The following is a 55,293-nucleotide window of genomic DNA, read 5'->3' as shown; positions in this document are numbered from 1 at the left end:
GTCTTGGGGTTCGGCATCAGGCCGCGCGGGCCGAGGATCTGGCCCAGCTGGCCAACCACGCGCATGGCATCCGGAGAGGCCACAACCACGTCGAAGTCCATCATGCCACCCTTGACCTGTTCGGCCAGGTCTTCCATGCCAACCAGGTCGGCACCCGCCGCCTTGGCTTGCTCGGCGGCATCGCCCTGGGCAAACACGGCCACGCGAACAAAGCTGCCGGTACCGTGGGGCAGGGTCGTGGCACCGCGTACGGCCTGGTCCGATTTCCGGGCATCGACACCCAGGTTAACCGCCACTTCAACCGTCTCGTTGAACTTTGCAGTCGCCAGCTCCTTGAGCAGGGCTACCGCCTCTTCCAGCGGATAGGCTTTGCCGGGCTGGACTTTTTCGCGATACGCGCGAAGACGCTTGGACAACTTGGCCATTAGACGACCCCCTCTACATCGAGACCGGCAGAACGCGCGCTGCCTGCAATGGTACGAACTGCCGCATCCATGTCGGCGGCGGTGAGATCAGGCCACTTCATGTTGGCGATCTCTTCCAGCTGCTCGCGGGTCACCTTGCCGACCTTGTGGGTGTTCGGCGTAGCGGAACCCTTGTCGATCTTGGCGATCTTGCGCAGCAGCACAGCGGCCGGCGGGGTCTTCTTGATGAAGGTGAAGGAACGGTCCGCGTAAACGGTAATCACCACCGGAATCGGCAGACCGGGCTCCATGCCCTGGGTCTCGGCGTTGAACGCCTTGCAGAATTCCATGATGTTCACACCGTGCTGACCCAGCGCCGGACCGACCGGCGGGCTGGGGTTGGCCTGGCCGGCCTTCACCTGCAGCTTGATATAAGCCTGGACTTTCTTTGCCATGTTTCAACTCCCGGGTACAAGCGCCTGACGATGTCGACCCCGCGGGGCCGGAGCGCCGAGGCTCCCCATTGTGACGACCGCAGTCGTCGGTTGCTGTCGACCGGGATACCCCCGGCCACGGAGGTCGGTCAGGCCTTCTCGACCTGGCTGAATTCCAGCTCTACCGGCGTGGACCGACCAAAGATCAGAACCGCGACGTTCAGGCGGCTCTTCTCGTAATTGACTTCCTCGACAACGCCATTGAAGTCGTTGAAGGGGCCGTCGATGACCCGAACCATCTCGCCGGGCTCGAAAACTGTTTTCGGGCGGGGCGCTTCGGTGCCCGCTTCGACGCGACGCAGAATGGCCGCCGCCTCGGCATCGGTGATCGGCGCCGGCGCATCCGCCTTGCCGCCGATGAAACCCAGCACGCGCGGGGTTTCCTTAACCAGGTGCCAGGTCCCGTCATCCAGTTCCATCTGCACCAGCACGTAACCGGGGAAGAACTTGCGCTCACTGCGACGCTTCTGGCCACCGCGCATTTCCACCACTTCCTCGGTAGGCACCAGCACCTCGCCGAAGCGATCCTGCATGTTGTGCAGTTCAATGCGCTCTTTCAGGGCAGTCGCGACCTTTTTCTCGAAGCCCGAGTAAGCGTGAACCACGTACCAGCGCATAGCCATCGGCCAATCCTTATCCTGCTCAACCAATCACCAGCGACACCAGCCAGCCGAGCAGGGAATCCAGCCCCCACAGCATCAGTGCCACCAGCAATACGAATATCACCACGATCATCGTGGTCTGGACGGTTTCCTGGCGCGTGGGCCAGACCACCTTGCGGATTTCCGTGCGCGAGCCACGCACCAGCGACCAGAAGGCTGCGCCCTTGGCCGTCTGCAGCGCGATGTAGCCGGCGACAAAGGCCAGCCCCACCAGCGCCAGCACGCGATACAGCAAGGACTGATCGGCGTAGTAGCTGTTGCCGACAACACCCACGGCAACCAGCACGGCCACGATCACCCACTTCAGGGTGTCAAGGCGGCCTCCACCGGTCGTATCAACACTCATTCCTGCACCCCGGCTGCGGTTTGTCTTGCTTTCGGGCCCTGGGGCCCCCTGCCATTAATGGCAGGCCAGGAGGGACTCGAACCCCCAACCTGCGGTTTTGGAGACCGCTGCTCTGCCAATTGAGCTACTGGCCTGTAACACTTTCTGAGACAACGAAGCCGAACTGCCCTGTGTGGCCGTTCGGCTCACGCCTGTCGGGGCCCGCCTGCCGGCAAAGCCCCGCTCACTTCACACTTACTCGATGATCTTGGCAACCACGCCGGCGCCGACGGTGCGGCCACCTTCGCGGATCGCAAAGCGCAGACCATCTTCCATGGCGATCGGCGCAATCAGCGTCACCACCATCTGGATGTTATCGCCCGGCATGACCATCTCGACGCCTTCCGGCAGCTCACAGGCACCGGTCACGTCCGTGGTACGGAAGTAGAACTGCGGACGGTAGCCCTTGAAGAACGGGGTGTGACGACCACCTTCTTCCTTGGACAGCACGTACACTTCCGCCTCGAACTTGGTGTGCGGCGTCACGCTGCCCGGCTTCGCCAGAACCTGACCACGCTCCACTTCCTCGCGCTTGGTGCCGCGCAGCAGGATACCAACGTTCTCACCGGCACGACCTTCGTCGAGCAGCTTGCGGAACATTTCCACACCGGTGCAGGTGGTCTTCTGGGTGTCGCGGATACCCACGATCTCGATCTCGTCGCCCACCTTGATGATGCCGCGCTCAACACGACCGGTGACCACGGTGCCGCGACCGGAGATGGAGAACACGTCTTCAACCGGCATCAGGAAGGTCTGGTCGATCGCACGCTCCGGCTCCGGAATGTACTCGTCCAGGGTCTCTACCAGCTTCTTGACCGCGGATACGCCCAGCTCGTTCTCATCTTCACCGTTCAGCGCCATCAGCGCGGAACCACAGATGATCGGGGTGTCGTCGCCCGGGAAGTCGTAGGTGTCGAGCAGCTCGCGCAGCTCCATTTCCACCAGCTCCTTCATCTCGGCGTATTCCTCGGTGTCCGCACCGCCGCAGTCTTCTGCCAGCAGGTCGGCCTTGTTCAGGAACACAACGATGTAGGGTACGCCCACCTGGCGGGACAGCAGGATGTGCTCGCGGGTCTGCGGCATCGGGCCGTCAGTCGCGCCACACACCAGGATCGCGCCGTCCATCTGCGCCGCACCGGTGATCATGTTCTTCACGTAGTCGGCGTGACCGGGGCAGTCAACGTGCGCGTAGTGACGGCTCGGAGAGTCGTACTCCACGTGGGAGGTCGCGATGGTGATACCACGCTCGCGCTCTTCCGGGGCGTTGTCGATACCGTCAAAGGCCACCGCGGAACCACTGCCCCAGGCGTCAAAGCACACCTTGGTCAGCGCCGCCGTCAGCGTCGTCTTGCCATGGTCAACGTGACCAATGGTGCCCACGTTGACGTGGGGCTTACTACGCTCGAACTTTTCCTTTGCCATTGCAACGGTCTCCTAGTTACCGGCCGATTTGCAGTGATACCGCCCTGCCACATTGTTTTACCGCCGTGCACGGGACCAACCGTGCGCGGCGGGACGAAATGGAGCTCATAACCGGACTTGAACCGGTGACCTCTTCCTTACCAAGGAAGTGCTCTACCGACTGAGCTATATGAGCCTTACTCTTGACCCCGCACCCGACTGCAAAACTGCAACCGATGCGTGCCTGGAGCGGGTAGCGGGAATCGAACCCGCATCATCAGCTTGGAAGGCTGAGGTTCTACCATTGAACTATACCCGCCGAACCCGCTACCTTTCCTTGCTGCGCACTTTCCACCAACTTCCCGCGTACGGGCTGCACAGCATTTGAATCCTGGTGGAGGGGGGTGGATTCGAACCACCGAAGCTTTCGCGTCAGATTTACAGTCTGATCCCTTTGGCCACTCGGGAACCCCTCCAGAAGGCGGCATATTCTGCTGAGGCACCCGGCCTTTGTCAACACGTTCCCGGAAGATTTTTCCCGGGCTGCGGTGTGGGCCCGCAGCACCTCACACTGAGTCTGGTCCAGGGGGTGTCGCGGGGCTACACTCGCGGGCTGGGCCGGCGCGGAACTCCGATAGCCGGTTGAGCATGAACCCCACCCCGGACACCGATGAGCGACTTCCTCCCCCGACTGACAGAGGATCTGATTGGCAACGGCACATTGATACTGGCGCTGTGCTTTGTCTACCGCCTGCTGGTGCAGCGCCTGCCGGCCGCTGGCCCGATGCGGGGCAGCGCCATGGGACTGCTGTTCGGGAGTGCTGCCATCCTGTCCATGCTGAATGCCGTCACCTACCAGCCCGGAGTCATTTTCGATGGCAGAACCGTCATGCTCAGCCTCGGGGCACTACACGGCGGGCCACTGGCAGCGGGCATCGCCGGCCTGTTTGCCGCCGGCTACCGGCTAAGCCTGGGGGGCCCGGGCACACTGATCGGCATTCTGGTTATCGCCTCGGCCTGTCTCGCGGGTCTCGCCGCACGCGTCTTCTTCAAGCGGACGGAGGAGGACCGCCATGGCTGGCGCCTGCTCGCCCTGGGGCTCGCGGTTCACGGTATTGCCGTGGCGCTGTTTCTGCTGTTGCCGCTGCAAGACCGCCCACGGATCCTCTTCGACCTGGCGCCGGCCTATCTCGGAGTCCTGACCCTGGGTACCTGGATACTCGGGCTGCTGCTCGCCGACATCGACCGCTATCAGCATTTCGAGCAACTGCTGCGACAGAGCCGCGACCGCTTTCGCTTTCTGTTCCAGTCCACCGCCACCGCAATGCTCGACGAAGATCTGTCGGAGGTCTATCGCGGTGTTGAACAGCTTCGCGCCGAGGGCGTAAGCGACCTGCGATCCCACCTGCGCGACAACCCGGAGACCCTCAGCGCCCTGATTCAGCGAGTTCAGGTGCGCGCCGTCAACCCGGCGGCCATCGCGCTTTTTGGCGAGCACAGTGAACGCGACCTGATGCAGGGTATCGACCGGCACTTCGACCCGGACAGCGCCCAGACATTCCTCGAAGGCCTGTGTGCCTACTGGGAGGGTCGCGACTGGTTGCGCCAGGAAACCCGCATGGCCAGACGCGACGGCAGCCTGTTCCAGGCACTGCTGGCCATGCCGATTGCAAGCCGGCCGGAGGATGCCCGGCATATCCCCGTCAACATCATCGACGTGACCCCCCTGCGTCAGCGCGAGCAAGAGCTGCGTGAGCAACAAAGCTATCTGGAGGGGGTGCTCTGGGGCACCGATGCGGGCACCTGGGAATGGCATATCCCCTCGAACGGACTGCGCCTGAACCCCCGCTGGGGCAGCCTGCTGGGCTACGACTGCGACCACCCACCCCCGGCCACCTTCGAGGAACGCCGGCAATTGCTGCACCCCGACGACCGCGCTCGCTCTGATCGCCTGCTGGCCCGCCTGCTCGCGGGGGAGAACAGCGCCTACGACTGCGAACTGCGCTACGAACGCGCCGGTGGTGGCTGGCAGTGGATGCTGGAGCGCGGCAAGGTAACCTCCCGCGAGGCCAGCGGTCGCCCGGTACGCATTTCCGGCACCCTGATGGACATCGACACCCGTCGACGCGCCGTGGACCGGGCCACCCGTCTGGCAGCCGTCAGGGAGGCACTGCTTTACTGCCATGGGGAGCTGCTGCGGGCCGGCTCGCGGCAGGCCATTCTCGAGCGCACCGTTCAGGCGCTGGTGCGTACCCGTGGCTACCGCCTGGCCTGGCTGGGACGGGTCACGCTCAGCGCCCCCGGGGCCCTGCCCGATATCGAGGTTCTCGCCCGGGCCGGTGATGCCATCGATTTTACCGACACCCTGGGGGAACTGTTCGCGCTCTCGGGCCGGCGGCCGGCAATGGGTCAGGGCCAGCCCCCGGCACCGCTGTCCCCCTCCCAGCTGGCGGCCCTGAGCGGCGACATCCAGGTGGTCGACGATCTGGTCGACGATACGCGGGACACACCCTGGAAAGCCCGTGCGGCGGAATGCGAGCTGCGCTCAGCCATGATCATTCCGATGCCCCTGGAAACAGAAACCCTGGTGCTGAGCCTGTACAGCAACCTGCCCGGAGTCTTCGTGGATGAGGAGCGCAGGCTGCTGGAGGACTTTTCCCGCAGCCTGCTAATCGCCCTGCAGAACCTCTAGCTGACGCAGGGCCCCGGGCAGGTCCCAGCCCTGCATGCAGCGGTCGATGGCTTCCACCGCGGCCTTGTCCGCCACGACCTGCAGCAGGGGTCGCAGCGACTGCCAGGTGCTGGCAGCGCGCATGTCATCGGCTTCCAGCTGCACACGCATGGCCTGCAGGCGAGGCCGCAGCAGCTGCAGCGAACTGACCTCCGCGACAGCCGGGTTCTCCGCCACTTCGGGCTGCGCCGCCAGCCTGCGCGCAATCACCTCACAGGTGTCCTCAAGACAGGCGCCGAGGAGGCTGAGGTAGCCCGGCAGCATGGCCTGATCGTCCCGCCGGATGGCCCGCTCGGTATCCCTTGCGCGCGCGGACAATGGCCGCATGCCGAGTGTGGCCGCCACGCCCTTCAAGGTGTGTGCACAGCGCTGCGCGGCGACGCGATCCCCCTGCTCCAACGCCTCACGAATGGCCTGCAGATCCTCGCAGTGGCGCGACTGAAACTCCAACAGCAGGCGGTCGAGCACCGCCCGGTTCCCGGCCACGTGACGCAAGGCCAGCTCCTGATCGAGAAGCTGACTCGCATCATCCGGGTCGACGCTCGCTGCGGGAGCATCGCCCCCGGCAGGCTGCGCAGCCGCTGCATCAGCAGGAGCCGCGGGCAACCACCGCGCCAGGATTGCGTACAGGCGCTCGGGCTCCACCGGTTTGGCCACGAAGCCATTCATGCCGACTTCGCGACAGCGCTGGCGGTCTTCCTCGAACGCATTGGCAGTCAAGGCCAGTATCGGCAGGCCGGCTCCTTCGGGCAGCTCTCGAATGCGCCTGCTCGCCTCGAGCCCGTCCATGACTGGCATTTGGACGTCCATGAGCACCAGGTCGAAGGGTTCGCGGTGGACCGCCTCCACCGCCTCGGCACCATTCTCCACGGCCGTCACCGTCAGCGCGACGGCGGAGAGCAGCGCCTCGGCGACCTCCCGGTTCAGGGGGCTGTCTTCGACCAGCAACACCCGCGCTCCGCGACGAATGGCGAGCGATGCCGGCTCCGCCATGCCCTGCTCGACCTGCTGCTGCGGACTGGCCCGCTGCGCGCGCAGCGTGAACCAGAACGTACTGCCCTCGCCCGGCGTGCTGAAAACGCCGATTTCCCCTCCCATCATCTCCACCAGGCGGCGACTGATAGCCAGGCCGAGGCCGGTGCCTCCATACTTGCGCGTAATGCTGGTGTCAGCCTGCTCGAAAGGCTGGAACAGGCGGGCCTGCTGCTCTGCCGACATGCCGATGCCGGTGTCCTCCACCTCGAAGCGCAGTAACAGCTCATCCCCGCGCTGCTCACGCAACTGAGCGCGGAGTGTCACATGGCCCCTGGTGGTGAATTTGACGGCATTGCTGAGCAAGTTGATCAACACCTGGCTGACCCGCGTGGGGTCACCTGACACCCAGAGGTCCGACAGCGCCGGCTCCACCTCCTCCCGCAACTCCAGGCCGGAACGGGCCACGCGCTCACCCATCATGCTGCAAGCGTGATCCACAGTGGTCAGTAACTGGAAGGGCACGGACTCCAGGTGGATATGATCTGCCTCGATCTTCGACAGGTCGAGAATGTCATTGATCAAGCCCAGCAAGTGCTTGATCGAGTGGTTGATCTTGTCGAGCTTCTCCAGCTGACTGGATTCGGTAAGCTCGCTGCGCAGCAGGTGGGCAAAGCCCAGGGCCGCATTCATCGGCGTGCGAATCTCGTGGCTCATGTTGGCGAGAAACACGCTCTTGGCGTGGTCCGCGGCCTCTGCGCGCTGCCGCGCCTCCTCGGCTTCCGCGGTACGCGCCTCGACCAGCTCCTCCAGGTGGTGGCGATAGGTTCTCAGCTCCCGCTCGTTGGCCCGGCGTTCGGTAATGTCGCGGATAAAGGAATAGAAACGGCCGCCCCCGACCTCTGACCAAACCGAGACCACCTCGATGGGGATCTCGCTGCCACCCGCGGTGCGGTGAACAGTCTCGAAGTGCTCAGCACCGTCTCTGTCCTGGATCGACCGCATGCGCGCTTCAACCTCGGTTCGCGTCTCCACGGCGTCCAGTTCCCAGATGTGGCGGCCCAGGAGCTGGTCATGGGACAGGCCAGTCATTCTGCAATAGGCGCCATTGACCTCGAGAATGCGGCCCTCGCCATCCGCGGCCCAGAAGCCGTCGGAAGTGCTCTCGATCGCCGCACGATACTGCTGCTCCTTTTCCAGCAGTTCTCGCTCGGTCCGGAGATGCTCTGTGATGTCATTCCAGATGACCGAGAGATGCAGACGACCCTGCAGGCGCAGGACGCTGACGCCTACACGCACATCCCGCAGGCTGCCATCCTTGCAGCGTCGCTGGCTCTGGAACTCCTCGCCGCCGGAGCTGCGCAGGGTGTCGATCTTGTGACGAATGGCCGCTTCGTCCATCTCGCCCTGGATATCGGGCAGGCGCAGGCGTGCAAATTCTTCCCGGGTGTAGCCAAGCTGGCTGGCGGCACTGTCGTTGAACTCGACAAAGTGCAGGTCCTCCGCATCCACCAGCACCACGGCTTCCACCGCCCGGGAAACGATGGCGCGAAACACCGCCAGGCGATCGCGGGCCTGCTGGGTCTCCCGCTGGCGCTGGAACACACTCTGCAAGCGCTCGGCCACCCGGGTGAGCAGCACCTGCTCTTCCGCCAGGAACTCCGGCACCTGCCCCCGCTCATTGACGTCGGTGTAGACGACTTCGACTACGCCCCGACCCACCGCCGGCACCTCGAAGGGCGCGCTGAGCGACTGCCGCGTACTGCGGTAGTCGCCTACCTCGACCCGCAGACCATTCCAGGCGATCCGTACCGCGGCCAACCGCGGATACTGCAAACCTTCGCGCAGGCCGCCGGCGACTGCCTGCAACATCGCACGCGGCTCGCGGTCGGCATCTTCGGTGAAATGGAAGACATTGTGGAGACTGCGCTGCTCCTTGAGTCGCTCCCGCAGCTGGTGCTCCGCCTCGCGCAGGGCCGTGATATCCCGGGACACCCCGAGAACCCCCTGCAATTCACCCGCCGGGTTGAACACCGCCACCTTTGACGTCAGATAGAGGCCGTCGATGCTGCCGTCGGGACTGAGCAATTGCTCTTCGACATCAAGCGTTTTGCCCGAGGCCAGGGTTTCCGCCTCCGCCCGACGGAAGGCCTCGGCAACATCCCGGGGAAAGAAGTCGAAATCCGTGCGCCCCACCACCGAGCCGGCGGGGCTGCCCATCAGTCGTCGCATGGCCGGGTTGGCAAACACGTAGCCGCCCTCGCGGTCCTTCATGAACACCACATCCGGAATGGTATTCAACAGGCTCTGCAAGCGCTGCCTTTCTGTTTCAAGCTCCGCGCCCTGCTCGCGCAGGATGGTCCGGGTTCGCCGCAAGGTACGGCTATAGCGGAGGCTCAACATCAGGGCCAGCAGAATGGCGACGCCGCTGAGCCCCAGCAGCAGGGTCGCCACCCGGTGGTCGCGCCAGACATCGCCCAGAGTCACCCGAGGGCGGTGTTCATAGGGCGGCAGGCGCAGCTGTCGGGCCAGCGCCACCACGCTGCTGGTGTCCTGTGGCAACCCAAAACCGTGGATATCCAGCTGGCGCGCGGTCGCTCCCTCCGGCTCCAGCAACAGGAGAGCGCCCACCATCCGGCGGGCCAGTGAGTGGTCCAGGTGCGGCAGGGTCAGCACCACGCGCCCCGGGTAGAGACGCGAAGATACCTGCCACGGATAGCCCGGCAGAGGCCGGGGCGACAGGACGCGCAACATACCGGGGGCCACCTCGCCCGCTGCCAGCAGGGCCTCGAGCGCCCCCCCTCGCACGAAGGCGGCATCGGCCTCACCCGCCAACAGCGCCTGGATAGCCGCCATCTGCGGGGGCCCGGTCTCGATCACCTGTAGTGGCGGGGGCCCCTCCTCGCCCGCCTCCAGCACCTCGCGAGCCACCGCCTGGTAGCCGGCGAGGGCATGCTGGTCGGCAGTCGCCACCCGTTTGCCGCGCAGGTCGGACAAGGCCTGCAGGTCCTCCCGTTCCGACAGGACCAGCGCCACACCGCCCATACCCTCGATCGGCTCACCGGCCTCGCTGCGCTCGATCACGCTAGCCACCGCCAACATGGAAGCAATGCGGTGCCCGCTGACCACCTGGTGCAGACTGCCGGTAATCACGACATCCAGCATGCCGCTGCGCATGGCACGATCCAGCTCGTCGTAAGCATAGGGGAGCACTGTCACCCGCTGCAGGTCCAGGGTTTCGGCCAGGTGGGTTTCCAGCGCCGCCCAGCGCTCGCCGCGCTCGGGCAGGGCCCGGTGGTCAAGCACGCCGATCCGCAGGTCCTGGGCCAGGACCAGGCCGGGCAACAGCAGCGCCAGGGCCCACAGGCATTGGCGGGCAGCGGCAATCATCAGCCGGGCTCCGGGAGATAATCGGGCAGAAACAGACCCGGTAGAGAGATGTCGCAGCCGCGCTCATCGCGCAGGATGCCACAGAGGGTCTGTGTCGCCTCGTGGAGCTCGCGCGCGGGCGCGGTGAGGTACTGACGATTAAAGCGCTCATCGGGGATATTCAGGCCGCGGAAGACTCCATGTACCTGCTGAGCATCCACCCCCAGCAGCGACGCCAGGGCGAAGTTGGTATTGAGAGGGTCCTCGCGCCACTGCCGCTGTACCGCAAAGTGCCCCCGTATCAACCGGCGCAGGGTGGCAGCATTCGACCCCAGGGCCTCACGCCGCACTGCCAGCACATCGACAATCAGAAAAGGGGTCTGGCGGCTATCGAAAAGAACCCGCAGGCCGCGCTGACGCAGCGCCTCCACCGCCGGCTGATAGGTGAGCACGGCATCCAGGTTTGCGGACGCCCAGGCGGCCTCGGCACTGCCGGTAAAATGTGCGACCTCAATCTCGGCGCGCTGCAGGCCCCCTGCCGCCAGGGCGCGATCGAGCATGACCGCGCTAAGGGCCGTATTTTCCAGCCCTACCCGGGCCCCGCGCAGATCCGCCAGGGAAGTCAGGTGCGGACCACCCAGCAGGGCATCACCGCCGGAGGATACGTCGAATAGCAGCACTACCACCGCATCCACGCCCTCGGCACGCAGGGCAATCAGGTTATCCAGCGTGAGTGCCGCGGCGTCCACCTGGCCGCTGGCCATGGCCTCCACCGACTCCGCCATGCCCTCGGTCTCGACCAGGGTGACCTCGTCACCGGATACCAGCCCCTGGCGAAGTGCCAGTCGCAGGAAGGCGTAGCCCGGCCAGTCGTGAAGCACAATACGCAGCGGCGGGCCCGACTCGCAAGCGCTGAGCATCGGCAGGGTCGCCATCGCCCCGCCCAGTCCCATCCAGGACAGGAACCGCCGGCGGGAGGGCGCCAGGCTCGCCTGCTGTATGACATCAGCGGCCATCGAGCTTTTCCATCCCGGCATAGTCATCCCGGTAGCGCTCGGCGATCGCCTGGAACTCTGCCTGGCAGGTCAGAAAGGCATCCACCAGCTTGGGGTCAAAATGGCTGCCACGCCCATCGGTGATAATCGCCACAGCCTGCTCGCGCGGCATCGCCGCTTTATAGACACGGGGACAGATCAGGGCATCGTAGACATCGGCCACTGCCATGAGGCGTGCGGACAGCGGAATGTCGCTGCCCGACAGGCCCTCCGGGTAGCCGCTGCCATCCCATTTCTCGTGGTGGTAGTGGGCGATTTCCATCGCCACCCGGAGAAACTCCAGGCCCTCGCCCTCCGGCTCGCTGCGTATCGCCTCCCAGATGGCATCGGCACCGAGACGGGCGTGGGTCTTCATCACCTCCCACTCCTGCGGGTCCAGCTTGCCGGGTTTCAATAGAATTGCGTCGGGAATCCCCACCTTGCCGAGGTCGTGCAGCGCCGCCGCCTTGCTGTAGAGGGCAATGCGGTCCTGGCTGAGCTGATCGGCGTAGCCCGGATCATGGCTGAGGGTTTCCGCCAGGGCGCGAACATAATTCTGGGTGCGCAGAATATGCGCCCCGGTCTCCATGTCGCGCACTTCAGCGACACTGGCCAGGGCCCGCACCGTCACATCCTGGATACGCTGGTTTTCCGCCATGCGGCGCGCCACCTCGTCCTCCAGCCAGGCATTCTCGTCCCGCATACGGTCGCGCGCGTCCTTGAGCTCGAGCTGAGTACGCACGCGTGCCAGGACAATCGGTGGCCGCAAGGGCTTGGTGATGTAGTCGGCAGCACCCAGGTCCAGCCCACGCGCCTCGTCGTCTTCGGCATCAAGGGCGGTGACAAAGATGACCGGAATATCCCGGGTAGCCGGGTCCTCACGCAGGCGCCTCAGCACCTGATAGCCGTCGAGGCCTGGCATCATGATGTCCAGGAGAATCAGTTCCGGCCGTGGGTCCGAGGCTGCCACCACCAGCGCCCGTTCGCCGCTGGACGCGGCACGCACCCGGTAGTGGGGCATGAGGATTTCACCGAGCACCGACAGGTTCTCCGGCGTGTCATCCACCACCAGTAGAGTTCGCGTCGGCCCGACCGGTGCGGCTGGCTCTGGTGGGTCGCTTGAAGTCATCGCATGAATATCCCGTGGCATGGCACCACGCCCGCACAGGGCGGAAAAGGAAGCGCCTGGCTAGTGCAAGCCTGTTTGCATGATTACCTGAAATGCCTGATAGTGGAACCTATTTCACGTTTATAAACTTTAATCCATGTCAACGAATCGTCAAATCAACGCTGCCAAAGGGAAGCGTTGCCAGGCTTGCCGCAACGACCAGCCCCTGGGCTTCGACTTCAGCATGGCCTTCCAGCCCATCGTCGACCTGCGCAAGCGAACGATTTTCGCCTATGAGGCCCTGGTTCGCGGCATTGACGGCACTGGCGCGGCCGGCATACTGGGCCAGGTCACCGACGACAACCGCTACCGCTTTGACCAGGATTGCCGTCTCAAGGCGGTGGAGCTGGCCGCGCGGCTACAAGTCCCCTGCATGCTCAGTATCAACTTTCTGCCCAATGCCGTCTACGAGGCGGCCACCTGTATCCGCGCCACGCTGGAGGCGGCACGGCGCTACAACTTTCCCGCGGAGCGCATCATTTTCGAGGTCACTGAGGCCGAAGAGATGCGTGACAAGAACCATCTGAAGAGCATTTTTACCGAGTACCGGCGACAGGGTTTCACCACGGCCATCGACGATTTCGGTGCCGGTTACTCCGGACTCAACCTGCTGGCGGAATTTCAGCCGGACATCATCAAACTGGACATGGCCCTGGTGCGCAATCTACACGAAGACCCGGTGCGGGAAGCGATCGTGAAAGGTGTGATGGTGGTGTGCGATACCCTGGGCATCAACGTGGTCGCCGAGGGCGTGGAACACCCGGAGGAAGTGCGCCGCCTGCAGGCACTGGGGGTGCACCTGTTTCAGGGCTTCCTGCTGGCCAGGCCGGCGTTCGAGGCCCTGCCCGAAATACACTGGCCAGAAATCTGAGCCGGACTTCAGGGCCGCCCGGCATTTGAGGCGGCCCCCGCAGGTCTCGCGGGGGCCCGTGCCCACGGCAGCGACAACCGCAAGGCATCGCCGACCGAGGCGACACCCCGGAAGGTTTAGCCGGCAAGTTCCAGGGTGGCGAGCGCCTTGACGTGCATGCCCCATTTGTCGTTCTGGCCGACAACCTCGACCTCAACCGTGTTTCCCTCTACCGACTTGACCTCACCGCGCAGGGTCATCGTGGTGCCGGGAATATTCGGCGCCCCAAGGCGCACGCTGAGCTTGCGGAAGACCGCGTCGCGACCCACCCAGTCGCGCAGGTAAGTCTCGGTCAGGCCCTGGCTGGTCAGGATGTTCATATAGACATCGGGCATGCCGCTGGACTGGGCGAAGGCCTTGTCGTGGTGCACTTTTTCGAAGTCCCGGGTAGCCAGGGCAGCGCAGGTGACCAGGGAGCTGGTGATGGGAATGGGCCGCTCCGGCAGGGTCTGACCCACGCTGATATCACGGCTTTTCAGATTCTGTGTCATGGTCGCGGTCTCCACTCAGGCCTGGTCTTTCTTTGCGGGGCGGAACTTGAGCACCTTGAAGGTCTGGCGCCCGACGGCGTCGCCGTTCTGGTCGGTAAACTCGGTCACTGTCTCGTAGAAGTAACCCTCGCCCAGACCGGTGGTCTTGCGCTCGGAAATATTGTCGATCACCGTGCGCTGGGAAATCACGTCCCCCAGCCGCAGTTCCCGCACATACTCCTGGGTGGTGTCCGTGGCCACGATGCCGTTGTAGCCGTGGGCGTCGAGCAACCCGATCAGCTCCACCTGGGGGTCCTTGGGGCGTCCGGTGCTGGCGACCGCGTAGCCGGTCTGATTCCAAACGAACAACATGGTGGCCGGTGCCACCAGCTCACCGCGGCTCCCGGCGGCGGCCGCCTCCTCATCGAGGTGATCGGGGTCAGTGTTGCCCATCACTTCACACCAGTGGCGAATCATCGCCTTGTTGACCGGATCCGCTGCGGTGGATGATCCACACTCGCGGCCGACAAAGGCATAGATTTGCGCCTCCAGGGCGGCAATATCCTCGGTAGTCATGCTGCTTCTCCAGTTGCTTATTCAGGCCATGGCTGGCATTCACAGCAACATAATTGAATTCGTATTCAATTTCAATTATGTTTCCCATGTGGCCCGCCCACCCACGGGTGCGGGTATGACAAAGAACACCAGAACCACGAGGCTGACCATGGCACAATCGTTCCGCATGAAACCCCCGATGGGGGAAGACAATGGCTGGTGGTGGCAGGAGGCCGCCGAGGGTCGCCTGGCGATCCAGCGCTGCACCCAGTGCCAGACCCTGCGCCACCCCCCGCGCCCGGCGTGTGGCGAGTGTCACTCCTTCGACTGGGACCATGTGACCGCGTCCGGACGCGGTACCCTGTGCAGCTTCACCATCCTGCACCACCCCCAGTTCCCGGGCTTCGACTACCCGCTGATCATCATCCTGGTGGACCTGGAGGAAGGCACCCGCTTCACCTCGCAGCTGGTCAACTGTGCCCCCGAGGACGTCAGCTTCGGCATGCCCGTGGAAATGGTCATGCACGAGGACCCGGACGGCTTCCGTCTGCCCATGTTCCAGCCCGCGAAAGGAGCCGCCGCATGAGCCACTTCCTGAAAGACAAGACTGCCATCGCCGGGATCGGCCTGACCGAGTTTTCCAAGAAATCCGGAGTCTCCGAGCTGTCGCTGGCCGCCCAGGCCACCCTCGCCGCCTGCGAGGATGCCGGCCTGCCACCGTCGGAGATCGACGGCTTCATCAGCTACACACTGGATTCCACCGACGAGATCGAGCTGGCGCGCACCGTGGGCGCCAACGATCTGAAGCTGTTCACCAAGGTCAATTACGGCGGCGGCGCGGCGGTGGGTACCATCCTGCACGCGGTGATGGCCGTGGCCAGCGGCGTCGCCGACAACGTGATCTGCTACCGCGCCATGAACGGCCGCTCCGGGCAGCGCATGGGTCAGGGGATCTCCGGCCAGATCGTCAGCTCCGACCTGATCCACTGGTCCTGGTACATGCCCTACGGCATGCTCACCCCCGGCTCCTGGATCGCCATGATCGCCAACAAGTACATGCACCACTACGGCGTGACCAGCGAGGACCTGGGCCGGGTGGCGATCTCCCAGCGCAACTACGCCCAGACCAACCCGCGGGCTTTTGGCTATGGCAAGCCACTGACGATGGAGGACTACCTGGCCTCGAAAATGGTCGCCGAGCCCCTGCGCCTCTACGACTTCTGCCAGGAAACCGATGGCGGCTGCGCCATCCTGGTCACCAGCGCCGAGCGCGCCCGCGACCTGAAACAGAAACCGGCGATGATCCGCGGCGTGGTGCAGGCTTCCACCCAGGGCCAGGAGCAGATGACCAGCTTCTACCGCGAGGAGCTGGACTCCCTGCCGGAGATGGAACTGGCCGCGCGCCTGGTCTACGAGCAGAGCGGCCTGGGGCCGGATGACATCAATGCCGCCTGCCTCTACGACGCCTTCACCTCGGAGATCATCATGCAGCTGGAGAGCTTCGGCTTCTGCGGCCGCGGCGAGGGCAAGGACCTGGTGCGCGACGGCGCCCTGGACATCGATGGCCGCCTGCCCAACAACACCCACGGCGGCCTGCTCTCCGAGGCCTACATCCACGGCATGAACAACATCGCCGAAGGCGCCCGCCTGATTCGCGGCAGCTCCAGCAACCAGCCCAAGGGGGTGGAACACGTGCTGGTCAGCAGTGGCGTGGGCGTGCCGACCGGCGCGCTGATCCTGGGCCAGGACTGAAAACCGCGGGTGATGCAGCGCACTGTCGCTGCATCACCCGACACTGCCCTCCCTACTACTCGGCCTCGCCGTCGACACAAACCCGGTTGCGACCCGAATGTTTGGCGCGATAGAGCGCCCGGTCTGCCGCCTTGAGCAATCGCTCCAAGGACTGAAGGCGGGGTGAGCGTACCGCCACTCCCAGTGAAACCGTGAAGCTGACCTTCTCACCCGAGGCGGTAAGCAAGGGTGTCCGCGCCAGCAGGGCACGCAATACATCGGCTTTCTGCACACCCTGCTCAAGGGTGGTATCCGGCATCAGCAGCACAAACTCCTCACCTCCGAAGCGCGCCAGAATATCGGTCGCTCGAAGCTCGCGGCTACAGGTATCCGCGAGCAACTTGAGCACCTGATCCCCAACGTCGTGACCATGGGTGTCATTCACGCGCTTGAAGAAGTCGATATCCATGACCATCGCGACGACTGGGGTATCTCGACGAGTCGCCCGCTCCCACTCACGATCCGCCAGCACGTCGAAGAAACGCCGGTTAGCCAAGCCCGTCAGCGGGTCTCTCTCCGCCAACTGACGCAGGCGCTGCTCGAGGGCAGCCTGCCGACTGATGTCCTGCACACTGCAGCGACCAATCTGCAGGGTCTTCTGCTCGGGCAGGCTGGAAGAGACGTTGCACAGGACCTCCAGCTGACTCCCATCGCCCCGCTTCAGTCGCGTGCGCTGCTGCGCCCCCTCTCCGTCATCCAGACTGACGAGCAACGCCTCCACTTCGTGGCGATGCGCCTGTGGAGCCAGGTCAATCAGGCGCTTGCCTATCAGGTCCTCACGCGTGTAGCCCAGATCCTCGAGCAAGCGAACATTGACATTGGTGATCAGACCGCCCTCCCCCAGCGTGACATAGCCCACGGGGGCATTCTCGTAGAGATCGCGGAAGACATTGAGTTGCTGGCGACGCAAGGCACGGCTATAGCGGCGGTGCTGACGGTTCTGGGCCGCGAAATACCAGCCCAGCACCAGCAAGACCCCCAGCCCCGCCAACCCCGCCTGGAACCAGCCGCGGTGATAGACCGCCCTCGCCTGCCAGTGGTGGCGGTCCGACTCCACCAGGATGGTCCAGGTAAGCTCATTCATTACCGTGATCAAGCCAAGGTCACGCAGGTAACGGGCATTGGAGGTGTCCCGGTAGATGTCAGCGGCATTGATCGTGGCAAAGCTGAACAGTGAGCCCGCGTGTTGCGCGACACCCGCCGGCTGCGCCTGGATCTGCTGCCACAGGGCAGGCTGCCACTGTTCGACATTCAATTCCGGCCGCCCGAGCAACCAGCCCCACTCGTTGGCGGGGTCATGGTTGACCAGCCAGTAACCCTCGGAGTTGACGAGCATCGCGCGATCCCCCCAGGCAAACAGCTCGATCAGCTGGTTGAGCATGCCAGCGACATTGAAATTGAGTACCAACAGCGCTGCCGGCATGCCGTCATCGCCGCTCAACATGCGTACTAGCCGCAAGGTGGGCTTGAAAGGCATTTCGACCTCACCGTGCTCGATATTCAGATCCAGCGGAGAGAGATAGACCTGGCCCGGGGGCAGCTTCAGCCCGGCCTGCACGTAGTAGCGATTGAACTTGTTCTGCAAGGCAGCCTGAGACACCGCCTGCGCACCACCCGGCCCCTGATTGATGCGAATCAGCTCACGACCCTCAAGGTCAATCAGGCGTATCTGGTCATAACGCGAATGAATGTCCGAGGTCGCAACCAGAGTCTCAACCAGCCGACTCCGGGTCGCATCACCCGGGTTCACCAGGTAATTCTTCACACTGGGAATCACCGAGATCAGGTGGGTATCCTGAACCGCTTTGAGTATGTGCTCGTGGATCAGGGTGCGAGCCGCACCGATCAGGTGGGCGTGGCGATCATAGGCCCTCTGCTGCAACCCCCGATCATACAGGCTCTTGGCAAGCCAGCATAAAAAGACCAGCGCGGTGCCCAGCAGCAACAAGCCACCGAGAAAGGGAACCAATACCCTGGGTTTTTGCGTAGACAATTCCACATTGGGAGATACCCTCTGTGCCTTCATACTTCTCCAGATTTCAATTCGATTTCAGATCAGAAAGCGCTTTCACTCGGCTCCAGCCAGGCATCGGCCGCAGCACCACCGCGCTGTTCATTCACACCCAGCACCACGACAATGGCCGCCGCAAACAACACGGCGCAGAACAGAATCGCGTCGGCCAGGCCCAGCAACCACTGCAACAGACCCAGGCCCAGCATGCCGAAAACCGCTGCGGCCTTGGCCGCCATACCCCAGTAGCCGAAGAACTCGGCGGACCGGGAGCGCGGGCTGAACACCCCCACCAGGGCGCGCGCGGCGGACTGTGAGGAGCCCAGACTAAGCCCCGCCAACACCCCCGCCACCAGAAAGACGTACTGGGCCTCCCACTCGACCTGCCACCACTGCCGCGCCAGGGCGGTCAGCGCGGGGGTCTGCCAGATGGCGAGAATGGCCACAATCCAGAGACCCAGGGTCGCGACATAGGTGCGGCGTGCGCCGAGCCAGTTCTGCAGATAACCAAACACCAGTGCACCAAGGGCTGCGGTGATCTGCACAGTGACGAACATGGCTACGCGCACCGGCTCGTCCCAGCCGATTACCTGCGCGCCGTAGATAAAGGAAAAAGCGATGATGATGTAGATCCCCGCCATGGCCAGGAAAATCGACAGCAGCAGGATACGCAGATCATGAAACTCGGCGACCGCGTGCCGCGTGGTAGCCAGACGCGCCAAGCCGATACGCAGCAGCTGCCGCAGCGGCGGCATGGGCCGGGAGGCACCGTGTTCCCGCAGCCAGATGAAGGTGGGTATCGCCGCGATCAGGAAAAAGCCGGCGGCAAAGGGGCCGACCCAGCGAATACGGTGATAGTTTTCCAGGGACACCTCGCCGAGGAAGAGCAAGGCAAAGGCGGTGGCAACCAGGCCACCGATATAGCCCATCGCCCAGCCCAGCCCCGAAATCCAGCCTAGGGCGCGACGGGGCCCCAGGTCCGGCAGGAAGCTGGCGATAAAACCTTCGCCCAGGGCGTAGGCAAAGTTGGAGACCATCACCAGCAGCATGGCTGACAGGATCCATCCCGGCTCCACGAAGTACAGCAGCGCCGTGGTGATGACCGTGGCCAGGTAGCTGGCAAACAGGAAGCGCTTGCGCCGGCGGGCATGGTCCATGATCGCACCGCACACCGGGTTGGCAACCACCACCAGCAGGTAACTGACCGCGAGAGCGAGGCTCCAGAGCAAGTTGCCGAGGCGATAGTCCGGGGCATCCCCCACGACGATGCGGGTAAACAGATCGCCGAAGACCACCGTGATGATCAACAGGGTATAGCCCTGATTGGCGAAGTCGAACATCGACCAGCCGAAGATCTCCCGCTTCGGAGCGAGAGCAACATCGCCCGCGGGGCGGGGCTCATCCAGCCGACCGCTCACGGTGCGACCCGGCGGTAGACCCAGGCTTCACTGCCATCCGCCAGGGAGAGCCTGACCCGATCATAGCGAATGCCCAGGCGCTCATAACGGTCCAGGCGCCGCAGTTCCGGTGTGGAGACGCGGATACGCTCCCCGGCGACGGACTCTCCGGGTGCGGGGCTGAGATCCAACCCCGTCTTGCGGTAGCCGGGCAGCACTGCAGGTACACCTTCCACCTGCCGCCCTGTCACGACACGGCGCACCAACGGTTGACGCAGGGTCCCGTAGACGAAGACCGCGTGCGGGCCCTCGGTGTAAGGTGGCAAGCCCGGCGGCGCCACATAGCCCCAGGGGCTGAGAAGACTCCACCAGAGATAGAGCGGTGGCGCCAGCAGAAGCAGGGCCGCCAGGGGCAGTACCAGGCGGCGCAAACGCGGATTTTCAGCTCGAGTCATCCGTCCATGATAACCGGAGCAGAGGAAAAAGCGTCCCGGATTCAGGTATTTTCATCCTTCAGCCACCAGCGTCGCCACCAGTAATCCAGGCTGACAAAGCGACCACCCCCGGTGAAGAAAAGCGACAACAGCATCACAAAATAGGTCGCCGCGAACTCGATGCCGTTGTTGAGCATCGCGAAGTCGCCCCGCTCGGTCAGCCAGCGGTAATTGCCGTGCTCGCGCAGCAGGCTGCGTGCGGCCTCCAGCCGTCGCCCCACCGCCTCGCTGTTCTCCAGGCTTTCCTGTGCCGCGGGCACACCGATCGCCGCAAGCGGCATGGCGGTACTGGTCGCGGGATCGGAGGGCGCGATGGCGAACCAGCCGTTATCCCAGTGCACCGCCAGAGCGGCAACCAGCATGGTTATCATCAAGGGCACCGCGATCAGGCGCGTTCCCAGCCCAAGGAGCAGCAGCAGACCTCCCAGCAGTTCGGTCCAGGTGGCCAGGGCTGCCATCAGCCAGGGCAAGGGCAACCCCAGCCCCCAGTCGGGGTTGCCGAACCAGGACACGGTATCCGGGAAGGTCATCAACTTGGTCAGGCCGGCGGCAATGAACACCGGGGCCAGGTAGAAGCGCAAAAGCAGGGGCGCGAGAAAATCCAGCGCCCGTGTGTGATCCAGCGTACGCAGCCCTGCGCGGGTCAGGCGCCGCAAAAACTCTGTGTTGCTGCCGCTCATGAGTGTCACCTCTCTTGAACCCTTCCGCAGACCTTACCGCCTTTCGCTGCCCGCTTGCACGTACGGGCGTTTTGCCCTGTAATCGCTCCACCACATGACACGGTACAGGCGAGATGAACACATTCTTCCAGGGCACCCTGGCCGCCCTGCTGGTGGGCCTGGGGCTGGTGTTTTCGGGCTGGGGTATTGGCGAGGGCCTGCAGCAGTTCCGCACTGGCGACCGCTCGGTCACCATCAAGGGCCTGGCGGAGCGCAGCGTGGACAGCGATTATGCCACCTGGTCACTCACCTTCCGCCGCGCCGGCGACGATTTCGGTGACGTTCAGCGCAGCCTCGCGGCTGATCGCGAACGGGTGGCGAACTTCCTGCAAAGTAGCGGGTTCTCGGAACAGGAAGTGGAGGTCCGTCCGCTTCAGGTCCAGGACGTCTTCGCCCGGGAATACGCCCCCGGCAACCACCCATTTCGCTACACCGGCAGCGGGCAGGTGATCGTCAAGAGCCCGCGGGTGGCCCTGGTCGAAACCGCGGCACTGGCCGTGGACCCGCTGGTAGAGGCCGGCATCGAGCTGGAGGGTGGCAGTGGCCCGCGCTACCAGCTGCGCGGTTTCAATGACATCAAGCCCGCGCTGCTGGCCGACGCCACTCGCAACGCCCGGCAGCAGGCCATCGACTTCGCCGCGGAGGCCGGCGCGGAGCTGGGCGCCCTGAAAGAAGCCAACCAGGGCGTCATCCGCATCACCGGGGACGACGGCAGCGACTGGGACGACGGCAGCTCCCGCACCAAGCGCCTGCGGGTGGTCAGCACCTTCATTTACGCCCTGCGCTGAATCATGGAGGAGCTGCCCCCCCTGCTCAGGCGTATCCGTGCCTGCGCGCTGTGCGAGGCCAACCTGCCCCTGGGCCCGCGCCCCGTGCTGCAGGCGCATGCCGCGGCGCGCATTCTGATCGTTGGCCAGGCACCCGGGCGCAAGGTGCACGAGACCGGCATTCCCTTCAACGACCCCAGTGGCGAACGCCTGCGCGACTGGCTGGGCGTCAGCCGCGACCAATTCTACGACGAGCAGCTCTTCGCCATCGTGCCCATGGGTTTTTGCTACCCGGGCAAAGGCAAGTCGGGTGACCTGCCACCGCGCCCCGAGTGTGCGGCCACCTGGCGCGCACCGCTGATGGCGGCACTGCCCAACATTCAGCTCACGGTTGCCCTCGGCCAGTACGCGCACCACTACCATTTCCCGGACGCAAGGCGATCGGTGACGGAACGGGTACAGTTGTGGCGGGACAGCTGGCCCGAGATCGTCCCCCTGCCTCACCCCAGCCCGCGAAATATCGGCTGGCTGCAGCGAAACGCCTGGTTCGAGAGCGATCTCCTGCCAGTGCTGCGAGGACGCATCCGCGCCATCCTCGACAGAAACGTCGGCGACCCGAGGAATAGCCTATAATGCCGGCCATGGACACCTCGCTATTTCACAGGATGTTGGGAGAGCTGCGGTTCTGGCTCGGGGTATTCGCCGCGGCGGGGAAAAACTGGCTGGACAGCCAGGCCTTCATTTACGCTGCCGCGCTCGCCTTCTTTACGCTGTTTTCCATTGCGCCGGTGGTGATCGTGGCTGTCACGGTGGTGGGGCTGGTGCTGGGTGAACGCGCGGCCCAGGGCGAGATCATGACCCAGCTGCAGGATGTCATCGGGCCGGAAGCCGCCGAAGTCGTACAGACTGCCGTCGTAAACTCACAGATCAGTGAAGCGGGCCTGCTGCCCAGCTTGATCGGTATAGGCGCCATACTCCTCGGTGCCACCACGGTATTTGCCCAGATGCAGCAGTCGCTGAACGCCATTTGGGACGTTACCGCGAAGCCTTCCCGCAATAGCGTACTGCTCTACCTGCGCAATCGCCTCATGTCCCTGGCCGTGGTGCTGGCCATCGGCTTCATCCTGCTGGTCTCGCTGATGCTCAGCGTCGCCCTGCGCGCGGTGATGAACTACGCCGGGCAGTGGCTACCGCTGCCGGAAGTGCTGGTGTTGGGGCTGGAAATCAGCCTGTCGCTGGCGGTCGTGACACTACTGTTTGCCGCCATGTTCCGCATCCTCCCCGACGTCGTGCTGAACTGGCGCGATGTACTGGTCGGTGCCGCCCTGACTGCCGTGCTGTTCACCCTCGGCCGCTCGGCCATCGCCATGTACCTGGCCACCACGGCAACCGCCTCGACCTACGGCGCGGCAGGCTCCCTCGTGGTGCTGCTGCTCTGGGTCAATTACTCGTCGTTGATACTGCTCTACGGCGCCGCGTTCACCCGCGCCCACCTGGAGGCCCGGGGCTTGCCCATCCGGCCGCGCATCTCGGCCGTTCGCGTGCATAGGGAACTGCTGGAGGGCGAACAGAGGCGTACCAGGGATACCTGATTGCCCCCGGCCACCTGTCAGCCGTGATGCTCCACCAGCTCAACCCCCTCCAGGCGGCGGAACAGTGCTGCATCATGGGCGCTGGTGTCCCCCAGGCCCAGCTGCCGGCGAAGTAGTGCCAGCACCAACTCGGTAATGCTGATCACCGGCAGGTGAGCGGTATCACACAGGTCCACCCAGTGCAGATCCTCGAGCTCGCCATTACCGCGAAGCTCACCCTGCACATGGGCGGCATCGACCAGGAAAAATCGCGCATCAAAGCGCCGCACCTGGCCCGGTGGCGTAATCGCCCTGGCCAGGTAGTCCAGGCGGTGCAGCGCCGGCACCATACCCTGTCGAAACAGTGGGCGCCAACTGGGAGAGCGCGTCGATAGCGGGCGGTCTGTGGGCTCCGCGAGCAACAGGCCGGTCTCCTCCCAGGTTTCCCGTACCGCGGCCATCGCCAGGGCTCGGGCTCGCGCCGGGCTTGCGGCCCGGGTGAGACGGGATGCGACCTCGGGGCGCAGGGCAATGGGCGCCGCCACGCGGGCATCCCCGGCATCCACGCGTCCGCCGGGAAAGACGTAATGATGAGGCAGAAAGGCATGCCGGTGACTGCGCACGCCCATCAGCACCTCGCGCCGGTTGCGCAGGATGATCAGGGTAGCGGCGTCGACAGGACGCAAATGGCCTCCTTGCACGGTGGACGATTGCAAAACAGCGGCCATTTTACACGCACGCATGCAAGGCCAGGCAACTGCCGTCACGAAAGGTCAGGGCACTGCGCGAGAATGGTATGGGGATGGAGCGGGTGAAGGGAATCGAACCCTCGTCGTAGGCTTGGGAAGCCTCTGCTCTACCATTGAGCTACACCCGCCTGGAGCTGGCGAGAGGTTTCGCCCCGCGCTGGCTGATTGTGCAGATAACGCCGCGGGAGCGGCCAGCACAGGGGCGCAAGTCTACACCCAATTTCTCAGTTTGCGCAAAAATTTGCTGGCCGGGGGGCGCCAGTCACCCTGGCACAGGCGCCGCCAGCAATCGCCATGATAACCCGCGAAGCGGGCCGGATGGCTCCAGGGGAATGGTGATCGTAATTAGCGCTCGAGGATACGTCTAATGTCCAGGTCCGAGCTGGACGCATCGAGGTCCTGTCTGAATTTCTCCATAAACTCCCGGTTCAGCGACCCCGCCTGCTTCTTGCGCTTGAGGTGCGCTGGGTCAACTGCCACGCTGCTGAAGCCAAGTCGCTCGGCCAACTCGGCTGTTTGCTCAACAGGGCTATCCAGGAAGTCCTCATAGAATATTTCAATCGGCTCGATACCCGAGGAGGCACAGAATTCCTCGATTCGGCGATTACTCTCGATCACCCCGAGAACCTGGGACTTGATGCCGGTGTAACTGTATTTGGGGGCCTTTCTGTTACCGTCATCAAAGCTTGCCCACTGATCGGTCTGAGCCGCAATCGAATGCGAGACCGCCTGGGCGAGAATATCGCGCCGCTTGGCCACCAGCCAGTTCACGCGGCCGTAGCAGGTGGGTATGGCACCACTGCTTAGCATCATCAGGGCTTGATCCGCGGACGCCTTCATGCCGAACATTGTGTCGGGCTTGTGCACGTTCTCCATGAGCCATTCCAGATAGCCGTAGAATGATTCAATACCATGCCGGGCGGAGCGCTGGGCCACCAAGGGATGGTTCAAGGGCTCACCCATGCCACTAAACCTGCCCGTCGCGCGCATGTAGTCGCAAACCAGGGAAGAACCGGAGCGATTGCTGAACAGCATGACGCAGACCTCCGGGGCCAACATCCGCGCCGAGGCCGGAACCTGGAGAGACCCGAAGACTTTGGCTATCTCCCGTTCGTGCTCACCGGGAGCCAACAGACTCCCATCATTCTGCTTGAACTTCATTCCAACTTCCGAATGAGCCCCCTGAGAACGATCGAAGCGAACAGGTCAACGATCCCCGGCACAGCCCTGAGGAAGATTCGGACCCGGGGGATAATGGAGCTGGCGAGAGGAATCGAACCCCCGACCGGCTGATTACAAATCAGCTGCTCTACCTACTGAGCTACGCCAGCCTTGAACACGGCTACCCCGCTGCCCCCGGCGCCTGTGGATAACCGTGGCGGGGACGCTGCAAGCGACGCGCATATTAACGCCGGCGTGATCGCAATACAACCACGGGCCACGCAGCTCGCGGCCGCTCATTAGCCGAGAGCTTGAACCACCTCGATACTGTAACCGTCGGGGTCCGTGATGAAAGCCACGATCACCGACCAGGCCTCGAGACGCTGTGGCGCTGAAACCACCTCGCAACCAAAGGCTTCGACACCCCGGCAGACCGCTTCGATGTCGTCGCAGTAGAGGTAGAGTTTCCAGAGGGCGTTGCCGTGGTCAATCGGGCCCACGACGTCCTCACGTTGAGCCAGCTGAATTTTGCCGTCGGAGTCATCCGTGCCCAGGATGACCTCCTCTGCTCCGGGTATGGAAATTCGTTGCTGCTCCAGCAAGCCCAGCACTTCGCGATAGAACGCTGTGGACCTTTCAAGATCACTTACGCTGATACAGAACTGCCCAACTCTGTTCGCCATCTCGACACCTTTATTAACATTTATTGGCCGCACGCGGGTGCCAGGAAAAATCCCCCGAACCCGCTACATTACTTAGGTGGTTTTACTCGACTAGTGGCCAGCATACCCGGTAATTCGCTCACGGCAAACGCCGCGGGAAGCTCGACGCTGATCCACCCAAACCACAGCGCCGTAACAAAAACATGAGAGTCATCTGGAGGTCACATGCAACTGCGACTGGAAACCTTCCGGAAAAGCGACCCCTCCCAGCCATCTGTCGAGCTGGGCCTCACCATACTCGAGTTCGCGGAGCCCGAAATACGGCTTCTCGAAGAACTGGAGCAACAACTTCAGCAATCCAGCGAGGACGCGCTGTTGCACGACATCTCCCCCGACGTGATCAACCTCGAGCCACCCGCCGGCTGCGGTGAACTCAAAGAATGCCAGCTGCGGCTGGTTCACGAGGGGGACCTGGACGCGACACACGTGCACCTGGTGGCGCGGCAGGCAAGCGACGACAGCCTGATCTACACCAACACGGTCATGGTGCGCATGCTCACCGCCTGACCCTGCCGGGTGCGCCCGGCCCTGCACAAACTCAATCACCCCGACACAAGTGAGGTACGACTGTGAAAGAGCGATTGTTCTTCTTTGCCCAGGATGAAAAAGCGGCCAAGGCCATGATCGGCAGCCTGGAAACCCTCGGTCTGGAGGAGTCCGACCTGCATGTCATTGCCAACGACCGCGCCGCGACGGAGCCCTTACCCGAGGCGGACCTGACACACCGCAGCGACGTGGTGGATGCGGCCAAACGGGGCGCCGCGACTGGCGGAGCCCTGGGACTGCTGGGCGGGGTATTGGTCGTCACCGTGCCCCCGGCGGGGCTGACTCTTGGCGGCGGTGCCCTGCTGGCGGGAACCGCTCTGGGGTCCGCACTGGGCACCTGGTTCAGCACCCTGGTAGGTGTCAGCGTGCCCAACCAGGACGTCGAGCAGTACCGGCAACGAATCGACGCCGGCGAAGTGATGATCATAGTCGATGCCACAGAGGATCAGCGCCAGCTGCTCACCACCCTGATGCAGCAGCGCTATCCCGATACCCTGTTGTTACAGGGCAACCTGGACGCCGCGTAGTACGGCAGCTCAGGCACGGGGCCGCGCCTGGCACTGCGCGGCCAGTGCCAGCCCCTCCAGCACCAGGTCGGGCACACACTCTCCCCGGCACTCGAGCTGGTGCCACAGCCACTCTCCGCCACCTCCGGTAAACACCACGTAGGGTGGACTCTTCCCGTTTTCCGGCCGCAGCGCCAGCGAGACGGCGCCCAGCTGCGACAGCGCAACCCCGTGACGCACCGCCTCAGCGGTGGAGGTACCCGGCGTCACGGTATACTCGGCGGGCTCCGAGAAGCGAACGCGGCCGGTATCCAGCAGCAAGGCGCGCTCCATCAGGGCGGGCCCGGGAATAATGTAGCCCCCCTCGTGAACGCCCCCGGGCGTCACCAGGTCGATGGTCAGAGCGGACCCGGCATCAACCACACAGAGGCGCTGCCCCGGGTAGCGCGCTCGCGCTGCCAGCATGGCCAGCCAGCGATCGACGCCCATGCGCCGGGGTTCGGCATAGCTGTTATGCAGACCCGCCTGCTCCGCCTCACTGCGCGCAAACCAGGGTTCCACCCCCCAACGGTCGAGCAGCAACTGTCGCAGCGCTCGGTCCTTTTCGTCATCGGCGACGCTGGAGATCCAGATAGCGGAAGGGCCTTGCGAGCAGTCCAGAAGCGCCGTTCTACTGTCAGCGTCGTCACGCCGGTAGACGCCCCGGGCGACAATCTCACCGTCGCGCACCAGACGCCACTTGGCACTGCTGTTGCCCACGTCGAGCTGGAGACAATCCCTCGGGCTCATGACGCCGGCCTCAGGGATACCTCACCACCGTACACCGGCTGCACACCCAGGCTGGTTTCCAGCTGCAGAGCACCGCGCGGGTCGACGCCCCGAGCCGTGCCCGCCTGGCGGAAATCGCCACTGCTGATGACCACCGGGGCACCGGCATAGGCATCCAGGCTCATCCAGGCCTCGCGCCAGGGCGCAAAACCACTGGCACCAAAGCCCGCAAGCAGCGGCAGCAGCTGGTCCAGCAGCGCGGCCAGCAGATGATTGCGGCCAGGCAGCTGGTCGCCCGCGAGGCTGCGCAGGTCAGTCCAGGACTGATCAATCGACGCCGCCACACCGGTCGGCATGTGCACATTGAGCCCAACGCCCACCACCACCTGACAGGGACCGGCGGCATCGCCCACCATTTCCAGCAAAATACCGCCCAATTTGGCGCCGTGAAACAGCAAGTCGTTGGGCCACTTGAGTTGCATCCCGCGGATGCCCAGGCTTTCCAGGGCACGGACTACCGCGACCCCCACGGCGAGACTCAAGCCTTCCAGGGCCGCCGCTCCCCCCTCGTATTCCCAGGTCAGGGACAGATAGAGGTTGCGCGCGAAGGGGCTGACCCAGGGCCGTCCGCGACGGCCGCGCCCAGCGGTCTGGAGCTCGGCGCTGCAACAGAAACCCGGCGGGCTACCGGCCGCGAGGCGCCGCAGGGCCTCGGCATTGGTGGAATCGAGTACCGGCTCGATCAACAGTTCGCCCAGCAGGTGGCGACTGCGAACAGAGAGCGCCTCGCGGACCCGGGGGGCCTCCAGCAACTCGAGTCCGCCGGGAATGCGATAGCCGCGCCCCTTTACCGACTCCACGGCAAGACCATAGTCCTCCTGCAGGCGGTTGAGCTGCTTCCACACGGCGGTACGGCTGACCCCCAGGGTGGCGGCCAGGGCCTCCCCCGAATGGAACGCTCCATCGGCGAGACGGTTGACCAGAGAGAGGTTGGGCGCAGACACGGCGACATTCCCGAGCATGGTTGAAGGCGCATCATAACAAAGCAGACTGCTGCGGAGGTCACAGCACCCAGCGGTGAATTCATTCGGCGGGAGGTGGTCCCGCGCTCGCGGCGGGCGCTACACTCGAGCCTGGCGCCATCGTGCCATCCCAATCCTTATAAGCAAAAGTACCAGGAGCCCCCCATGCCCGGACTCGACGACACCGCCCTGCGCGCAGCCGCCGACAAGCTGATCAAGGCCCACGCCCAAGCCAGCCGCGACAACGAATGGACCTTTTTCGTGGATGAACTCTACGCCACGGACTGCGTGTACACCTGCGAATACGCCGGCGTCATCACCGTGACAGCGAACGGCAGCGAGGAAATCAAAGCCACCCACTACGGTCGCGACATGCAGGTCGGCTGGGAGGGCTGGACCTTCCCCTACCTGGGCGTCTACACCGGCAGCGACAGCCGGCTGGTCACCCACTGGATGAACCGCGGCCCGGGCAAACGCTCCGACGGCAGCCACTTCGAGACCCCGGGCATCTCCTTCATCACCCTCAATGACGAGGCAAAGATCTGCCACCAGTTCGACCTGTTTGATCTGGCCCACCAGATGAAGCTCTGCGACGAGCTGGAGGACGCCGGCCTGCTGTCTCCCGAACTCAAGCAGAACTGGGTCGTACCAATGAAGGACAGGCTGGAAGCGCAGCTGCAGCACAACAGGTCGACGCCCTGAGACATCCCGCCCTGACATCGCGGCCAGATTAGGACATTTGACTTATTAAGTCGATCGTCTTAATCTGGCTGTATGCAAGAGACCCTCAAGGACCCACCCGGAGCCGGCGCCATCGCACTGATGGAGGCTGCCGAGCAGCTGATTGCCGAGAAGGGCATCGATGGCGTGTCCAGCCGGGAGGTAGCCCGCCTGGCCGGGCACAAAAATCACTCGGCGGTAAACTACAACTTCGGTTCCTACGAGGGCCTGGTGGAAGCCCTGATCGAGCACCGCTCCGCCCCCATCAGCCAGCAGCGCAAGGAGCTGTTTGCGGCACTGCTGGCAGCACCCGCAGCGCCCAGCCTGGAAGACCTCGTGGGCCTGATGGTGCGCCCGATGGCGGCAGAGCTGCTGGCCCCCGCGGGGCAGCACCACTTCCTCAATCTGCTTTCCCAACTGCTGACCCGCGATCACTGGCAACAGGTCTTTCTGGAAAACCGCCGCCGGGACCACACCCTGCTGCGCATCGGCGAACAGGTCGAGGCCCGGTTGCACCAGCAGCTGCCAGCCACGGTGTGCCAGGAGCGCCTGCAACGATTGGGAAACCAGATCGTCCATTGCGTGGCGGAGTGGGACAGCCGGATCCGCGCCGGCACCCTGGAAGCCACCCCCGAGGCGCTGAACTGGCGCATCGAGGATTTTATCGTCTGCTCGGTCGCTGCCCTCACGGCGCCGACACGGCCCACCTCCCCGGAGCAATAATAATGACCGACATGGAATCTATTGGCCTGATCGTCCTGTTCTCGTTCCTGGCGCTGTGGCTGATCGAACTGATTGGCGGGCGCCTGCGCCGCTCGCCCCGGCCCCGCCGGGACTTTGGCTTCATGCTCTTTGGCATGTTCTCGAACCTGGTCCTCGCCGGCGCCGCCATCGGCAGCCTGACCGGCTGGCTGGTGGTCCAGCTGTGGCCACACGGTGCGAACAGCCTGGCTTTCGTGCCCTTCTGGCTGGCCTTCCCGGTCATCTTTGTGACAGAGGAAATGGCGCACTACTGGCTGCATCGGGCCTCCCACCAGGCGCGCTGGCTGTGGAAGATTCACCGCACCCACCACAGCGCCCAGGACCTGAATGTCGCAGTCGTCTACCGCTACAACTTTTTCTGGGTCTTCCTGCTGCCCCAGACCTGGATGGGCGCCTTCGCCGTCTACTTCGGGCAGTCGACGGCCTACTTCACCGCCATACTGATCACGTTCTTTGTCAACCTCGCCACCCACAGCAGCTTTCGCTGGGACCTCTGGCTGCGGGAGCGCACACCCGCCTTCCTGCAGCCGGCCTGGTGGCTGATCGAGCGCACCATCACCCTGCCGGACACCCATCACGCTCACCATGCCTACGGGCGCGGCGCACACCCCAACGGCAACTACGCGGTGACCCTCTTCCTCTTCGATGTGATCTTTGGCACCGCCAAGATCCCCAACCGGCGCCAGGAGAACTATGGCCTGCCCATCTCCACGAGACTGCACTGGGCGGAAGAGCTGTTCTGGCCGCTGGTACGCAAACCGCTCTTGCCCAAACCGGGCCCCGCCCCGGCAAAACCCGCCGGGGAATAAGCCGGGAGGCGACCTGCACAGCGGCCGATGCGCCGCTGTTTTTCCCCACATGGCATTACGTTTACGTAAACGTAATTTGGGTCTATAGTACCGGGAAACCTTGACCAAGCGCAGACCATGCCCGACACCACCTACAGCATTGCCGACCTGGCGCGGGAATTCGACATCACCCACCGCACCATTCGCTTCTATGAGGAGAAGGGCCTGATCAGCCCCCGTCGCCGCGGGCAGCAGCGGCTCTACAGCCCCGCCGACCGGGTACGCCTCAAGCTGATCCTGCGCGGCAAGCGTATCGGCATGACCCTCGACGAGTCGGTCGAGGTGATCGACATGTACCAGCCCGGCAGTAACAACAGCGATCAGCTGCACGCCCTGCTGGAGCGAATCGGCGAAAAGCGCGCGCATCTGCTACAAAAGAGACAGGACATCGACGACATGCTGAGCGGGCTGGATGAAGTCCGGGCGCTCTGCCAACAGGCACTGGAGAAACCAGCATGAGCAATGGCTACCCCTCTCTGAACTTCGGCCTCGGCGAGGAGCTGGAGATGCTGCGGGATGCGGTGCGGCAGATGTGCCAGCGGGAAATTGCCCCGCGTGCCGCGCAGATCGACCGCGACAATGCCTTCCCCAACGACCTGTGGCGCACCTTCGGCGACATGGGCCTGCTGGGCATCACCGTGGAAGAGGAATACGGTGGCTCCAACATGGGTTACCTGGCCCACGCCATCGTCATGGAAGAGATCAGCCGCGCCTCGGCCTCGGTGGGCCTGTCCTACGGCGCCATGTCCAACCTCTGCCTGAACCAGATCCGCAAGAACGGCAGCGAGGCGCAGAAGCGCAGGTACCTGCCCAAGCTGTGCAGCGGTGAACACGTCGGCGCCCTGGCGATGTCCGAACCCAACGCCGGCTCGGACGTGGTGAGCATGAAACTGCAGGCCCGGCGGGACGGCGACACCTGGTACCTCACCGGCAACAAGATGTGGATCACCAATGGCCCCGACGCCGATGTCTACATCATCTACGCCAAAACCGATCCCGCGGCCGGCTCGAAGGGCATCACCGCCTTTATCGTCGAACGGGATTTCCCGGGCTTTTCCCGCTCGCCCAAGCTGGACAAGCTGGGCATGCGCGGCTCCAACACCTGCGAGCTGGTCTTCGACAATACCCCGGTGCCGGCGGAGAACATCCTGCGCGGCGAAGGCCAGGGCGTGCAGGTGTTGATGTCGGGCCTTGACTACGAACGTACCGTGCTGGCCGGCGGCCCGGTGGGCATCATGCAGGCCTGCCTCGACGAAGTCCTGCCCTACCTGCACACCCGCGAGCAGTTCGGCCAGCCGATCGGCCAGTTCCAGCTGATGCAGGGCAAGCTGGCCGACATGTACGCCGACCTCTCCGCCTGCCGCGCCTATCTCTACGCGGTCGCCGCCGCCTGCGACCGCGGCGAAGAGACCCGCAAGGACTGCGCCGCGGTGATTCTCTACACCGCGGAAAAGGCCACCCAGATGGCCCTGCAGGCCATTCAGGCCCTGGGCGGCTTCGGCTACACCAACGAAGCCAACACCGGCCGCTTGCTGCGCGACGCCAAGCTCTACGAGATCGGCGCCGGGACCTCGGAGATCCGCCGCATGCTGATCGGCCGCGAACTGTTCAACCAGACCGCCTGACCCGGGAGCCCTTCATGAGCGTGCTGCAGACCCGCCTCAACCCCAGTGACGAGACCTTCCAGGCCAACCGCGAGCACCTGCAGGCGCAGGTGGCGGACCTGCAGCGGCTCAGCGCCCGCCTTCGCGAGGGCGGCGGCGCCAAGGCACAGCAGCGCCACACGGCACGCGGCAAACTGTTGCCCCGGGAGCGACTGGCCGCCGTGCTGGACCCGGACTCCCCCTTCCTGGAACTGTCGCAGCTCGCCGCCTACCAGGTGTATGAAGACGAGGTACCCGGCGCCGGCATCATTACCGGCATCGGGCGTATCGCCGGGCAGGAGTGCATGATCTTCGTCAACGATGCCACGGTGAAGGGCGGCACCTATTATCCGCTGACCATCAAGAAGCAGGGCCGCGCCCAGACTATCGCCGAAGAGAACCGCTTGCCCTGCATCTACCTGGTGGATTCCGGGGGCGCCTACCTGCCCCTGCAGGACGAAGTCTTCCCCGACCGCGAACACTTCGGCCACGCCTTCTACAACCAGGCGCGCATGTCCGCCCAGGGCATCCCGCAAATCGCCGCCGTGCTCGGCTCCTGCACGGCGGGCGGCGCCTACCTCCCTGCCATGGCCGACGAGTCGATCATCGTCAAGAACCAGGGCAGCATCTTCCTCGGCGGCCCGCCCCTGGTAAAGGCCGCCACCGGCGAAGTGGTCACCGCCGAGGAGCTGGGGGGCGCCGACGTGCACTGTCGCACCTCCGGGGTCACCGACCACTACGCCAACAACGACCACCACGCCCTGGAGCTGGTGCGTCGCGCGGTAGCCCGCCTGAACCGGAAGAAGCCGGCACAACTCGACTTGCGCGAGCCGGTCGAGCCGCTCTACGACCCCGGCGAGCTCTACGGCGTCATCCCGAAGGACACGCGACAACCTCTGGACGTACGCGAAGTGATCATGCGCCTGGTCGACGGCTCCGAATTCGACGAGTTCAAGGCCCTCTACGGCGAAACCCTGGTCTGCGGCTTCGCCCGCCTGCACGGTTACCCGGTGGGCATCGTCGCCAACAACGGTATCCTGTTCAGCGAATCCGCAGTCAAGGGCGCCCACTTCATCGAACTCTGCGCCCAGCGCGGCATTCCCCTGGTCTTCCTGCAGAACATCACCGGCTTCATGGTCGGCAAGCAGTACGAGGCCGGCGGTATCGCCCGCCACGGCGCCAAGATGGTCCACGCCGTGGCCTGCGCCAATGTGCCCAAGTTCACCGTGATCATCGGCGGCTCCTTCGGCGCCGGCAACTACGCCATGTGCGGCCGCGCCTACGAGCCGCGCTTCCTGTTCATGTGGCCCAACGCGCGCATCTCGGTGATGGGCGGCGAACAGGCCGCCGGCGTACTGGCCACGGTCAAGCAGGACCAGCTGGCCCGGGAGGGCAAGTCGATGACGCCGGAGGAGGAAGCCGCCTTCAAGCGCCCGACCCTGGAACAGTACGAGCGCCAGGGGCACCCCTACTACGCCTCGGCGCGCCTGTGGGACGACGGCGTAATCGATCCGGCGGATACGCGCATGGTGCTGGGGCTGTGCCTGTCGGCGACGATGAATGCACCGATTGAGGAGACGCGGTTTGGTGTATTTAGGATGTAGGCCTAAAGCCGGGCCGAGAGACTGCTGGGGCTTTCCGGGAAACGCTGCAAGTACATCCCTGTACGCTCCTCGCCGGCCGTCCATGGCCGGCGAGGTTCCCGGAAAGCCCCAGCAGTCTCCCGGCCCTCACCTCAGTGCCAATGCCACGCGCAGAGGAACGCCTGAGTCAGCAACGGCAGTAAATTATCGCCCGAGCCAATTTCGGGACAACGTTAACGGGACTTCAGCCGATGGGCCACAGCCACAGCGGCCGGTCGAGTTCTCCTTCACTTCGCAGGCGTCACCTTTTCTGACATTGCGCTCAGTTTGCTGCCGAGTCAGCCAGCAACGAAGTGCGCGGGTCGATGTGGTTTGCGGGTGTGAGAACCCTGGCTGGACCGTCGCCGGCCATGGACGGCCGGCGACGAGCGTACATGGACGTATTAACAGCGTGTCCAGCCAGGGTTCTCACACCCGCAAACCACTCTCTCTGAACGAGGAAGAAGCACCACTGGACCGGAGCCAACGATGAGCGACAAGACGGTAAGCACGACAATCGACGCCCGGGGTGTGGCGACCGTGACGCTGAACAACCCCGACAAACGCAATGCCTTCGACGACACGATCATCCGCCAGCTGCGCGAGGCCTTCGAGGGTCTGGGGGCAGACGACGCGGTGCGGGTGGTGGTGCTTGCCTCCACCGGCAAGCATTTCTCCGCCGGCGCTGACCTCGGCTACATGCAGCGCATGGCGCACTACGATTACGGTCACAACCTGCGCGACGCCGAGGGCCTGGCGGGCATGTTGCGCGCGCTGTACGACATGCCCAAGCCAAGCATCGCCCGGGTGCAGGGTGCTGCCTTTGGCGGTGCAGTGGGATTGGTCAGCGGCTGCGATATGGCGGTGGCGGAGAGCGGCGCCGTATTTTCCCTCTCGGAGGTGCGCATCGGCATGGTGCCGGCGACGATCAGTCCCTATGTGATACGCGCCATCGGTGAACGCCAGGCGCGGCGCTGGTTTCTCACTGGGGAGCGCTTTGACGCCCAGCGGGCGCAGGCCATGGGGTTGGTGCACGAGGTGGTGGCCGCGGATGCGCTGGATCAGGCCGTGGAGGAGCTGGTGGCGGCACTCCTGCAGTCCGGTCCCGTCGCAGTGGCGGCGGCCAAAGACCTGATCGGCGCGGTCGCCGGGGTGCCGATCAGCTCGGAGCTGGTGGAGGACACCTGCGCCCGCATCGCGCATATCCGCGTCTCCGAGGAAGGCCAGGAGGGGCTCAAGGCCTTCCTGGAAAAACGCTCACCCAAATGGGTCGGTGACTGAGGACGGAGCCATGTTCACGAAGCTGTTGATTGCCAACCGCGGCGAGATCGCCTGCCGCGTCATCCGTACGGCGCGACGGCTGGGTATCGCCACGGTGGCGGTGTATTCCGACGCCGACCGCCATGCCCTGCATGTGCAGCTGGCCGACGAAGCGGTACATGTGGGCCCCGCGCCGGCCCGGGAGTCCTACCTGGTCATCGCGAATATCATCGAGGCGGCGCGACGCAGCGGGGCCCAGGCGATCCACCCCGGCTATGGCTTTCTCTCGGAGAATGCCGACTTTGCCCGCGCCTGTGCCGAGGCCGGGGTGGTGTTTGTGGGCCCGCCACCTGCCGCCATCGAGGCGATGGGCTCGAAATCGGCAGCCAAGGCGATCATGGAGCGGGCGGGCGTGCCCCTGGTACCCGGCTACCACGGCGACGATCAGGATCCGGCCCGGCTAAAGGCCAGTGCCGACGAGATGGGCTACCCGGTCCTGCTCAAGGCCACGGCCGGTGGTGGCGGCAAGGGCATGCGCCAGGTGTGGTCGGCGCAGGAGTTCGACGAGGCCCTGGCGGCCGCCCAACGCGAGGCTAGCGCCAGTTTCGGCGACGAGCGCATGCTGGTGGAGAAGTACCTGACGCGGCCCCGGCATGTGGAAGTGCAGGTGTTCTGCGACAGTCACGGTGAGGGGGTCTACCTGGCAGAGCGCGACTGCTCGCTGCAGCGCCGCCACCAGAAAGTGATCGAAGAGGCGCCGGCACCCGGCATGACCGCCGAGTTGCGCTCGGCCATGGGGGAAACCGCGGTGCAGGCGGCCCGGGCCATCGACTACGTGGGTGCCGGCACGGTGGAGTTCCTGCTGGACGAGGACGGCAGCTTCTATTTCATGGAGATGAACACCCGCCTGCAGGTGGAACACCCGGTGACCGAGATGATCACCGGCCAGGACCTGGTGGAATGGCAGCTGCGTGTCGCCGCTGGCGAGCCCCTGCCCCTGAAACAGGATGCCATCACTCTCCACGGGCACGCCTTCGAGGCGCGCATCTACGCGGAGGATCCGGACAACGATTTCCTCCCCGCCACCGGCACCCTGGCCCACCTGCGCCCGCCGGAAGAGAGTCGCCATGTGCGGGTGGATACGGGCGTCCGCGAGGGCGACGAGATCAGCGTCTACTACGACCCGATGATCGCCAAGCTGGTGGTCTGGGACGAGGACCGCGGGCGCGCTCTGCAGCGCCTGGCCCGGGCCCTGGTGGACTACCGCATCGGCGGCACGGTGACCAACCTCGATTTCCTCTACAACCTGGTCACCACCGCGCCCTTCCGGAACGCCGAGCTGGATACCGGCTTTATCGAGCGCCACCGCGAGCTGATCTTCCGCGAGCAGGACATCGATCTCGCCCGCGACCTCCCCGCAGCCGCGCTGGCCCTGCTGCTTCAGCGCCAGCAGACCGCGCGGGGCAGCCGCCAGCCCGGCGATCCCTGGTCCCCCTGGGACAGCGCCAGTGCCTGGCGCCTGAACGAGCCCCACCGCCACCGGTTGCGCCTGCACTGTCACCAGCAGGACTTCGAGGCGGTAGTCGAAGCTCGGGGCAAGGATCACTACATGGTGTCCGCCCGAGTGAGCGCGGTGACTACCGACGACGAGCGAGCTGATCAACGGCAGGGAGCCGCGGACGGAGGCGACGTGGTTGCCAGCGAGGCCCTGCAGGCGCGCCTGAGCGGCGAGACACTGACCCTCGACCGCGACGGCCACCGCCAGCGGGCCACCCTGGCGCGGACCCAGGACGGCCATACCCTGTATTTTGCCGAGGGCGCCTGTCATTTCCGTGAATGGCAGCCGGATACCGGCGAAGGGGGGCACGATGCGAGCGCCGGTGGCTTGCTGGCTCCCATGAACGGCACGATTGTCGCCCTGGTTGCCGACGTTGGCGCGCCGGTAACGGCGGGCAGTCCCCTGCTGATCATGGAAGCGATGAAAATGGAGCACACCCTGCGCGCACCCGCCGACGGCAGCGTCGAGCAGTTTTTCTTCCGGGCGGGGGACCTGGTCTCCGGCGGGGCCGAGCTGCTGCAGTTCACCCCCGCGGGCGAGGAAAACCGGGAGAGCGCGCATGCCTGACCCGACGACAACAGCGACCGGGAACACGCTTCCCGAACAGGTCACCCTGGTCGAGGTCGGCCCGCGGGACGGCCTGCAGAACGAAGCGGAGCCGGTCGCCCTGGCGGACAAGCTCCGACTGATCCACGAACTGGCGGCGGCCGGGCTGCCGGTGATTGAGGCGGGCAGCTTCGTCAATCCCCGATGGGTCCCGCAGATGGCTGACAGCGAGGCCGTCTTCGCCGGCCTGCAACGGCGCGCCGGCGCGCGCTATACCGCCCTGACCCCCAACCTGAAGGGTTTCGAGCGCGCCCTGGCGGCGGACGCCGACGAAGTCGCGGTGTTCGCGGCCGCCTCCGAAAGCTTCTCCCGCAAGAACATCAACTGCGGCATCGCCGACAGCCTGCTGCGCTTCACGCCGGTCATGGAAGCGGCTCGCTCGGCGGGCCTGCCGGTGCGCGGCTACGTGTCCTGCGTACTCGGCTGCCCCTACGAGGGCGAGATTGCGCCCGCCGCAGTGGCCGGGGTGGTTCGCGAGCTGCTGGACATGGGCTGCTATGAGGTCTCCCTCGGCGATACCATCGGCACCGGCACCGCCGGCAGCATGACGCGGCTGCTGGACAGGCTGCTGGCGGAGTTCCGGCCACGGCAACTGGCGGTGCACTGCCACGACACCTACGGCCAGGCCCTGGCCAACATCCTGGTGGCCCTGCAGCACGGCATCGCCACCGTCGACGCCTCGGTGGCGGGCCTCGGGGGCTGCCCCTATGCCCCCGGCGCCAGCGGCAATGTCGCCACCGAGGATGTGCTTTACCTGCTCCATGGCCTGGGCATCCACACCGGCATCGACCTGAAGGCCGTGGCGGCAGCGGGTAATCGCATTTCCGCCCGCCTGGGGCGAGCCAGCGCCTCCCGGGTCGCGCGGGCACTCGGCGCACAAGCCTGAAGACCGCCGTATCAACCGGGCGCGCCCGCTGAGCAGGAAGGTCTGAACCGGTATCGCGCTGTGCTACAGTGCCACCAGAATAACCGCGGAAACTTCATGCACGAGCGCCAGATTCATCAACTCCGCCACCTGGCTGCCGCCCTGGTGACGGCCATCGGGCTGTGGCAGATCGCCCAGTTGTGGCTGCAGCATTTCCGTGAAGACCTGCTGCTGGAAGCCCTCTGGGGCGGTGTTTACCTGCTGCTGGCGCTGGGCCTGGTGGGCCGCTCCCGTTTCAGCCTGTTTGCCACCGGAGTCGTCTGCCTTGGCCACATCGTCTGGGTACTGCAGAGCCGGGGGCTGGCCACACCGCTGGACGGCCTGGTGGCGCTGATCGACCTGTGCCTGGCGGGCCTCGGCGTATCCCTGCTCTGGGCGCTGCGCCACCGGGGCAGCGTCTGACCCCAGGCCTTGAAATCCCGGCAGCGCGCCCTCACAGTGACTTCGCGAGACCCTTGTGCCCAAGGCGCATAAGGGCAGCTACGCAACACATTACGGTCCGGCACCCGCCGGGTGCCGACCCGAGACAAACACCACTGGAGAACGCACGCACTACTGTCATTGTCAGGAGGATGCTACCCATGGTCCGAAGACACGACCCCTACCCGTCCAGAACCGGTGGCCAGGAGGCCATCCATCCCCGCCAGGACCCGGTGGTCTACGGCGGTCCCCAGGCCGGCACGCCCGGCGCACTCAGCGGCGAGCAGCTGCTGCAATTTGAACGCGAGGGCTACCTGGTCCTCCCCGACCTGTTCAGCGACCTGCTGGAGCCCATCCGCGAGGAATTCCACACCTTGAGCCGGCGCATGCGCGGCGATGAGGCACTGTATACCGAACCCGACAGCGACGAGCCGCGCACCCTGTTCAAGGTGCACGCCTGGAGCGACCTGCTGCAGCAGGTCATGCGCGACCCGCGCATCCTGACACCGGTGCAGCAGATTCTCGGCTCCGCGGCGACGACCATGCAGTCCCGCATCAACATCAAGCCGGCCTTCAAGGGCAAGTCCTTTCCCTGGCACTCCGACTTCGAGACCTGGCACGTCGAGGATGGCATGCCGCGGATGCGCGCGGTGACCGCCTGGATCATGCTGACCGACAACAGCCCCCACAACGGGCCGCTCTATGTCATCCCCGGCTCGCACAAGCACTACGTTTCCTGTGCCGGCACCACCGGGCGCGAGAACTACCGCACGTCACTGCGGCGCCAGACACTGGGGGTGCCGCGCAGCGAAACCCTCAAGGACATGTTGCAGGAGCAGCCCATTCACACCGTGTCCGGTCGCGCCGGCACGCTGGTGTTCCACGACTGCAACCTGCTGCACGGTTCCCCGGACAATATCTCCGCGGACCCGCGCAGCATCCTGATGTATGTCTACAACAGCGTGGAGAATGCGGTGGAGGCGCCCTTCAGCGACCTGCCCCCGCGGCCCCACTACCTGTGTGACCGGGAGGCGCAGCCACTGTCGGCCCTGCAGCAGCCACTGCAGGTTCCCGCCCGGGCCGCCTGAGGGCCAAGGGGCTCACTCCGCGGCGAGAAAACCGATCCAGCGCTCCTCGGTGATGAAGTTCGGGTTGGCCCAGTCGGCCCACTTCTCGCCGAGGCCTTCCGCCACCACATCCTCCACACTGGCGCCCGCGGCCAGGCGACCGCGCACGTGGTCGCGTGTCGCCACCAGCATATCCGCGAAGCGCTGCAGGTCGGCCTTGTCGGCCACATCGCCATGCCCCGGGACGACCACGGTGTCATCGTCAATCCGCGCCAGCACCGCCTGCACCCCGGCAATGTAGCCGTCTACCGTGCCGCCAGAGCTCATGTCCACGAAGGGGAAGCGGTCCTTGAAGAACAGGTCGCCCATGTGCACCACGTTTTCCGCGGCAAAGTACACCACACTGTCACCGTCGGTATGACCATTGGGGTAGTGCTGCAGCTCCAGCGTATCGCCGTTGAAATGCAGCGCCGCCGAATCGCCGTAGGTGACCACTGGCAGGGCCTCCGCCGGGCTCGCCCCCTGTTCCACACCCAGGGCGGCAATGCGCCCGCCGCTGGCCATGCGCGCACGCACGTTGTCGTGGGCCATGACCACCGTGCCCTGCTCACCCCACAGGGCATTGCCACCGGTATGGTCCAGGTGCCAGTGGGTATTCAACAGAAACCGCGGCGTATCGGTGCTGGCGGACAGTTCGCGCACGGCGCGGGCGTAGGCCGGCGCCATGTCGGTGTAGTCAGCGTCGATCAGCAACACGCCATCACCCCCGACCGAGGCGACGATATTGCCGCCTTTGCCCTGCAGCAGGTGCAGCGGCCCCTTCAACGGCGCGGTCGTAAACGAGGGGGCATCCTCCCCGGCGTGATTGTCGGCCTGGGCCGGCGCCACAGCCAGGCAGGCAGCGGCGAGCAGGGCGGGCAAGGCATTGCGCGTGGCATTCATCAAAGACATGGTAAAACTCCCGTGTTGGTGACCCGGGCGCACCGAGAGAGTCAGCCCGCAAAGGGCCACGCGGCGCGCCGGGATGACAGACATGCCCGCTAGGCGTTGAGGTCGGGAATCAGCTCGTCCTTGAGACGCGCAATGGCGTCCTTCAGGCGCAGCTTCTCCTTCTTCATGCGTTGCAGCAGGATCTGGTTCTTGTAGGGGTAAGCGTAGAGTTCCGCGATGCGCTCGTCCAGCGCACGGTGGCGTTCACTGAGCAGAGCCAGACGCATCGCCGGTGGGATATCCTCGTTGGCGGCGTCGGATCCCGGGGGGCCGAATGACGATTGCGGCGGCTCGTTCATGGTCAGGCAGGGTTACCCTGGTAAGCGATTACATGCACCGCACTCTACTCCTTCCCGCTGCCGGTGTAAAAGTGCGCCAGCAGTTCCTGCCACAGGGGATGACCGGCGTCGCCCAGGGCATAGAAATGCGGGCTCATCAGGCTGTCGCGGGCGTTGTAGCGCAGCGGTTTGCCATCCAGCCCCAGCACGGCACCGCCGCAAGCCTCGAGCAGGGCCTGGCCGGCGGCCACGTCCCATTCGCAGCAGGGGGAAAAACGCGGATAGAAATCGCCGCGGCCCTCGGCGATCTGGCAGAACTTCAAGGCACTGCCGCTATTGTCCCGCTCCAATGGGGCCTGCCAGCGGTCTTCCAGCCAGGCCAGGCACTCCCGCAACCGCGGGTTGCGGTGGCGGCGACTCGCCAGCACCACCAGCGGCGCTTCCGTGTTCAGCGGCCGGGCTGCCAGGATGTCCCGCGACCAGCTTTGCCCATCCACGCTGTGAAAACACCAGGCACCCTGCCCCGGGATGCCCAGATAGGCCCGGCGTTGCAGCGGCACGTAGAGCAAGCCAAGCACCGGCACATGGTCGCGCACCAGGGCAATGTTGATGGTGAACTCCCCGGTGCCGGCGACAAACTCCTTGGTGCCATCCAGGGGGTCCACCAGCCAGTAGCAGGGCCAGTTGCGGCGCTGGGCCTTGCGCGCCGGCGATGACTCCTCCGACAGCATGGGCCACTCGGGGGTGAGCTGCTTCAGGCCCTGGCAAAGGTGGACATGGGAATCCAGGTCGGCCTGGGTCAGCGGCGAGTCATCGCTCTTGGACTGAAGACCGGCGTCACCGGGGGCGTGGTAGTGGCTGCAGATCATCTCCCCGGCGTCGAAACACAGGCGCAACAGGGGGTCTGTCAGATCGTTCAGCTCAGGCACGGCCTTTCCCGGCAGGATGGAGCCGATATTGTAGCACTGCAGCGAGCCACAAAACCCGGCATAATGCGCGGCCCATGCAACGCTCCGAGGGCCCCGCGATGCTCGACTGGAACGCCATCGACACCGTGCTGCTGGACATGGACGGCACGCTGCTCGACCTGCATTTCGACAACTATTTCTGGCTCGACCACCTGCCCCGGGTCTGGGGCGAGCGCCAGGGGCTCAGCCCGAACGATGCCTCCGCGACACTCCAGGCACGTATCCACTCCCAGCGCGGCACTCTCAACTGGTACTCCCTGGACTACTGGTCCGAACAGCTCGACATGGATATTCCGGCCCTCAAGCAGGAACTGCGGCACATGATCCGCCTGCGCCCCTTCGCCCTGGAGTTCCTGCAGCGCCTGCACGCCAGTCACCGCGAGGTGGTGCTGGTCACCAATGCCCACCGCAAGACCCTCGACCTGAAAATGACCCAGGTCGACATCACCCCCTGGTTTGACCGCCTAGTGGTCTCCCACGACCTGGACTTCCCCAAGGAGGATCCACAGTTCTGGCAACGCCTGCAGGCCCTGCACCCCTTCGACCCCGCACGGACCCTGTTGATCGACGACACCGAGAGCGTCCTGGAGTCCGCCCACAACTACGGCATCGCCCACCTGCTGACGCTGCTGCAGCCGGACAGCCAGCTGCAGAAACGCCTGGATACCCGCTTCCCGGGCATCCACCACTTCGACGAAATCATGCCCGAGCAACTGGACCTGCCCCGCACGGAGGCCGCCGGTGAGTGAATTGAGCAAACTGCGTATCGACAAGTGGCTGTGGGCGGCGCGCTTCTTCAAGACCCGCAGCCTGGCCAAGGCCGCCATCGAGGGCGGCAAGATCCAGGTCAACGACCAGCGGGTCAAGGTTTCCAAGGAGATCAGCGTGGGCGACCGGCTGCAGATCCGCCAGGGCTGGGACCTCAAGGTGGTGGTGGTAGACGCTCTCTCCGACCAGCGCCGCGGCGCCCCGGAAGCGCAGCAGCTCTACACAGAAACCCCGGACAGTCTTGCCCGGCGGGAGTCCGAGGCTGCCGCCCGCAAGGCCGCCGGCGGCATGATCGAGCGACCGGCGACCAAGCCCACCAAGAAGCAGCGCCGCCAGATCCACCGTTTCAAGGAAACGCCGCAATAAGCCGACGACACCACCGGACCGCCACGGCCATTCAAGCGCCAGCCGCTGGCCCGGCAGAGCGCGCTCTAGCTCGTTGCCACTTCCACGCAATCCCGCCCCCGCGCCTTGGCTCGATACAGCGCCAGGTCGGCGGCCTTGACCAGGTTCTGCGGGGTGGTCGCGTTGGTCGGCTTCACCGAGGCGACACCCTGGCTGACCGTGATGCAGGGCGCCACCGGTGAGGCGCCGTGTGGAATACGCGACTGATCGATACGCTCGCGCAGGCGCTCGGCCGTGCGACGGGCAGCCGCCGCGTCGGCCCCCGGTAACACCAGAATGAACTCCTCGCCCCCGTAGCGGCCCGCCAGCTCACCGGCCCGTGCGACGGTACTGCGCATGATCTCCGCCAGCTGTTGCAAGACCTTGTCACCGGCATCGTGCCCGTAGGTATCGTTATAGGGCTTGAAGTAGTCGACATCCAGCATCACCACCGCAAGATACCCACCATTGCGCCGCGCCCGATTGATCTCCTCCTGCAGCACGCGATTGACCAGGCGGCGGTTACCCAGGCCCGTCAGCTCATCGACATTGGCCAGGTCCACCAGCTGCTTGCGCGCCTCGGCCAGCTGGCGGTTGCGATCGCGCAGGGAATCGCTCAGGTCCGACAGCTCCTGAGCCATGGTGGCACGCTCCCAGGTCGCGGAGATCATGCCCCGCACCGCCAGGTAGACCCGATCACTGGCAAACAGCAGCAGTCCGCAGAGGCCCAGGGTGAACAGGCCAATCAGCAAGTGCCAGGGTGCCTCCCAGTAGTGCAGCAGGCACCACCAGCCTATCGGCAGCAGGGCGGCGTAAAGCTGCACCAGGAAATACTCGCGCAGGGCCATGGTCATGCCCATGGCCACCAGATTCACCAGCAGAATGCACAGCAGAAAGATGTACAGCAGTGCCGGCGGCGCGAAGCTCGCCGCGACGATAAAGGCAGTGGACCATGCCAGACCGGTTGCCAGCGCCCCCAGCAGAAGCCGCGCATAGACCCGACCGGGCCGCTGGTGGTACTCGCCAAACTGCAGGGCCCGCTGGTTGTAACCGGCACGCAGCACGACGAGTGCGAGAACGCCCACGGCCCAGGCCAACAGAGCGGCGACAGGCAGGAACTGCCAGAACAGCAGCACCATGGCCAGTAGACCCAGCAGGTTGGCCCCCACCGTCGCCACGCGGCTATGCTGCAGCAGCAGCTCGAGCTGGGCGGACAGGAGTTCCCGCGCTGGAATGTGTCGCTGATAGACCATCCACGGATGCTACAACGGCCGCGGCGGATTGGCGATGCCGACTACCCCGGATGGGGAAGCCCATCACACCCGCCTGACACAACTCCGATCGGCAACCGCACCTCGAACCGCTGGCAAGCACCCATGACCCAGCGGTTTGCGATTGCCGCGGGAATCGCAGACACTAAAGCGCTCATCCAAAGAGATCCGCAATGCTGTCCTGGCCCCTGATTCGCAACATCTGCCTGGCGCTGCTGCTCCTGCCCCTCGCCCACTTCGCGTGGGTGGTGGGAAGCGAGCATGCCCGGCGCCAGGCCCCGGGGCCGGAGGTGTGGCAAGCGGAAGTCGACGCCTATACTCGGGAAGCCCAGACCCTCAGCCTGCCGGCGGACCCTGTCCTGGTCGCCGGGGGCCGCCAGGTCAAACTCTGGGCCGGACTGGATCGCCTGCTGGCCCCGCGGCCGGTGCTGATGCGCGGCCTGGGTGACGCCACCGTCGACGACCTCATTTATCACTACAGCGACCTGATTGGCTACTACCGACCGGAGAGCCTGATCCTGCTGGTGGGCAACAGCGAATTCCAGCAACGGGATGACAAGGAGCCCACTGAATTACTGCAGGCCGTGCAGCAGTTTGCCGCGATCGACCGGGAGCATCGACCCAGCGGGCAGCTCTACCTGATCGGCCCGGTCAAGACACCGTTCTACCCGGAGGATCACCGGCGAATCGCCCAGGCGAATACCCTCCTGGCGGCCTGGGCCGCGGGGGAGCCCGGGGTCACCTACCTCGATCCCGCTCCGGTACTCGAAGATGCCGAGGGCAAACCCGACGGCAGCTACTTCCGGCCCGGCGGCCAATACCTGAACCGGCAGGGCTACCTGCGCCTCGGGGTCTTGCTGCGCGCGGCGCTGGAAGCCCGTGAGACACCCCACACCCCCGCAGAAAGTTCCGTGAATAGCACCGGGAGTTCTGCGAATGCGCAATGAATGCGCTAGAATTCGCACATGTTGACCGAGATCCCCGTCACCCTGCCCGACACCCCCCTACTGACCGCCGTGGATCAGGGCCGCCCCCTGCGCGAACTGTCGGAGGCAGAACTGGAGCAGCTGGCGCAGGAGCTGCGCGCCTTCCTGCTTTACACCGTTGGACAGACCGGCGGGCATTTCGGGGCCGGGCTCGGCGTGGTAGAGCTGACCATCGCCCTGCACGCCATCTACAACACCCCCGACGACCGCATTGTCTGGGACGTGGGCCATCAGACCTACCCCCACAAGATTCTCACCGGGCGCATGCAGCAGATGCACAGCATGCGCCAGGCCGGCGGATTGGCGGGCTTCCCCAAGCGCAGCGAGAGCCCCTACGACACCTTCGGCGTCGGCCACTCCTCCACCAGCATATCCGCCGCCATGGGCATGGCCCTGGCCGCCCGGCAGCGGGGCCTCGGCCGCAAAGTGGTGGCCGTGATCGGCGACGGTGCCATCACTGGTGGCATGGCCATCGAGGCCCTGGCCCACGCCGGCCACGAGCGCCCGGACATGCTGGTGATTCTCAATGACAACCAGATGTCCATCGGCCACAACGTCGGCGGCCTGGCCAGCTACTTCGCCAAGATCTGGGCCAGCAAGACCTATATCTCCCTGCGCGAGGGCACCAAACGCATCCTCAGCCGCATCAAGCCCGCCTGGGACCTGGCCAAGCGCACCGAAGAGCACATGAAGGGCATGGTCGCCCCCGGCACCCTGTTCGAGGAGCTGGGCTGGCACTACATCGGCCCCCTGGATGGCCACGACCTGCCGCAGCTGCTGCAGACCCTGGAAAACATGAAGGATCTGGAAGGCCCCCAGTTCCTGCATATCCGCACCATGAAGGGCAAGGGCTTCGCCCCCGCCGAGGCCGACCCGGTGGGCTATCACGCCATCAACAAGATCGAGGCCAAGCCCCGCGGCCCCCAGCCGGCCACCCCGCCGGCAGTGAAAAAGCCCAAGTACCAGGAAGTCTTCGGCCGCTGGCTCTGCGACATGGCCGAGCGCGACCCGCTGCTGGTGGGCATCACCCCCGCCATGTGCGAAGGCTCCGGCCTGGTGGACTTCGCCAAACGCTTCCCCGAGCGCTACCACGACGTGGCGATTGCCGAGCAGCACGCCGTCACCCTGGCCGCCGGCATGGCCTGCGACGGCCTCAAGCCAGTGGTGGCGATTTACTCCACCTTCCTGCAGCGCGCCTACGATCAGCTGATCCACGACGTGGCCATCCAGAACCTGGATGTCACCTTCGCCATCGACCGCGCCGGCCTGGTCGGCCAGGACGGCCCCACCCACCACGGCGCTTTCGATCTCAGCTACCTGCGCTGCATCCCCAACCTGGTGATCGGTGCCCCCTCCGACGAGAACGAGTGCCGGCAGATGCTCTACACCGGCTACCGCCACGCCGGCCCGGCGGCCATCCGCTACCCCCGGGGCACCGGTCCTGGTGCGCTGATCGCCGAGGAGATGAGCGAGCTGGAAATTGGCAAGGCGGTGGAAGTACGCCGTGGCGAGGGGGTGGCGATCCTGGCTTTTGGTACGGTGCTGGCTGAAGCCATGAAAGCAGGCGAGGCGCTGAATGCCACGGTGGTGGACATGCGCTGGGTGAAGCCGCTGGATGAGGCGATGGTACTGCGCCTTGCGGAAGAGCATGAGCTGTTGGTGACGGTGGAGGATAATGCGGTGGCGGGGGGTGCTGGGAGTGGTGTGCACGAACTGCTCGCCCAGCACCACGTCGAGATACGCTGCCTGCACCTGGGGCTGCCGGACAGTTTTGTGGAGCATGCGAGCCAGGGGGAGCAGATAGCCTTGGCCGGGCTGGACAGAGAGGGGATTGTGCGGCGTGTGCAGCAATCCATTGCGCGCAACAAACCAACGTCCATCGCATCGCTTAGTACCGTCGAGGCAATTGAGGTCGGTCTCAATCGCTAACCGCCCGCAAGGAATGCTGCATTGAAAACGATCGACCCCGAGCAGCAACACAAGATCAAGGTGTTCTACGACACCATTTACCACCAGGCAAACAGCACCCCCCGTGAACCCTCACGCCACGTCAGGCGCCTAGCCCAACAACTGCAAATCATGCCGAACCAGGATGTTCTGGACGTTGCCTGCGGCACCGGCGAATTCCTCGATGCCTGTGCAGCCCATGGCAACAGCATCGCGGGGGTCGATATTTCCGACACGGCAGTCGACGAGTGCAAGGTCAGGTTGCCGCAGGGCGAATTCCACGCCTGCCCAGCCGAAAAGCTGCCCTTCGAAGACGCACGATTTGATGTAGTGACCTGTCTCGGCTCGCTGGAACACTTCCTCGACCCGGTTTCGGCGCTGCGGGAAATGGTCCGGGTCGCGAAGCCGGGGGCACAATTCTTAATTCTGGTACCCAACAAGGACTTCTTGACCCGGAGGCTGGGGCTATACCGCGGCACGTACCAGGTGGATGCAATGGAAGTCGTGCGCTCACTGGATGAGTGGGACGCACTGTTCAGGGAAGCCGGCCTTGCCGTGCGCAAGCGCTGGAAGGACACCCATGTGCTGTCCTTGAGCTGGATTGGCGCCAATGGGAAAGCCGCTGCCCCACTCCGGGCGGCCCAAGCAGTGGCGCTACTGTTCTGGCCCCTACGCTGGCAGTATCAGGTGTATCACCTGGCAGAAGCCAGGAACTGAAGCGTCGGTATGGCCCCCGAGACCCCGCAACCGTCGACTGGTGAAACCTCCAGACTGAAGGTACTGGTGATCACCCGCAATCTGCCACCCCTAGTGGGCGGCATGGAGCGGTTGCTGCACAACCTCGTCCTGGGCGTGGCAGAGTATGCAGATGTCACCGTTATTGGGCCCAACGGATGCCGCGCCCATATGCCGGAAACTGTTGAGGTCCATGAATGCAGTAATAAGCTGGCAGTGTTCCTGTTTGGCTCCACTCTCGCTGCCCTGCGCATTGTCCGCAAGGGGCGCTTTGATGTGGTGATTGGCGGCAGCGGACTGATGGCGCCTCTGCTGTTTCTTTTGAAAACCCTTTTTCAGTGCAGAACTCTGGTTCTGGTGCATGGACTGGACATAATCGTTGACCACTGGCTGTACCAGCGGCTTTTCATTCCCGCTCTGCGCCGCGCTGATCAGGTGGTGGCCAATAGCCGCAACACCAAGCGTCTCGCCGTCGAAAAAGGCGTGCGGGAGGACCGCGTCACCATCATCCACCCGGGCACTCATATACCTGAACTTCCAGACGACAACCGGAAACGAGAGTTCCTAAAGCGCTACCAGATACCTTACAAACGCTACATGTTGTTTGCAGGACGGATCACTCGCCGCAAAGGCCTTTCGCCCTTCATCCGCCACAGCCTAACCAATATTCTGCAGGCCTGTCCGGATTCTGGACTTGTGGTGGTGGGTGACAACGCGAGCGACAGCCTAAACCGACAGGGGGAGAAAGCGGAGGTGCTGGCAGCCATCGAGGAGGCCAGCTTGGGCGACAAAGTGATGTTCCTGGGTCAAGTGGATGACAGGGATCTCGAAACCGCCTATGCCTGCGCGGCGGTGCATGTATTTCCACTGATTGAGGTGCCGGGAGATGTGGAAGGATTCGGGATGGTGGTTATTGAGGCGGCGGCCCGGGGGGCACCGACGGTCGCGTTTGATGTCGGTGGGGTCAGCGATGCTGTGCGGCCTGCTGGCGGCAATCTGATTGAAGTAGACCGTTACGACCTGCTGAGCGAGGCTGTATCCCAACATCTTTGGAACATCGACGACACTTTCCACATGTGTCACCAACATGCGCAGCGGTTTTCTTGGTTTCGCTTCAATCAGGAGATTCGCCGCCTGATCTGTGGACAAAGGCATGAAGGTTGACCCAACAAAGTTGAGCCACTGGCGACTAATCGTTCTCCAAGGTCTGTTTACACTACTGGCGATAGGCCTTCGACCGTTTACAGCCCGGCCCGCCAGGCCGCTGGTAATACTCTACGGACACCAATTCAACGGTAATCTCAAAGCGCTATACGAGGAGTGGCGCCAACGGGGGACAGATCACCTGGAACTTGCCTATCTAACACTTGACCCCACCCAGTATCAGGCACTCCAAAAAGACGACATTCACGCTCTCGCGTGTTTCCGTTGGCGGGACATGTACAAGCTCAGCAGCTGCTCAGTAGTGATCACCGACCATGGATTGCACGCCATGCTGCCGCTGACGTACCTCACAAATATCTACTTTGTGGATGTATGGCACGGTATACCCTTCAAAGGGTTTACGCCGATGGACTTCAAACTCCAACACGGCTACGACGAAGTATGGGTTTCTTCAGCTATGCTCAAGAACCTATATATTGACCGCTTCGGGTTCTCCCCCGGAAAAGTACACTGCCTAGGTTATGCTCGTACCGACAGGCTTTTCCAACGTCCCACGCCAGCTTCGCAGTTTCGGGCCCGGGCTGGAATAGCCGACGACCAGAAAGTGGTGCTTTATGCCCCTACCTGGCGCCAGGATGATGCTGGCAGGGAACTATTTCCCTTTGGGGCCTCGCAGGCCGAGTTTACCAAAGCTCTAGCTGATACCTGCCGGACCGCAGGCGCACGCCTGGTAATTCGCGCCCACCTCAATGCAAGCATCAGCGGTGGGAATACCGACGATAACCTCTACTGCCCTCAGAAAGACTACCCGGACACCGAAGACCTTTTGTTGGCAACTGATATTCTAATTTGCGATTGGTCTTCCATCGCCTTCGACTTCCTGGTGCTGGAAAGACCGACCCTGTTCCTGGATGTGCCTGCCCCATTCAAGCACGGCTTCTCTTTGGGGCCGGATTACCGGTTTGGGCGTGTCATTAACAACCTGGAGGAACTCGGAAATAAGCTGAATGAATACATACTCGATCCGGAGTCTTACAAGGAGGACTATGCTTCACGGCAGCGAGAGACAATCGCTGCGCTTTATGATGACTTCACCGCTGGCAGATCAGCGCAACGACAGTTGGAAAGACTTGCAGAACTAACGGGGGATGCAGCCCCATGATTATTAGTACCGGATCCTCTCAATGACTTCAGTAGTGGAGATGGCTGGCGTGCGCGGCAGATACACCACTTCACAGAGCGAACTAAACTCGTCAAAGCGCCCGCGCCAGTCGTCACCCATGACCAGCACGTCTGCACGGAACTGCCTGATGTACTCGCCTTTGAGTTCGAGGGATTCTTCAAGGAACACTCCATCTACGCAGCGTAGAGCAGCTATAATCTCTAAACGCTCCTCCTGTCTGTAAACGGGCGGACGCCCTTTCTTGGATAGATTGAGGGTATCGGTGGATACACCGACAAACAGTTGCCCCCCCAAAGATCTCGCTCTCTCCAAAATCTTCAGATGACCAACATGAAACACATCAAATGTGCCAAAAGTAATCACTTTTTTATTCCTGGAAGTCAAGGCGTTCTCGCCTCCGAAAATTTTACTTGAATTTCACTGTTCGCTTACGGCCTACCCCAAGAACCGCGATGCTCCGCTTATAACAGTAAACCACAAAGTACCGGAGGTAATATAAAATGATTCCTGCCCAGTGTAGACCCGGAATTGGATAGTGCTTACGAAATAATACCCGAATTGCGTTGATGTTTCTATGAGACCGCATGTTATATAAAGACTTGAAAAAGTCTCGAACGCTCATATCATCCATCTTAAATGCAATACTTGTGCGCGTGTCATCAATGTAAACCGAAACACCGGAAGCCAAATACAGGGGAACCTCGAGGTCGTTGGCTCGCAGGAAAAAGTCATGATCAGCGTAATAATGTGGTAGTGTTTCCTCGTCGAAGAAACCCACTTTTTTAAACACGGCGGCCGGAATAATTGCTCCTCGGCCTCCACTTATCAGACCGACTCGCTCTACCGATCCAGGACCTGTAGATTCTGGACGCCTCCAAGGCAACACCAAGGTTGGAAATCCCAGTAAAAATAAACTTCGAATAACAGACTTGGTTATTTCGCCGGTACGCCAGTCCCTCTGAACCGGCGCAATAACTGAACCGGGGAGCGAGGCAGCCAATTCATCTAGAGTAGATAGCGTGTTCGGATCGACGTAGCAATCATTGTTCAATAGCATGATGCGCTCAGCGCCTTTTGCTAAAGCATGACGAACACCAAGATTAGTGGCCCCGGCCCACCAAAGATCTGATGAGCCAGAGATGAGCTCAACCTCCGGAAATTCTTTAGCCACACATCTAGCAGTCAAGCCTGAAGTTCCGTGATCGACCAGTACCACTGAGTATTCTTGTTTAAGACTGTATCGCAAAGACTGCAGACAGATTCTAGTCTGCTCGAAACCATTGAAGTCTGCAATTATCACGTACATTGTTAAATCAGACCCGAAAAATTCTCGAAATGACGAAAAAACGACTCGAACAAAAACGCCCCTACTTCGAAATATTTCACCATTACGTTCAAGCTTGGTCGCGCATACCAAGTCCTGACGACCGACCTTGGAGAGTAGAATAGTCACGCCATACCCCTCTCGCAGGAAGGAGCATCATCAGGGCCCTGAATCCACGCCTAACAAGGGGAACCATGAACAACCTAAACAACCCTTTACGAATCAAAGAGGCTTTACGCACGAACAGCAAATAGCCATTAACAGCCACCAAGTCGTATTGATACCGAGCAGCCAACAACTTCATCGCCTCTTCACTGTAGAAGAAAACATGCTGACCTGTTTCGGGCGCGAGGTACCACCAGTCTGGTCCTTGACCTTCGTACAACAAAGTACTCAACAGAACCACCTTGGCACCTCGGCTGAATATTTCATCCATCTCTCGCGCAGGATCAGAAAAGTGTTCAACCACCTCAAACGCAGTTATCATATTAATGACTTCACATCCAGAGTCGATAAATCCTTGAGCGTATACGGGCCAAGCGTGCGAATCCATTAGGTAGCAATTGACTTCATAATCTCGAAGCATTCGACATAGAAAACCGTCCCCACCACCGAAATCCAACACATTCGGCACGGAGAACAGCTTCACAACAAAATAGCATATAGCAAGATTGTGAAGATTACGCTGCGCCACTCCAGTATCCAGCAGAGACAAACTCGACATTTGATAAGCCTCTCCTAGCCAAAAAGGATGCTCTGTCTGCAGTGACCGACACGTCTGACACAAAAAGTAACTGACTGAGTACCTCTCTAGAACTTCACTAGAGAATTTAAGCACTAGTTCTCCACCACAAAGCCGACAGCGATGGACCTCAAATTCTTTAGAATTCTTTGCTACTAAGGGCATTGAGCGCCTCCATCCCACCTTAACTTGCTCAAAGACTCATTTTTCTGTAGATTTCGATGCTATAAGAAATCTTTGCGTAAACGTCATATCGAAACTCCCAAGGAAACTCAACAAAAAATGACTTTCCACTGTCTTGGCTGCATCTGATGCGTATCGCATTTGACTCACAAATATTTGCTCTTCAAACCTATGGCGGAGTATCAAGATACATAACCCGACTCGCATCTGAACTAAATGAACAACAACAAGATGTTAGGATTTTCGCACCAATATATTTGAACAAGCACCTTAAAAACATACGCCCCGAGATCTTCAGCGGGGTCCATATTCCTTTAAAAATACGTGGAACACTTCCGCTTTTCCGCTATATAAACTTCAATTTCTCTAAAGCAAAAATGGCGGCATGGAAGCCTCAGATAATACATGAGACTTACTACGCAACCCAACATATTTCCCCTAAGAATGTTCCCTGTGTAGTGACACTTCATGACATGATACACGAGAAAATGCCGCACCAATTCAAGGCCAACGACCACACATCACATACTAAAATGGAAGCTCTAGACCGAGCTGATCATATCATTTGTGTCTCCGAAAATTCACGAAGAGATCTTTTGGAGCTCACATCAGTTCCTTTTAGCAAGACATCTGTCGTACACCTCGGCTTTGATGCACCAGAAATCTGCAACCCAACTGTTGAGCGCTCACCATATAAACAACCAAGTCGTCCATATATCCTTTATGTCGGGAAGCGTAAAGGCTACAAAAACTTTAAACTCCTTATCGAGTCATTTTCCCAATCAACTACTCTAAGAAATGAACTGAATATCGTGGCGTTTGGCAGCCATCCCTTTACCCATCAAGAGAAAGAACTCATGGGTAAACTTGGACTCAAGCGTGGTCAAGTACAGCACCATATAGGCAACGATTCAAGTCTCAGAAACTTTTATCGACATGCCTCAGCTTTTGTTTACCCTTCACTTTACGAAGGATTTGGAATTCCGCCATTGGAGGCTATGGCCAATGATTGCCCAGTAGTGAGTAGTCGCGCGGGCTCAATGCCGGAGATCCTTGGGGAAGCCGCAGAGTTTTTTGACCCGTCTGATTATAATCAACTCGCCTCAGCAATTGAAACCGTAGTGTTTTCTTCTAATCGTCGGGCTGAACTGATTCGCTTGGGTCAAGAACGCTTAAAAAATTACTCCTGGAAGAGATGCGCAGAGGAAACATTAGAAGTGTACAGAAGGTTGCTCTAGCACTTCGGAATCAATAGGGCCTAGGCTGCAATTGCAAATACTTTTATAGAGGCTACAAATTTGCTCGAAAAATCAATAGCCAGAATATTACGCATATTCGGCATGAAAGTTAATCTAATTTCCGCCAAAACTGATATCAATACCCAAATTCTCAAGAGTATCGAGCGCGCGGGAGCTAAGCATGTACTCGATATTGGCGCAAATGCGGGACAGTTTGCGAAAGGACTATTCTCTGCGGGATATAGAGGCGATGTGGTAAGTTTCGAGCCTCTTAGTTCCGCGCACAGAATGTTGATTCAAAATGCAAAAAAGGTACCCAGCTGGACTGTTCATCCCCGCACAGCCATTGGTAACAGTGAGGGAAAAATTGATATCAATATTTCCGGGAATTCGGAAAGCTCTTCTATTCTACCAATGCTTAGGCTGCACAGCGATGCGTCGCAAGGCTCAAGTTACACTGACACTGAAGTGACTCAAATAACGAAGCTTGACAATGTCGCTCCACAATACCTTAAACATGGCGTTGACTACTTTCTTAAAATCGACACTCAGGGGTTCGAGTGGGAGGTGCTAGAAGGCGGGCCAGAGACTGTTCGCCATGCCGCCGGGATCATTTGTGAGGCATCAGTAGCGCCCCTCTATGCTGGCGCGCCCCATTGGATGAGAATGCTCAATAGAATTGAACGCTCCGGGTTCACCTTGTGGGCTCTCCAGCCAAATTTTATTGATTTACGCACGGGGCAAACTTTGCAGATGGATCTTGTTTTCCTGAACAATGCAAAGATATAGCTCTGCACTCCACGGAGCAAACAACATATTTGGCCAAGAGCTTGAGACCAAAGCTAGCGCGCCCAAGAAAAAAGGCTCCTCGTCACTCTGAGTGGAATTAGACCACATGCTGGGGCATCCTACCGCGCACCGA

55 protein-coding genes and 6 tRNA genes (1 of these 61 only partly in view) are annotated in these 55,293 nt (G+C 63.0%); 29 read left to right on the top strand and 32 right to left on the bottom strand.

All coding sequences use genetic code 11. The features are described 5' to 3' along the window. The 9 genes from rplA to ACYVGS_RS10145 all read right to left on the bottom strand — a co-directional run. Positions 1–425, bottom strand: the 5' portion of a protein-coding gene (gene rplA, locus ACYVGS_RS10185) for a 50S ribosomal protein L1 (protein WP_460588575.1). Its footprint begins 271 nt before the window's first position; the window shows 425 of its 696 coding nt (coding positions 1–425); the start codon lies at positions 423–425; the stop codon falls past the left edge of the window. Next, positions 425–859, bottom strand: coding sequence for a 50S ribosomal protein L11 (gene rplK / locus ACYVGS_RS10180; RefSeq protein ID WP_460588574.1), 435 nt, complete (start codon positions 857–859; stop codon positions 425–427). The genes rplA and rplK overlap by 1 nt, the downstream gene beginning before the upstream one ends. Positions 860–987: 128 nt before the next feature. Next, entirely contained in the window at positions 988–1,521 is a 534-nt protein-coding gene (gene nusG, locus ACYVGS_RS10175; RefSeq protein WP_460588573.1) for a transcription termination/antitermination protein NusG, read from the bottom strand. 19 nt (positions 1,522–1,540) lie between these two features. After that, entirely contained in the window at positions 1,541–1,906 is a 366-nt protein-coding gene (gene secE, locus ACYVGS_RS10170) for a preprotein translocase subunit SecE (protein ID WP_460588572.1), read from the bottom strand. Positions 1,907–1,964: 58 nt separating this feature from the next. Continuing rightward, positions 1,965–2,040 (bottom strand) — tRNA-Trp (locus ACYVGS_RS10165). Positions 2,041–2,140: 100 nt separating this feature from the next. After that, on the bottom strand, positions 2,141–3,367 hold the full coding sequence (gene tuf / locus ACYVGS_RS10160) for an elongation factor Tu (protein ID WP_460588571.1): 1,227 nt from the start codon (positions 3,365–3,367) through the stop codon (positions 2,141–2,143). A gap of 99 nt (positions 3,368–3,466) precedes the next feature. Continuing rightward, positions 3,467–3,542 (bottom strand) — tRNA-Thr (locus tag ACYVGS_RS10155). A 49-nt stretch (positions 3,543–3,591) separates the two neighbouring features. Continuing rightward, positions 3,592–3,665, bottom strand: a tRNA-Gly gene (locus tag ACYVGS_RS10150). Between the two features lie 73 nt (positions 3,666–3,738). Then, a tRNA-Tyr gene (locus ACYVGS_RS10145) sits at positions 3,739–3,822 on the bottom strand. A gap of 194 nt (positions 3,823–4,016) precedes the next feature. Here ACYVGS_RS10145 and ACYVGS_RS10140 point away from each other — a divergent pair. Further along, positions 4,017–6,038: a LytS/YhcK type 5TM receptor domain-containing protein gene (locus ACYVGS_RS10140; protein WP_460588570.1), complete on the top strand. Its 2,022-nt coding sequence runs from the start codon at positions 4,017–4,019 to the stop codon at positions 6,036–6,038. Here the strand turns inward: ACYVGS_RS10140 and ACYVGS_RS10135 are convergent. From ACYVGS_RS10135 to ACYVGS_RS10125, 3 genes are read right to left on the bottom strand one after another with little or no spacing between them, the layout of a single operon-like run. After that, the gene (locus ACYVGS_RS10135) at positions 6,015–10,439 is read right to left on the bottom strand and encodes a PAS domain S-box protein (RefSeq protein ID WP_460588569.1); all 4,425 of its coding nucleotides are present in this window, start codon (positions 10,437–10,439) and stop codon (positions 6,015–6,017) included. The genes ACYVGS_RS10140 and ACYVGS_RS10135 overlap by 24 nt on opposite strands. Then, positions 10,439–11,434 carry a type 2 periplasmic-binding domain-containing protein gene (locus ACYVGS_RS10130; protein ID WP_460588568.1) on the bottom strand — a complete coding sequence of 332 codons (996 nt, stop codon included), beginning with the start codon at positions 11,432–11,434 and terminating at the stop codon, positions 10,439–10,441. The genes ACYVGS_RS10135 and ACYVGS_RS10130 overlap by 1 nt, the downstream gene beginning before the upstream one ends. Next, the gene (locus ACYVGS_RS10125) at positions 11,424–12,581 is read right to left on the bottom strand and encodes an HD-GYP domain-containing protein (RefSeq protein WP_460588567.1); all 1,158 of its coding nucleotides are present in this window, start codon (positions 12,579–12,581) and stop codon (positions 11,424–11,426) included. The genes ACYVGS_RS10130 and ACYVGS_RS10125 overlap by 11 nt, the downstream gene beginning before the upstream one ends. Before the next feature lie 136 nt (positions 12,582–12,717). Between ACYVGS_RS10125 and ACYVGS_RS10120 the strand changes: the two genes are divergently transcribed. Then, positions 12,718–13,491, top strand: coding sequence for an EAL domain-containing protein (locus tag ACYVGS_RS10120; RefSeq protein ID WP_460588566.1), 774 nt, complete (start codon positions 12,718–12,720; stop codon positions 13,489–13,491). A 116-nt stretch (positions 13,492–13,607) separates the two neighbouring features. Here ACYVGS_RS10120 and ACYVGS_RS10115 read toward each other — a convergent pair whose 3' ends face one another. Next, positions 13,608–14,021 carry a hotdog family protein gene (locus ACYVGS_RS10115; protein ID WP_460588565.1) on the bottom strand — a complete coding sequence of 138 codons (414 nt, stop codon included), beginning with the start codon at positions 14,019–14,021 and terminating at the stop codon, positions 13,608–13,610. A gap of 15 nt (positions 14,022–14,036) precedes the next feature. Beyond that, positions 14,037–14,576 (bottom strand): hotdog family protein, encoded by a 540-nt coding sequence (locus ACYVGS_RS10110; RefSeq protein ID WP_460588564.1) that lies wholly within the window; start codon positions 14,574–14,576, stop codon positions 14,037–14,039. A gap of 148 nt (positions 14,577–14,724) precedes the next feature. On the opposite strand from ACYVGS_RS10110, the gene ACYVGS_RS10105 reads away from it, so the two are divergent. Beyond that, positions 14,725–15,141: a Zn-ribbon domain-containing OB-fold protein gene (locus ACYVGS_RS10105; protein ID WP_460588563.1), complete on the top strand. Its 417-nt coding sequence runs from the start codon at positions 14,725–14,727 to the stop codon at positions 15,139–15,141. Beyond that, complete coding sequence (locus ACYVGS_RS10100) at positions 15,138–16,307, top strand: lipid-transfer protein (protein WP_460588562.1); 1,170 nt, start codon at positions 15,138–15,140, stop codon at positions 16,305–16,307. The genes ACYVGS_RS10105 and ACYVGS_RS10100 overlap by 4 nt, the downstream gene beginning before the upstream one ends. A gap of 55 nt (positions 16,308–16,362) precedes the next feature. Here ACYVGS_RS10100 and ACYVGS_RS10095 read toward each other — a convergent pair whose 3' ends face one another. The 4 genes from ACYVGS_RS10095 to ACYVGS_RS10080 are packed head-to-tail and all read right to left on the bottom strand — an operon-like array spanning position 16,363 to position 20,928. Then, positions 16,363–18,372, bottom strand: a complete 2,010-nt coding sequence (locus ACYVGS_RS10095; RefSeq protein ID WP_460588561.1) for a sensor domain-containing diguanylate cyclase — start codon at positions 18,370–18,372, stop codon at positions 16,363–16,365. A 29-nt stretch (positions 18,373–18,401) separates the two neighbouring features. Further along, positions 18,402–19,775 carry an MFS transporter gene (locus ACYVGS_RS10090; protein WP_460588560.1) on the bottom strand — a complete coding sequence of 458 codons (1,374 nt, stop codon included), beginning with the start codon at positions 19,773–19,775 and terminating at the stop codon, positions 18,402–18,404. After that, positions 19,772–20,209 (bottom strand): gamma-glutamylcyclotransferase family protein, encoded by a 438-nt coding sequence (locus ACYVGS_RS10085; protein WP_460588559.1) that lies wholly within the window; start codon positions 20,207–20,209, stop codon positions 19,772–19,774. Before ACYVGS_RS10085 ends, ACYVGS_RS10090 begins: the two co-directional genes overlap by 4 nt. A 41-nt stretch (positions 20,210–20,250) precedes the next feature. Next, positions 20,251–20,928, bottom strand: coding sequence for a DoxX family protein (locus ACYVGS_RS10080; RefSeq protein ID WP_460588558.1), 678 nt, complete (start codon positions 20,926–20,928; stop codon positions 20,251–20,253). A gap of 113 nt (positions 20,929–21,041) precedes the next feature. Here ACYVGS_RS10080 and ACYVGS_RS10075 point away from each other — a divergent pair, with 113 nt between their 5' ends. From ACYVGS_RS10075 to ACYVGS_RS10065, 3 genes are read left to right on the top strand one after another with little or no spacing between them, the layout of a single operon-like run. Then, positions 21,042–21,755, top strand: coding sequence for an SIMPL domain-containing protein (locus ACYVGS_RS10075; RefSeq protein WP_460588557.1), 714 nt, complete (start codon positions 21,042–21,044; stop codon positions 21,753–21,755). A 3-nt stretch (positions 21,756–21,758) separates the two neighbouring features. Further along, the gene (locus ACYVGS_RS10070; RefSeq protein WP_460588556.1) at positions 21,759–22,367 is read left to right on the top strand and encodes a uracil-DNA glycosylase family protein; all 609 of its coding nucleotides are present in this window, start codon (positions 21,759–21,761) and stop codon (positions 22,365–22,367) included. Next, positions 22,367–23,326, top strand: a complete 960-nt coding sequence (locus ACYVGS_RS10065; RefSeq protein WP_460588555.1) for a YihY/virulence factor BrkB family protein — start codon at positions 22,367–22,369, stop codon at positions 23,324–23,326. Before ACYVGS_RS10070 ends, ACYVGS_RS10065 begins: the two co-directional genes overlap by 1 nt. A gap of 17 nt (positions 23,327–23,343) precedes the next feature. Here the strand turns inward: ACYVGS_RS10065 and ACYVGS_RS10060 are convergent, their stop codons facing one another. The 5 genes from ACYVGS_RS10060 to ACYVGS_RS10040 form a co-directional block, all read right to left on the bottom strand. Further along, complete coding sequence (locus ACYVGS_RS10060) at positions 23,344–23,991, bottom strand: NUDIX hydrolase (RefSeq protein WP_460588554.1); 648 nt, start codon at positions 23,989–23,991, stop codon at positions 23,344–23,346. 117 nt (positions 23,992–24,108) lie between these two features. Next, positions 24,109–24,182: transfer RNA gene (locus ACYVGS_RS10055), tRNA-Gly, on the bottom strand. Positions 24,183–24,399: 217 nt separating this feature from the next. Continuing rightward, positions 24,400–25,215: a Stf0 family sulfotransferase gene (locus ACYVGS_RS10050; RefSeq protein ID WP_460588552.1), complete on the bottom strand. Its 816-nt coding sequence runs from the start codon at positions 25,213–25,215 to the stop codon at positions 24,400–24,402. A 94-nt stretch (positions 25,216–25,309) separates the two neighbouring features. Then, positions 25,310–25,385, bottom strand: a tRNA-Thr gene (locus ACYVGS_RS10045). Positions 25,386–25,514: 129 nt separating this feature from the next. Continuing rightward, positions 25,515–25,898 carry a VOC family protein gene (locus tag ACYVGS_RS10040; protein ID WP_460588551.1) on the bottom strand — a complete coding sequence of 128 codons (384 nt, stop codon included), beginning with the start codon at positions 25,896–25,898 and terminating at the stop codon, positions 25,515–25,517. A 204-nt stretch (positions 25,899–26,102) separates the two neighbouring features. On the opposite strand from ACYVGS_RS10040, the gene ACYVGS_RS10035 reads away from it, so the two are divergent. Next, entirely contained in the window at positions 26,103–26,444 is a 342-nt protein-coding gene (locus ACYVGS_RS10035) for a hypothetical protein (protein WP_460588550.1), read from the top strand. A 62-nt stretch (positions 26,445–26,506) separates the two neighbouring features. Continuing rightward, entirely contained in the window at positions 26,507–27,010 is a 504-nt protein-coding gene (locus ACYVGS_RS10030; RefSeq protein WP_460588549.1) for a hypothetical protein, read from the top strand. A 9-nt stretch (positions 27,011–27,019) separates the two neighbouring features. On the opposite strand, the gene ACYVGS_RS10025 is transcribed toward ACYVGS_RS10030, so the two are convergent. Continuing rightward, complete coding sequence (locus ACYVGS_RS10025; protein WP_460588548.1) at positions 27,020–27,778, bottom strand: type III pantothenate kinase; 759 nt, start codon at positions 27,776–27,778, stop codon at positions 27,020–27,022. Beyond that, entirely contained in the window at positions 27,775–28,761 is a 987-nt protein-coding gene (gene birA / locus ACYVGS_RS10020) for a bifunctional biotin--[acetyl-CoA-carboxylase] ligase/biotin operon repressor BirA (protein ID WP_460588547.1), read from the bottom strand. The genes ACYVGS_RS10025 and birA overlap by 4 nt, the downstream gene beginning before the upstream one ends. A gap of 183 nt (positions 28,762–28,944) precedes the next feature. Here birA and ACYVGS_RS10015 point away from each other — a divergent pair, with 183 nt between their 5' ends. The 11 genes from ACYVGS_RS10015 to ACYVGS_RS09965 all read left to right on the top strand — a co-directional run bounded on the left by ACYVGS_RS10015 (position 28,945) and on the right by ACYVGS_RS09965 (position 40,231). Continuing rightward, positions 28,945–29,481, top strand: a complete 537-nt coding sequence (locus ACYVGS_RS10015; protein ID WP_460588546.1) for a nuclear transport factor 2 family protein — start codon at positions 28,945–28,947, stop codon at positions 29,479–29,481. Positions 29,482–29,553: 72 nt separating this feature from the next. Then, the gene (locus ACYVGS_RS10010; RefSeq protein ID WP_460588544.1) at positions 29,554–30,222 is read left to right on the top strand and encodes a TetR/AcrR family transcriptional regulator; all 669 of its coding nucleotides are present in this window, start codon (positions 29,554–29,556) and stop codon (positions 30,220–30,222) included. A 2-nt stretch (positions 30,223–30,224) separates the two neighbouring features. After that, complete coding sequence (locus tag ACYVGS_RS10005; RefSeq protein WP_460588543.1) at positions 30,225–31,070, top strand: sterol desaturase family protein; 846 nt, start codon at positions 30,225–30,227, stop codon at positions 31,068–31,070. A gap of 117 nt (positions 31,071–31,187) precedes the next feature. Beyond that, entirely contained in the window at positions 31,188–31,568 is a 381-nt protein-coding gene (locus ACYVGS_RS10000) for a MerR family transcriptional regulator (RefSeq protein ID WP_460588542.1), read from the top strand. After that, a complete protein-coding gene (locus ACYVGS_RS09995) occupies positions 31,565–32,734 on the top strand; it encodes an isovaleryl-CoA dehydrogenase (RefSeq protein WP_460588541.1) in 1,170 nt (389 codons plus the stop codon). The genes ACYVGS_RS10000 and ACYVGS_RS09995 overlap by 4 nt, the downstream gene beginning before the upstream one ends. A gap of 14 nt (positions 32,735–32,748) precedes the next feature. After that, the gene (locus ACYVGS_RS09990) at positions 32,749–34,356 is read left to right on the top strand and encodes a carboxyl transferase domain-containing protein (protein ID WP_460588540.1); all 1,608 of its coding nucleotides are present in this window, start codon (positions 32,749–32,751) and stop codon (positions 34,354–34,356) included. A 507-nt stretch (positions 34,357–34,863) separates the two neighbouring features. Then, complete coding sequence (locus ACYVGS_RS09985) at positions 34,864–35,655, top strand: enoyl-CoA hydratase/isomerase family protein (protein WP_460588539.1); 792 nt, start codon at positions 34,864–34,866, stop codon at positions 35,653–35,655. A 10-nt stretch (positions 35,656–35,665) separates the two neighbouring features. Beyond that, entirely contained in the window at positions 35,666–37,759 is a 2,094-nt protein-coding gene (locus tag ACYVGS_RS09980; protein WP_460588538.1) for an acetyl/propionyl/methylcrotonyl-CoA carboxylase subunit alpha, read from the top strand. Further along, on the top strand, positions 37,752–38,684 hold the full coding sequence (locus tag ACYVGS_RS09975; protein WP_460588537.1) for a hydroxymethylglutaryl-CoA lyase: 933 nt from the start codon (positions 37,752–37,754) through the stop codon (positions 38,682–38,684). Before ACYVGS_RS09980 ends, ACYVGS_RS09975 begins: the two co-directional genes overlap by 8 nt. Positions 38,685–38,780: 96 nt before the next feature. Next, a complete protein-coding gene (locus ACYVGS_RS09970) occupies positions 38,781–39,125 on the top strand; it encodes a hypothetical protein (RefSeq protein WP_460588536.1) in 345 nt (114 codons plus the stop codon). A 179-nt stretch (positions 39,126–39,304) separates the two neighbouring features. Next, entirely contained in the window at positions 39,305–40,231 is a 927-nt protein-coding gene (locus tag ACYVGS_RS09965; protein ID WP_460588535.1) for a 2OG-Fe(II) oxygenase family protein, read from the top strand. A gap of 12 nt (positions 40,232–40,243) precedes the next feature. On the opposite strand, the gene ACYVGS_RS09960 is transcribed toward ACYVGS_RS09965, so the two are convergent. The 3 genes from ACYVGS_RS09960 to cysQ all read right to left on the bottom strand — a co-directional run bounded on the left by ACYVGS_RS09960 (position 40,244) and on the right by cysQ (position 42,407). Further along, entirely contained in the window at positions 40,244–41,161 is a 918-nt protein-coding gene (locus ACYVGS_RS09960; RefSeq protein WP_460588534.1) for an MBL fold metallo-hydrolase, read from the bottom strand. 89 nt (positions 41,162–41,250) lie between these two features. After that, positions 41,251–41,499: a YdcH family protein gene (locus ACYVGS_RS09955; protein WP_460588533.1), complete on the bottom strand. Its 249-nt coding sequence runs from the start codon at positions 41,497–41,499 to the stop codon at positions 41,251–41,253. A 44-nt stretch (positions 41,500–41,543) separates the two neighbouring features. After that, on the bottom strand, positions 41,544–42,407 hold the full coding sequence (gene cysQ, locus ACYVGS_RS09950) for a 3'(2'),5'-bisphosphate nucleotidase CysQ family protein (protein WP_460588532.1): 864 nt from the start codon (positions 42,405–42,407) through the stop codon (positions 41,544–41,546). A 98-nt stretch (positions 42,408–42,505) separates the two neighbouring features. Here cysQ and yrfG point away from each other — a divergent pair, with 98 nt between their 5' ends. Together yrfG and ACYVGS_RS09940 are read left to right on the top strand one after the other, a co-directional pair. Next, positions 42,506–43,195 (top strand): GMP/IMP nucleotidase, encoded by a 690-nt coding sequence (yrfG, locus tag ACYVGS_RS09945; RefSeq protein ID WP_460588660.1) that lies wholly within the window; start codon positions 42,506–42,508, stop codon positions 43,193–43,195. A 1-nt stretch (position 43,196) separates the two neighbouring features. Beyond that, positions 43,197–43,580, top strand: a complete 384-nt coding sequence (locus tag ACYVGS_RS09940) for an RNA-binding S4 domain-containing protein (protein WP_460588659.1) — start codon at positions 43,197–43,199, stop codon at positions 43,578–43,580. A gap of 65 nt (positions 43,581–43,645) precedes the next feature. On the opposite strand, the gene ACYVGS_RS09935 is transcribed toward ACYVGS_RS09940, so the two are convergent. Next, positions 43,646–44,851 carry a GGDEF domain-containing protein gene (locus tag ACYVGS_RS09935; RefSeq protein WP_460588531.1) on the bottom strand — a complete coding sequence of 402 codons (1,206 nt, stop codon included), beginning with the start codon at positions 44,849–44,851 and terminating at the stop codon, positions 43,646–43,648. 191 nt (positions 44,852–45,042) lie between these two features. Here ACYVGS_RS09935 and ACYVGS_RS09930 point away from each other — a divergent pair, with 191 nt between their 5' ends. From ACYVGS_RS09930 to ACYVGS_RS09910, 5 genes are read left to right on the top strand one after another with little or no spacing between them, the layout of a single operon-like run. Next, positions 45,043–45,816: an SGNH/GDSL hydrolase family protein gene (locus tag ACYVGS_RS09930; RefSeq protein ID WP_460588530.1), complete on the top strand. Its 774-nt coding sequence runs from the start codon at positions 45,043–45,045 to the stop codon at positions 45,814–45,816. Between the two features lie 18 nt (positions 45,817–45,834). Beyond that, on the top strand, positions 45,835–47,784 hold the full coding sequence (gene dxs, locus ACYVGS_RS09925) for a 1-deoxy-D-xylulose-5-phosphate synthase (RefSeq protein ID WP_460588529.1): 1,950 nt from the start codon (positions 45,835–45,837) through the stop codon (positions 47,782–47,784). Positions 47,785–47,805: 21 nt separating this feature from the next. After that, positions 47,806–48,519: a class I SAM-dependent methyltransferase gene (locus ACYVGS_RS09920; protein WP_460588528.1), complete on the top strand. Its 714-nt coding sequence runs from the start codon at positions 47,806–47,808 to the stop codon at positions 48,517–48,519. Between the two features lie 9 nt (positions 48,520–48,528). Beyond that, positions 48,529–49,701: a glycosyltransferase family 4 protein gene (locus ACYVGS_RS09915; protein WP_460588527.1), complete on the top strand. Its 1,173-nt coding sequence runs from the start codon at positions 48,529–48,531 to the stop codon at positions 49,699–49,701. Next, on the top strand, positions 49,691–50,863 hold the full coding sequence (locus ACYVGS_RS09910) for a CDP-glycerol glycerophosphotransferase family protein (RefSeq protein ID WP_460588526.1): 1,173 nt from the start codon (positions 49,691–49,693) through the stop codon (positions 50,861–50,863). Before ACYVGS_RS09915 ends, ACYVGS_RS09910 begins: the two co-directional genes overlap by 11 nt. Before the next feature lie 3 nt (positions 50,864–50,866). Here the strand turns inward: ACYVGS_RS09910 and ACYVGS_RS09905 are convergent, their stop codons facing one another. The 3 genes from ACYVGS_RS09905 to ACYVGS_RS09895 form a co-directional block, all read right to left on the bottom strand. Continuing rightward, positions 50,867–51,268, bottom strand: a complete 402-nt coding sequence (locus tag ACYVGS_RS09905; RefSeq protein WP_460588525.1) for an adenylyltransferase/cytidyltransferase family protein — start codon at positions 51,266–51,268, stop codon at positions 50,867–50,869. Between the two features lie 22 nt (positions 51,269–51,290). Next, entirely contained in the window at positions 51,291–52,190 is a 900-nt protein-coding gene (locus ACYVGS_RS09900) for a glycosyltransferase family 2 protein (protein WP_460588658.1), read from the bottom strand. An 88-nt stretch (positions 52,191–52,278) separates the two neighbouring features. Then, complete coding sequence (locus ACYVGS_RS09895) at positions 52,279–52,932, bottom strand: class I SAM-dependent methyltransferase (RefSeq protein WP_460588524.1); 654 nt, start codon at positions 52,930–52,932, stop codon at positions 52,279–52,281. A gap of 329 nt (positions 52,933–53,261) precedes the next feature. Here ACYVGS_RS09895 and ACYVGS_RS09890 point away from each other — a divergent pair, with 329 nt between their 5' ends. After that, positions 53,262–54,371, top strand: a complete 1,110-nt coding sequence (locus tag ACYVGS_RS09890) for a glycosyltransferase family 4 protein (protein ID WP_460588523.1) — start codon at positions 53,262–53,264, stop codon at positions 54,369–54,371. Between the two features lie 102 nt (positions 54,372–54,473). Beyond that, a complete protein-coding gene (locus ACYVGS_RS09885) occupies positions 54,474–55,160 on the top strand; it encodes a class I SAM-dependent methyltransferase (RefSeq protein ID WP_460588522.1) in 687 nt (228 codons plus the stop codon). Positions 55,161–55,293: the final 133 nt, after the last annotated feature.

It is taken from the genome of Haliea atlantica, assembly GCF_054779855.1.
Note: the sequence above shows the minus strand (reverse complement) of the source record. Positions and strands in the feature narration are given on the sequence as shown.

What these genes read in the sequence shown, in the direction of transcription:
- rplK (WP_460588574.1), bottom strand. Translation starts at nt 859, where the DNA reads ATGGCAAAGAAAGTCCAGGCTTATATCAAGCTGCAGGTGAAGGCCGGC.
- nusG (WP_460588573.1), bottom strand. Translation starts at nt 1,521, where the DNA reads ATGGCTATGCGCTGGTACGTGGTTCACGCTTACTCGGGCTTCGAGAAA.
- secE (WP_460588572.1), bottom strand. Translation starts at nt 1,906, where the DNA reads ATGAGTGTTGATACGACCGGTGGAGGCCGCCTTGACACCCTGAAGTGG.
- tuf (WP_460588571.1), bottom strand. Translation starts at nt 3,367, where the DNA reads ATGGCAAAGGAAAAGTTCGAGCGTAGTAAGCCCCACGTCAACGTGGGC.
- ACYVGS_RS10140 (WP_460588570.1), top strand. Translation starts at nt 4,017, where the DNA reads ATGAGCGACTTCCTCCCCCGACTGACAGAGGATCTGATTGGCAACGGC.
- ACYVGS_RS10135 (WP_460588569.1), bottom strand. Translation starts at nt 10,439, where the DNA reads ATGATTGCCGCTGCCCGCCAATGCCTGTGGGCCCTGGCGCTGCTGTTG.
- ACYVGS_RS10130 (WP_460588568.1), bottom strand. Translation starts at nt 11,434, where the DNA reads ATGGCCGCTGATGTCATACAGCAGGCGAGCCTGGCGCCCTCCCGCCGG.
- ACYVGS_RS10125 (WP_460588567.1), bottom strand. Translation starts at nt 12,581, where the DNA reads ATGACTTCAAGCGACCCACCAGAGCCAGCCGCACCGGTCGGGCCGACG.
- ACYVGS_RS10120 (WP_460588566.1), top strand. Translation starts at nt 12,718, where the DNA reads ATGTCAACGAATCGTCAAATCAACGCTGCCAAAGGGAAGCGTTGCCAG.
- ACYVGS_RS10115 (WP_460588565.1), bottom strand. Translation starts at nt 14,021, where the DNA reads ATGACACAGAATCTGAAAAGCCGTGATATCAGCGTGGGTCAGACCCTG.
- ACYVGS_RS10110 (WP_460588564.1), bottom strand. Translation starts at nt 14,576, where the DNA reads ATGACTACCGAGGATATTGCCGCCCTGGAGGCGCAAATCTATGCCTTT.
- ACYVGS_RS10105 (WP_460588563.1), top strand. Translation starts at nt 14,725, where the DNA reads ATGGCACAATCGTTCCGCATGAAACCCCCGATGGGGGAAGACAATGGC.
- ACYVGS_RS10100 (WP_460588562.1), top strand. Translation starts at nt 15,138, where the DNA reads ATGAGCCACTTCCTGAAAGACAAGACTGCCATCGCCGGGATCGGCCTG.
- ACYVGS_RS10095 (WP_460588561.1), bottom strand. Translation starts at nt 18,372, where the DNA reads ATGAAGGCACAGAGGGTATCTCCCAATGTGGAATTGTCTACGCAAAAA.
- ACYVGS_RS10085 (WP_460588559.1), bottom strand. Translation starts at nt 20,209, where the DNA reads ATGACTCGAGCTGAAAATCCGCGTTTGCGCCGCCTGGTACTGCCCCTG.
- ACYVGS_RS10080 (WP_460588558.1), bottom strand. Translation starts at nt 20,928, where the DNA reads ATGAGCGGCAGCAACACAGAGTTTTTGCGGCGCCTGACCCGCGCAGGG.
- ACYVGS_RS10075 (WP_460588557.1), top strand. Translation starts at nt 21,042, where the DNA reads ATGAACACATTCTTCCAGGGCACCCTGGCCGCCCTGCTGGTGGGCCTG.
- ACYVGS_RS10070 (WP_460588556.1), top strand. Translation starts at nt 21,759, where the DNA reads ATGGAGGAGCTGCCCCCCCTGCTCAGGCGTATCCGTGCCTGCGCGCTG.
- ACYVGS_RS10065 (WP_460588555.1), top strand. Translation starts at nt 22,367, where the DNA reads ATGCCGGCCATGGACACCTCGCTATTTCACAGGATGTTGGGAGAGCTG.
- ACYVGS_RS10050 (WP_460588552.1), bottom strand. Translation starts at nt 25,215, where the DNA reads ATGAAGTTCAAGCAGAATGATGGGAGTCTGTTGGCTCCCGGTGAGCAC.
- ACYVGS_RS10040 (WP_460588551.1), bottom strand. Translation starts at nt 25,898, where the DNA reads ATGGCGAACAGAGTTGGGCAGTTCTGTATCAGCGTAAGTGATCTTGAA.
- ACYVGS_RS10035 (WP_460588550.1), top strand. Translation starts at nt 26,103, where the DNA reads ATGCAACTGCGACTGGAAACCTTCCGGAAAAGCGACCCCTCCCAGCCA.
- ACYVGS_RS10025 (WP_460588548.1), bottom strand. Translation starts at nt 27,778, where the DNA reads ATGAGCCCGAGGGATTGTCTCCAGCTCGACGTGGGCAACAGCAGTGCC.
- ACYVGS_RS10015 (WP_460588546.1), top strand. Translation starts at nt 28,945, where the DNA reads ATGCCCGGACTCGACGACACCGCCCTGCGCGCAGCCGCCGACAAGCTG.
- ACYVGS_RS10010 (WP_460588544.1), top strand. Translation starts at nt 29,554, where the DNA reads ATGCAAGAGACCCTCAAGGACCCACCCGGAGCCGGCGCCATCGCACTG.
- ACYVGS_RS10005 (WP_460588543.1), top strand. Translation starts at nt 30,225, where the DNA reads ATGACCGACATGGAATCTATTGGCCTGATCGTCCTGTTCTCGTTCCTG.
- ACYVGS_RS10000 (WP_460588542.1), top strand. Translation starts at nt 31,188, where the DNA reads ATGCCCGACACCACCTACAGCATTGCCGACCTGGCGCGGGAATTCGAC.
- ACYVGS_RS09995 (WP_460588541.1), top strand. Translation starts at nt 31,565, where the DNA reads ATGAGCAATGGCTACCCCTCTCTGAACTTCGGCCTCGGCGAGGAGCTG.
- ACYVGS_RS09990 (WP_460588540.1), top strand. Translation starts at nt 32,749, where the DNA reads ATGAGCGTGCTGCAGACCCGCCTCAACCCCAGTGACGAGACCTTCCAG.
- ACYVGS_RS09985 (WP_460588539.1), top strand. Translation starts at nt 34,864, where the DNA reads ATGAGCGACAAGACGGTAAGCACGACAATCGACGCCCGGGGTGTGGCG.
- ACYVGS_RS09980 (WP_460588538.1), top strand. Translation starts at nt 35,666, where the DNA reads ATGTTCACGAAGCTGTTGATTGCCAACCGCGGCGAGATCGCCTGCCGC.
- ACYVGS_RS09975 (WP_460588537.1), top strand. Translation starts at nt 37,752, where the DNA reads ATGCCTGACCCGACGACAACAGCGACCGGGAACACGCTTCCCGAACAG.
- ACYVGS_RS09970 (WP_460588536.1), top strand. Translation starts at nt 38,781, where the DNA reads ATGCACGAGCGCCAGATTCATCAACTCCGCCACCTGGCTGCCGCCCTG.
- ACYVGS_RS09965 (WP_460588535.1), top strand. Translation starts at nt 39,305, where the DNA reads ATGGTCCGAAGACACGACCCCTACCCGTCCAGAACCGGTGGCCAGGAG.
- ACYVGS_RS09960 (WP_460588534.1), bottom strand. Translation starts at nt 41,161, where the DNA reads ATGTCTTTGATGAATGCCACGCGCAATGCCTTGCCCGCCCTGCTCGCC.
- ACYVGS_RS09955 (WP_460588533.1), bottom strand. Translation starts at nt 41,499, where the DNA reads ATGAACGAGCCGCCGCAATCGTCATTCGGCCCCCCGGGATCCGACGCC.
- yrfG (WP_460588660.1), top strand. Translation starts at nt 42,506, where the DNA reads ATGCTCGACTGGAACGCCATCGACACCGTGCTGCTGGACATGGACGGC.
- ACYVGS_RS09935 (WP_460588531.1), bottom strand. Translation starts at nt 44,851, where the DNA reads ATGGTCTATCAGCGACACATTCCAGCGCGGGAACTCCTGTCCGCCCAG.
- ACYVGS_RS09930 (WP_460588530.1), top strand. Translation starts at nt 45,043, where the DNA reads ATGCTGTCCTGGCCCCTGATTCGCAACATCTGCCTGGCGCTGCTGCTC.
- dxs (WP_460588529.1), top strand. Translation starts at nt 45,835, where the DNA reads ATGTTGACCGAGATCCCCGTCACCCTGCCCGACACCCCCCTACTGACC.
- ACYVGS_RS09915 (WP_460588527.1), top strand. Translation starts at nt 48,529, where the DNA reads ATGGCCCCCGAGACCCCGCAACCGTCGACTGGTGAAACCTCCAGACTG.
- ACYVGS_RS09910 (WP_460588526.1), top strand. Translation starts at nt 49,691, where the DNA reads ATGAAGGTTGACCCAACAAAGTTGAGCCACTGGCGACTAATCGTTCTC.
- ACYVGS_RS09900 (WP_460588658.1), bottom strand. Translation starts at nt 52,190, where the DNA reads ATGTACGTGATAATTGCAGACTTCAATGGTTTCGAGCAGACTAGAATC.
- ACYVGS_RS09895 (WP_460588524.1), bottom strand. Translation starts at nt 52,932, where the DNA reads ATGTCGAGTTTGTCTCTGCTGGATACTGGAGTGGCGCAGCGTAATCTT.
- ACYVGS_RS09890 (WP_460588523.1), top strand. Translation starts at nt 53,262, where the DNA reads ATGCGTATCGCATTTGACTCACAAATATTTGCTCTTCAAACCTATGGC.
- ACYVGS_RS09885 (WP_460588522.1), top strand. Translation starts at nt 54,474, where the DNA reads ATGAAAGTTAATCTAATTTCCGCCAAAACTGATATCAATACCCAAATT.